Annotated in this window: 58 protein-coding genes, 1 pseudogene and 1 riboswitch (2 of these 60 cut by a window edge); all 59 genes and pseudogenes read left to right on the forward strand. The window is 72.8% G+C overall.

Annotated elements, in window-relative coordinates; translation table 11 throughout:
- Positions 1–744 carry the 3' portion of a DNA-processing protein DprA gene (locus QJR14_02470; protein ID MDI3316486.1) on the forward strand. It extends 399 nt beyond the left edge of the window, so the window shows 744 of its 1,143 coding nt (coding positions 400–1,143); its start codon lies off the left edge, out of view; it ends in the stop codon at positions 742–744.
- Positions 745–891: 147 nt separating this feature from the next.
- The gene (gene topA, locus QJR14_02475; protein MDI3316487.1) at positions 892–3,012 is read left to right on the forward strand and encodes a type I DNA topoisomerase; all 2,121 of its coding nucleotides are present in this window, start codon (positions 892–894) and stop codon (positions 3,010–3,012) included.
- Between the two features lie 104 nt (positions 3,013–3,116).
- A complete protein-coding gene (locus QJR14_02480; protein MDI3316488.1) occupies positions 3,117–4,061 on the forward strand; it encodes a tyrosine recombinase in 945 nt (314 codons plus the stop codon).
- A gap of 34 nt (positions 4,062–4,095) precedes the next feature.
- Positions 4,096–4,626: an ATP-dependent protease subunit HslV gene (gene hslV / locus QJR14_02485; protein MDI3316489.1), complete on the forward strand. Its 531-nt coding sequence runs from the start codon at positions 4,096–4,098 to the stop codon at positions 4,624–4,626.
- A 2-nt stretch (positions 4,627–4,628) separates the two neighbouring features.
- Positions 4,629–6,041, forward strand: a complete 1,413-nt coding sequence (hslU, locus tag QJR14_02490; protein MDI3316490.1) for an ATP-dependent protease ATPase subunit HslU — start codon at positions 4,629–4,631, stop codon at positions 6,039–6,041.
- 197 nt (positions 6,042–6,238) lie between these two features.
- Positions 6,239–6,324: riboswitch (cyclic di-GMP riboswitch) on the forward strand.
- Between the two features lie 169 nt (positions 6,325–6,493).
- Positions 6,494–6,829 (forward strand): hypothetical protein, encoded by a 336-nt coding sequence (locus QJR14_02495; protein ID MDI3316491.1) that lies wholly within the window; start codon positions 6,494–6,496, stop codon positions 6,827–6,829.
- A 3-nt stretch (positions 6,830–6,832) separates the two neighbouring features.
- On the forward strand, positions 6,833–7,240 hold the full coding sequence (gene flgC / locus QJR14_02500) for a flagellar basal body rod protein FlgC (GenBank protein MDI3316492.1): 408 nt from the start codon (positions 6,833–6,835) through the stop codon (positions 7,238–7,240).
- 31 nt (positions 7,241–7,271) lie between these two features.
- On the forward strand, positions 7,272–7,592 hold the full coding sequence (gene fliE, locus QJR14_02505; GenBank protein MDI3316493.1) for a flagellar hook-basal body complex protein FliE: 321 nt from the start codon (positions 7,272–7,274) through the stop codon (positions 7,590–7,592).
- 49 nt (positions 7,593–7,641) lie between these two features.
- Positions 7,642–9,279, forward strand: a complete 1,638-nt coding sequence (gene fliF / locus QJR14_02510) for a flagellar basal-body MS-ring/collar protein FliF (GenBank protein ID MDI3316494.1) — start codon at positions 7,642–7,644, stop codon at positions 9,277–9,279.
- Between the two features lie 23 nt (positions 9,280–9,302).
- Positions 9,303–10,304: a flagellar motor switch protein FliG gene (gene fliG, locus QJR14_02515; protein MDI3316495.1), complete on the forward strand. Its 1,002-nt coding sequence runs from the start codon at positions 9,303–9,305 to the stop codon at positions 10,302–10,304.
- Positions 10,297–11,028 carry a FliH/SctL family protein gene (locus QJR14_02520; GenBank protein ID MDI3316496.1) on the forward strand — a complete coding sequence of 244 codons (732 nt, stop codon included), beginning with the start codon at positions 10,297–10,299 and terminating at the stop codon, positions 11,026–11,028. Before fliG ends, QJR14_02520 begins: the two co-directional genes overlap by 8 nt.
- On the forward strand, positions 11,021–12,373 hold the full coding sequence (locus QJR14_02525; protein MDI3316497.1) for a FliI/YscN family ATPase: 1,353 nt from the start codon (positions 11,021–11,023) through the stop codon (positions 12,371–12,373). Before QJR14_02520 ends, QJR14_02525 begins: the two co-directional genes overlap by 8 nt.
- The gene (gene fliJ / locus QJR14_02530) at positions 12,370–12,831 is read left to right on the forward strand and encodes a flagellar export protein FliJ (protein MDI3316498.1); all 462 of its coding nucleotides are present in this window, start codon (positions 12,370–12,372) and stop codon (positions 12,829–12,831) included. Before QJR14_02525 ends, fliJ begins: the two co-directional genes overlap by 4 nt.
- Before the next feature lie 848 nt (positions 12,832–13,679).
- Positions 13,680–14,423 (forward strand): flagellar hook-length control protein FliK, encoded by a 744-nt coding sequence (locus QJR14_02535; protein ID MDI3316499.1) that lies wholly within the window; start codon positions 13,680–13,682, stop codon positions 14,421–14,423.
- 55 nt (positions 14,424–14,478) lie between these two features.
- The gene (locus tag QJR14_02540; GenBank protein ID MDI3316500.1) at positions 14,479–14,808 is read left to right on the forward strand and encodes a flagellar hook capping FlgD N-terminal domain-containing protein; all 330 of its coding nucleotides are present in this window, start codon (positions 14,479–14,481) and stop codon (positions 14,806–14,808) included.
- The gene (locus QJR14_02545) at positions 14,805–15,665 is read left to right on the forward strand and encodes a flagellar hook-basal body complex protein (protein ID MDI3316501.1); all 861 of its coding nucleotides are present in this window, start codon (positions 14,805–14,807) and stop codon (positions 15,663–15,665) included. The genes QJR14_02540 and QJR14_02545 overlap by 4 nt, the downstream gene beginning before the upstream one ends.
- A 107-nt stretch (positions 15,666–15,772) precedes the next feature.
- Positions 15,773–15,982 (forward strand): flagellar FlbD family protein, encoded by a 210-nt coding sequence (locus QJR14_02550; GenBank protein MDI3316502.1) that lies wholly within the window; start codon positions 15,773–15,775, stop codon positions 15,980–15,982.
- On the forward strand, positions 15,979–16,410 hold the full coding sequence (locus QJR14_02555; GenBank protein ID MDI3316503.1) for a flagellar basal body-associated FliL family protein: 432 nt from the start codon (positions 15,979–15,981) through the stop codon (positions 16,408–16,410). The genes QJR14_02550 and QJR14_02555 overlap by 4 nt, the downstream gene beginning before the upstream one ends.
- Positions 16,411–16,488: 78 nt before the next feature.
- Positions 16,489–17,439, forward strand: coding sequence for a flagellar motor switch protein FliM (gene fliM / locus QJR14_02560; GenBank protein MDI3316504.1), 951 nt, complete (start codon positions 16,489–16,491; stop codon positions 17,437–17,439).
- Complete coding sequence (gene fliN / locus QJR14_02565; protein ID MDI3316505.1) at positions 17,421–18,431, forward strand: flagellar motor switch protein FliN; 1,011 nt, start codon at positions 17,421–17,423, stop codon at positions 18,429–18,431. Before fliM ends, fliN begins: the two co-directional genes overlap by 19 nt.
- Positions 18,432–18,443: 12 nt before the next feature.
- Positions 18,444–18,794, forward strand: a complete 351-nt coding sequence (fliO, locus tag QJR14_02570; GenBank protein ID MDI3316506.1) for a flagellar biosynthetic protein FliO — start codon at positions 18,444–18,446, stop codon at positions 18,792–18,794.
- Positions 18,791–19,468, forward strand: a complete 678-nt coding sequence (gene fliP / locus QJR14_02575) for a flagellar type III secretion system pore protein FliP (GenBank protein MDI3316507.1) — start codon at positions 18,791–18,793, stop codon at positions 19,466–19,468. The genes fliO and fliP overlap by 4 nt, the downstream gene beginning before the upstream one ends.
- A gap of 21 nt (positions 19,469–19,489) precedes the next feature.
- Complete coding sequence (fliQ, locus tag QJR14_02580) at positions 19,490–19,759, forward strand: flagellar biosynthesis protein FliQ (protein MDI3316508.1); 270 nt, start codon at positions 19,490–19,492, stop codon at positions 19,757–19,759.
- Between the two features lie 10 nt (positions 19,760–19,769).
- Positions 19,770–20,570, forward strand: coding sequence for a flagellar biosynthetic protein FliR (locus QJR14_02585; protein MDI3316509.1), 801 nt, complete (start codon positions 19,770–19,772; stop codon positions 20,568–20,570).
- Positions 20,567–21,691 carry an EscU/YscU/HrcU family type III secretion system export apparatus switch protein gene (locus tag QJR14_02590; GenBank protein ID MDI3316510.1) on the forward strand — a complete coding sequence of 375 codons (1,125 nt, stop codon included), beginning with the start codon at positions 20,567–20,569 and terminating at the stop codon, positions 21,689–21,691. Before QJR14_02585 ends, QJR14_02590 begins: the two co-directional genes overlap by 4 nt.
- Positions 21,676–23,724, forward strand: coding sequence for a flagellar biosynthesis protein FlhA (gene flhA / locus QJR14_02595; GenBank protein ID MDI3316511.1), 2,049 nt, complete (start codon positions 21,676–21,678; stop codon positions 23,722–23,724). Before QJR14_02590 ends, flhA begins: the two co-directional genes overlap by 16 nt.
- Complete coding sequence (locus tag QJR14_02600) at positions 23,721–24,710, forward strand: hypothetical protein (GenBank protein ID MDI3316512.1); 990 nt, start codon at positions 23,721–23,723, stop codon at positions 24,708–24,710. The genes flhA and QJR14_02600 overlap by 4 nt, the downstream gene beginning before the upstream one ends.
- Complete coding sequence (locus QJR14_02605) at positions 24,707–25,552, forward strand: P-loop NTPase (GenBank protein MDI3316513.1); 846 nt, start codon at positions 24,707–24,709, stop codon at positions 25,550–25,552. Before QJR14_02600 ends, QJR14_02605 begins: the two co-directional genes overlap by 4 nt.
- Complete coding sequence (locus tag QJR14_02610; protein ID MDI3316514.1) at positions 25,549–26,355, forward strand: flagellar brake protein; 807 nt, start codon at positions 25,549–25,551, stop codon at positions 26,353–26,355. Before QJR14_02605 ends, QJR14_02610 begins: the two co-directional genes overlap by 4 nt.
- 14 nt (positions 26,356–26,369) lie before the next feature.
- Positions 26,370–27,182, forward strand: coding sequence for a FliA/WhiG family RNA polymerase sigma factor (locus tag QJR14_02615; GenBank protein ID MDI3316515.1), 813 nt, complete (start codon positions 26,370–26,372; stop codon positions 27,180–27,182).
- 180 nt (positions 27,183–27,362) lie between these two features.
- Positions 27,363–28,061: a 30S ribosomal protein S2 gene (gene rpsB / locus QJR14_02620; protein MDI3316516.1), complete on the forward strand. Its 699-nt coding sequence runs from the start codon at positions 27,363–27,365 to the stop codon at positions 28,059–28,061.
- 67 nt (positions 28,062–28,128) lie between these two features.
- Positions 28,129–28,779 carry a translation elongation factor Ts gene (gene tsf / locus QJR14_02625; GenBank protein MDI3316517.1) on the forward strand — a complete coding sequence of 217 codons (651 nt, stop codon included), beginning with the start codon at positions 28,129–28,131 and terminating at the stop codon, positions 28,777–28,779.
- 32 nt (positions 28,780–28,811) lie between these two features.
- Positions 28,812–29,549, forward strand: coding sequence for a UMP kinase (pyrH, locus tag QJR14_02630; protein ID MDI3316518.1), 738 nt, complete (start codon positions 28,812–28,814; stop codon positions 29,547–29,549).
- The gene (gene frr / locus QJR14_02635; protein ID MDI3316519.1) at positions 29,546–30,103 is read left to right on the forward strand and encodes a ribosome recycling factor; all 558 of its coding nucleotides are present in this window, start codon (positions 29,546–29,548) and stop codon (positions 30,101–30,103) included. Before pyrH ends, frr begins: the two co-directional genes overlap by 4 nt.
- 3 nt (positions 30,104–30,106) lie before the next feature.
- Positions 30,107–30,343 carry a hypothetical protein gene (locus QJR14_02640; GenBank protein ID MDI3316520.1) on the forward strand — a complete coding sequence of 79 codons (237 nt, stop codon included), beginning with the start codon at positions 30,107–30,109 and terminating at the stop codon, positions 30,341–30,343.
- A 1-nt stretch (position 30,344) separates the two neighbouring features.
- The gene (locus tag QJR14_02645) at positions 30,345–31,145 is read left to right on the forward strand and encodes an isoprenyl transferase (protein ID MDI3316521.1); all 801 of its coding nucleotides are present in this window, start codon (positions 30,345–30,347) and stop codon (positions 31,143–31,145) included.
- On the forward strand, positions 31,135–31,938 hold the full coding sequence (locus QJR14_02650) for a phosphatidate cytidylyltransferase (protein MDI3316522.1): 804 nt from the start codon (positions 31,135–31,137) through the stop codon (positions 31,936–31,938). The genes QJR14_02645 and QJR14_02650 overlap by 11 nt, the downstream gene beginning before the upstream one ends.
- Positions 31,939–31,969: 31 nt before the next feature.
- Positions 31,970–33,184: a 1-deoxy-D-xylulose-5-phosphate reductoisomerase gene (locus tag QJR14_02655; protein ID MDI3316523.1), complete on the forward strand. Its 1,215-nt coding sequence runs from the start codon at positions 31,970–31,972 to the stop codon at positions 33,182–33,184.
- Positions 33,178–34,305, forward strand: a complete 1,128-nt coding sequence (rseP, locus tag QJR14_02660) for an RIP metalloprotease RseP (protein ID MDI3316524.1) — start codon at positions 33,178–33,180, stop codon at positions 34,303–34,305. Before QJR14_02655 ends, rseP begins: the two co-directional genes overlap by 7 nt.
- A 65-nt stretch (positions 34,306–34,370) precedes the next feature.
- Positions 34,371–35,480: a flavodoxin-dependent (E)-4-hydroxy-3-methylbut-2-enyl-diphosphate synthase gene (ispG, locus tag QJR14_02665; protein ID MDI3316525.1), complete on the forward strand. Its 1,110-nt coding sequence runs from the start codon at positions 34,371–34,373 to the stop codon at positions 35,478–35,480.
- A 100-nt stretch (positions 35,481–35,580) separates the two neighbouring features.
- A complete protein-coding gene (locus tag QJR14_02670) occupies positions 35,581–37,326 on the forward strand; it encodes a proline--tRNA ligase (GenBank protein MDI3316526.1) in 1,746 nt (581 codons plus the stop codon).
- A 5-nt stretch (positions 37,327–37,331) separates the two neighbouring features.
- Positions 37,332–41,042, forward strand: a complete 3,711-nt coding sequence (locus tag QJR14_02675; GenBank protein ID MDI3316527.1) for a PolC-type DNA polymerase III — start codon at positions 37,332–37,334, stop codon at positions 41,040–41,042.
- A gap of 23 nt (positions 41,043–41,065) precedes the next feature.
- Positions 41,066–42,037 (forward strand): SDR family NAD(P)-dependent oxidoreductase, encoded by a 972-nt coding sequence (locus QJR14_02680; GenBank protein ID MDI3316528.1) that lies wholly within the window; start codon positions 41,066–41,068, stop codon positions 42,035–42,037.
- 153 nt (positions 42,038–42,190) lie between these two features.
- Entirely contained in the window at positions 42,191–42,667 is a 477-nt protein-coding gene (locus QJR14_02685) for a ribosome maturation factor RimP (GenBank protein ID MDI3316529.1), read from the forward strand.
- A 21-nt stretch (positions 42,668–42,688) separates the two neighbouring features.
- A pseudogene (gene nusA, locus QJR14_02690) lies at positions 42,689–43,723 on the forward strand (transcription termination factor NusA).
- Between the two features lie 352 nt (positions 43,724–44,075).
- Positions 44,076–44,369 (forward strand): YlxR family protein, encoded by a 294-nt coding sequence (locus QJR14_02695; protein MDI3316530.1) that lies wholly within the window; start codon positions 44,076–44,078, stop codon positions 44,367–44,369.
- Positions 44,366–44,869 (forward strand): ribosomal L7Ae/L30e/S12e/Gadd45 family protein, encoded by a 504-nt coding sequence (locus QJR14_02700; protein MDI3316531.1) that lies wholly within the window; start codon positions 44,366–44,368, stop codon positions 44,867–44,869. Before QJR14_02695 ends, QJR14_02700 begins: the two co-directional genes overlap by 4 nt.
- Positions 44,781–47,462, forward strand: coding sequence for a translation initiation factor IF-2 (infB, locus tag QJR14_02705; protein ID MDI3316532.1), 2,682 nt, complete (start codon positions 44,781–44,783; stop codon positions 47,460–47,462). The genes QJR14_02700 and infB overlap by 89 nt, the downstream gene beginning before the upstream one ends.
- Before the next feature lie 17 nt (positions 47,463–47,479).
- Complete coding sequence (gene rbfA / locus QJR14_02710) at positions 47,480–48,832, forward strand: 30S ribosome-binding factor RbfA (protein MDI3316533.1); 1,353 nt, start codon at positions 47,480–47,482, stop codon at positions 48,830–48,832.
- Entirely contained in the window at positions 48,829–49,806 is a 978-nt protein-coding gene (gene truB, locus QJR14_02715; protein MDI3316534.1) for a tRNA pseudouridine(55) synthase TruB, read from the forward strand. The genes rbfA and truB overlap by 4 nt, the downstream gene beginning before the upstream one ends.
- Positions 49,793–50,737, forward strand: coding sequence for a bifunctional riboflavin kinase/FAD synthetase (locus QJR14_02720; GenBank protein ID MDI3316535.1), 945 nt, complete (start codon positions 49,793–49,795; stop codon positions 50,735–50,737). Before truB ends, QJR14_02720 begins: the two co-directional genes overlap by 14 nt.
- Positions 50,738–50,858: 121 nt before the next feature.
- On the forward strand, positions 50,859–51,131 hold the full coding sequence (rpsO, locus tag QJR14_02725; GenBank protein ID MDI3316536.1) for a 30S ribosomal protein S15: 273 nt from the start codon (positions 50,859–50,861) through the stop codon (positions 51,129–51,131).
- A 57-nt stretch (positions 51,132–51,188) separates the two neighbouring features.
- Complete coding sequence (locus QJR14_02730; GenBank protein MDI3316537.1) at positions 51,189–53,483, forward strand: polyribonucleotide nucleotidyltransferase; 2,295 nt, start codon at positions 51,189–51,191, stop codon at positions 53,481–53,483.
- A 216-nt stretch (positions 53,484–53,699) separates the two neighbouring features.
- Positions 53,700–54,503 (forward strand): VanW family protein, encoded by an 804-nt coding sequence (locus QJR14_02735; protein ID MDI3316538.1) that lies wholly within the window; start codon positions 53,700–53,702, stop codon positions 54,501–54,503.
- A gap of 14 nt (positions 54,504–54,517) precedes the next feature.
- Positions 54,518–54,937, forward strand: a complete 420-nt coding sequence (locus tag QJR14_02740; GenBank protein ID MDI3316539.1) for a dUTPase — start codon at positions 54,518–54,520, stop codon at positions 54,935–54,937.
- The gene (locus QJR14_02745; protein ID MDI3316540.1) at positions 54,924–55,169 is read left to right on the forward strand and encodes a YlmC/YmxH family sporulation protein; all 246 of its coding nucleotides are present in this window, start codon (positions 54,924–54,926) and stop codon (positions 55,167–55,169) included. The genes QJR14_02740 and QJR14_02745 overlap by 14 nt, the downstream gene beginning before the upstream one ends.
- A gap of 58 nt (positions 55,170–55,227) precedes the next feature.
- Positions 55,228–55,728: a hypothetical protein gene (locus tag QJR14_02750; GenBank protein MDI3316541.1), complete on the forward strand. Its 501-nt coding sequence runs from the start codon at positions 55,228–55,230 to the stop codon at positions 55,726–55,728.
- Positions 55,729–55,837: 109 nt separating this feature from the next.
- On the forward strand, positions 55,838–56,578 hold the full coding sequence (dapB, locus tag QJR14_02755) for a 4-hydroxy-tetrahydrodipicolinate reductase (GenBank protein ID MDI3316542.1): 741 nt from the start codon (positions 55,838–55,840) through the stop codon (positions 56,576–56,578).
- Between the two features lie 110 nt (positions 56,579–56,688).
- Positions 56,689–56,959: the 5' portion of an NAD(P)-dependent oxidoreductase gene (locus QJR14_02760; protein MDI3316543.1), read on the forward strand. 605 nt of this gene lie beyond the right edge of the window; only the first 271 of its 876 coding nucleotides appear in the window; the start codon lies at positions 56,689–56,691; the stop codon falls past the right edge of the window.

Genomic DNA, 56,959 nt, shown 5'->3' on the forward strand with positions numbered 1-56,959 from the left:
CTGACCGAACGCCTGGCCGCGGCGGGCGTGGGTGTGGTGAGCGGGCTGGCGGTGGGCATCGACGCCGCCGCCCACGAGGGCGCCATGGCCGGGGGCGGCGCGACGTGGGGCGTTCTGGCCACGGGCCCCGGCGGTCGCTACCAGCACGGGGGACCCGCGCTTCTGCGGCGGGTGCGGGAGGCCGGCGGGCTCCTGACCGAGTTCCCTCCCGGACACGAGCCCCGGAAGCACGATTTCCGCTGGAGAAACCGGCTGATCGCCGCCCTGGGCTGGGCCACCCTGGTGGTGGAGGCACCGCTGCGAAGCGGCGCCCTGCTGACCGCTCAGGCGGCACAGCAGATGGAACGGACCGTCCTCGCCCTGCCGGGGGATCCCGGCAGGCCCCAGACCATGGGCAGCAACCTGCTCCTGCGCGACGGCGGGGCGGTGATGGTCCTGGATGCGGAGGACATCCTGACCGCCCTCTCCCTGGGCGGAGGGCTCCGCCGGAGGCCGGGCGAGGCGGAGCAGGCGGGGGCGCTGGCGCGTGCCCTCTCCAACCTGCCGCGGGCGGAGAGGCGCCTGCTGCAGGCTGTGGCCGACGGGCCGCGCGGCCTGAGCGGCCTGTGCGAGGCGGCGCGGATGAGCCTCAGCACCGGCAGCGCGCTTCTGCTGTCGCTGGAGCTGGCGGGCTGGGTGGAGCGGGACGGCTCCGGGCGATACCACCTGGCGGAGCGGACCAGGCAGGCGATGGGCCTCTCCTGAGCGCGGAGCAGGTGGGAGGAGGGCGGCTGGCCGGGCTTCCTTGCAACAGGCGGAGGGGAGCGTATAAATGTAGCGTACCTGCGGGGCAGACTCTTCTGTCCCGGGGCCGGGGCGAAGGCCCCTTCTTCGACGGGGAGCGTGAACGGTTTGACGCGATCGCTGGTGATCGTGGAGTCGCCCGCCAAGGCCCGCACCATCGGCAAGTTTCTGGGCCGCTCCTACCACGTGGAGGCGACCATGGGGCACGTGCGGGACCTGCCCAAGAGCCAGCTCGGGGTGGACGTGGAGGCCGGCTTCCAGCCCCGCTACATCACCATCCGCGGCAAGGGCGAGGTGGTCAAGCGCCTGCGGGAGCAGGCGGCCAAGGCCGACCGGGTCCTCCTGGCCACCGACCCCGACCGCGAGGGCGAGGCCATCTCCTGGCACCTGGCGCAGCTTCTGGGACTCGAGCCGCAGGCGCGCTGCAGGGTGGCCTTCCACGAGATCACCCGCGACACCGTCCGCGCCTCGGTCCGCGAACCGCGGGCCATCGACGACCGGCTGGTCGACGCCCAGCAGGCCCGGCGCGTGCTCGACCGCCTGGTCGGCTACCAGCTGAGCCCGCTGCTCTGGCGGAAGGTGCGGCGGGGATTGAGCGCGGGCCGCGTCCAGTCGGTGGCCGTCCGCATCCTCTGCGACCGCGAGGAAGAGATCGAGGCTTTCACCCCGGAGGAGTACTGGACGCTGACGGCGCGCTGGCGGACGCCCCGCGGGGAGGAGTTCGAGGCCGAGTACCGCGGCCGCGGCGAGACCAAGGTCAACCTGGCCGACGAGGAGCAGGTCCGGCAGCTGATGGCGGAGCTGGCAGGCCAGCCGGGACGGGTCCTCGCGGTCACCCGCCGCCAGCGGCGGCGGCAGCCGGCTCCGCCCTTCATCACCAGTACGCTCCAGCAGGAGGCCTCCCGGAAGCTCGGCTTCAGCCCCAGCCGGACGATGCGGGTGGCCCAGCAGCTTTACGAGGGCATCGCCGTCGGCGGCGAGGGCGAGGTCGGCCTGATCACCTACATGCGCACCGACTCGACCCGCACGGCGCAGGAGGCGCGTGACGCCGCGCGCCAGCTGATCGTCGAGCGGTGGGGCGAGGAGTTCTCCACCCCGCGCCAGCGCGCCGCGGCCGCCGGAGCCCAGGACGCCCACGAGGCGATCCGGCCCACCAGCGTCGCCCGGACGCCCGAGCGCCTGAAGGAGGACCTGAACCGCGACCAGTTCCGCCTCTACCAGCTGATCTGGGAACGCTTCCTGGCGAGCCAGATGGCGCCCGCGGTCTTCGACACCGTCACCGCCGAGATCGAGGCGGGAGACCACCGCTTCCGGGCGGTCGGCTCGACGCTGGTCTTCCCCGGCTTCACCATCCTCTACCAGGAGGGCCGCGACGAGGAGAGCGGCAGGGAGAAGGAGCGGGAGGGAGCGGAGGGCGACCGCCCCCTCCCGCCGTTGGAGGAGGGGATGGGGCTCGACCTGCTGGAGCTGGTGCCGGCCCAGCACTGGACGCAGCCGCCGTTCCGCTACACCGATGCCACCCTCATCCGGACGCTGGAGGAGCGCGGGATCGGCCGGCCCAGCACGTACGCCCCCATCGTCGAGACGATCATCCAGCGGGGCTATGTCAGCCGGGAGCGGCGGACGCTGGTGCCCACCGAGCTGGGCCGGACGGTGACGCGGCTTCTGAAGGAACGCTTCCCGGACATCGTCGACGTGGAGTTCACGGCCCGCATGGAGAGCGAGCTGGACCGGGTGGAGGCGGGCGAGACCGGCTGGCGGCAGGTGGTGGCCGACTTCTATGGGCCCTTCGCCGAGGCGCTCCGGCGGGCGGAGACCGAAGTGGCCCGGGTCGAGCTCCCCAGCGAGCCCACCGACGAGGTCTGCGACGTGTGCGGCCGGCCGATGGTCATCAAGCACGGCCGTTACGGCCCCTTCCTGGCCTGCACGGGCTACCCGGAGTGCAAGCGGACGCGACCGCTTCTGGAGAAGGTGGGTGTCGCCTGCCCCGAGTGCGGCGGCGAGCTGGTCGTCCGCCGCAGCCGGAAGGGACGCCGCTTCTACGGCTGCGCCAACTACCCGCGCTGCACCTTCGTCAGCTGGGACCGGCCCGTGGAGGGGCGCTGTCCCAACTGCGGCGGCTGGCTGGTCGAGCACCGCGGCCGGAACGGGACCGTGGTCCAATGCGGGCGGAAGTGCGGCTACGTCCAGCCCGCCGAGGTGGCGCTCCCCCAGGGGAGCCGCACCTAGCGAGGACGCAGGTGGCGGTCGCCACCCGTCCCCGGGCGGGAGGATCAAACGAGCCGGACGGGGTCCGATGCGGAGAGTGGGTCGTCCGAAGGGAGGCCGGCCGCGTGACGGGGCCCGGACGAGCAGCGACCAACCTGGGCGAGGTGCTCGAGGCCTACCGGGGGTACCTCCGGGCGGAGAAGGGGTATTCGGCGCTGACCGTGCAGGCGTACACCACCGACGTACTCCAGTGCCTGGCAGCGCTCGGGCTGGACACCGACGAGCCCGCCCAACGCCTGAGCCAGGTGGAGAGCGGGCAGCTCCGCGCCTTCCTGGGTGCGCTGGCGCTCCAGGAAGGCTACGCCCACCGCTCCGTGGCGCGAAAGCTGGCCGCCCTGCGCAGCTTTTTCCACTTCGGGCGGCGCTCAGGCTGGGTGGCTGTCGATCCGACCGAGTTGCTGGAGGCCCCCAAGCTGGAGAAGCCCCTTCCGCGCCTGATGAACGTGGAGCAGATCTTCCGCCTCCTCGCCCTGCCCGACCAGAGCCCGGCCGGCCTCCGTGACCAGGCCCTGCTGGAGACGCTCTACGCCACGGGGGCGCGGGTCTCCGAGCTCGTCCACCTCGACGTCACCCACCTCAACCTCTCCCGGAGAGAGCTCTTCCTGTTCGGGAAGGGCGCCAAGGAGCGCCGCGTCCCCCTCGGCGGCCAGGCGGTGCGGGCGCTCTCCGTCTATCTGGCCGAGGGACGACCGCGACTGGCCGCCCACGCCCGCCGCCCCGCCGCCGACGCCGCGCAGGCGCTCTGGCTCAACCAGCGCGGAGGAAGGCTGACCGCCCGCGGAATCCGCCACATCCTCGACCGGTACGTGGAGCGCCTGGCCGACGTGGAGCACGTCAGCCCCCATACGCTCCGCCACGCCTTCGCCACCCACCTCCTGGACGGGGGCGCCGACATCCGGGTGGTCCAGGAGCTTCTGGGCCACGCCCGCATCTCGACGACGCAGGTCTACACCCACGTCTCGCGCCTCCACCTCCGCGAGGTGTACAATCGAGCGCACCCGAGGGCGTGAGGCGGGAAGCCCGGCCTTCGAAGGGGGCTCGCCGATGATCCATGCCACCACCGTGGTGGCCGTCCGCAGGGACGGGCGGCTCGCCATGGGTTCGGACGGCCAGGTGACCCAGGAGTCGGTCATCCTCAAGCACGGTGCGCAGAAGGTCCGCCGCCTCGCCGGCGGGCGGGTCCTGGCGGGCTTCGCCGGCTCCGTGGCCGACGCGCTCACCCTGTTCGAGAAGTTCGAGGGCCACCTCCAGCAGACGGGCGGTCGCCTCGCCCGGGCGGCGGTGGAGCTGGCCAAGGAGTGGCGGACCGACCGGGTGCTCCGTCGCCTGGAGGCGCTGATGCTGGTGGGCGACCTGGAGGGTCTCCTGGTCATCTCCGGCGGCGGCGAGGTGATCGAACCCGACGAGCCGATCATGGCCATCGGCTCGGGTGGGCCCTACGCGCTGGCAGCCGGCCGGGCGCTCCTCCGGAACACCTCCCTGGACGCCGAGCAGATCGTCCGCCAGGCGCTCGGCATCGCCTCGGAGATCTGCATCTACACCAACGACCGGATCACGGTGGAGGAGCTCGGCTGACCATGGCGGCGCCCCTGCGCGACCCCACGCCGCGACAGATCGTGGAGGAGCTCGACAAGTACATCGTCGGCCAGGCCCGGGCCAAACGCGCCGTGGCGGTCGCCCTGCGCAACCGCCTCCGGCGCCGGCGCCTGCCGCCCGAGCTCCAGGAGGAGATCCTGCCCAAGAACATCCTCATGATCGGCCCGACCGGCGTCGGCAAGACGGAGATCGCCCGCCGCCTCGCCCGCCTGGTGGACGCTCCCTTCGTCAAGGTGGAGGCGACCAAGTTCACCGAGGTGGGCTATGTAGGCCGCGACGTGGATGCCATGGTCCGCGACCTGGTGGAGGCGGCGTTGCGGATGGTCCGGGAGGAGCACGCGCAGGAGGTCCGCCCGAGGGCGGAGGAGGCTGCCCGCCAGCGGCTCCTGGAGGCGCTGGTGCCTGCGCCGCGCCCGAGGAGCGGCTTCAGGAACCCCCTGGAAGCGTTGATGCAGGGTTTCGGCGGCGCGGCCCCCGAGCCCGAGCCTTCTCCCGAGGAGCGGGAGTCGCTGGAGCGGCGCCGACGGGAGATGGCGCTTCGGCTGGACGCCGGCGAGCTGGAGGGCGAGACGGTGGAGATCGAGGTGGAGGACACCCGGCCGCCGCTGGTGGAGATGTTCAGCGGCCAAGGAAGCGAGCAGGTGGGCATCAACCTCCAGGACCTGTTCGGCCAGGGCTTCCCCCGCCGGACGCGCCGCCGTCGCCTGACCGTGGCGGAGGCGCGGAAGGTCCTGATCGAACAGGAAGCGGACCACCTGATCGACCAGGACCGCGTCCAGGCCGAGGCCGTCTACCGCGCCGAGCAGAACGGCATCCTCTTCATCGACGAGATCGACAAGATCGCCGAGCCGGGCCGGGCCGGTTACGGTCCCGACGTCTCCCGCGAGGGCGTCCAACGCGACATCCTGCCCATCGTGGAGGGGACCACGGTGATGACCAAGTACGGGCCCGTCCGCACGGACCACATCCTCTTCATCGCCGCGGGCGCCTTCCATCTCTCCAAGCCCAGCGACCTGATCCCCGAGCTGCAGGGCCGCTTCCCCATCCGGGTCGAGCTGGAGCCGCTCACCGCCGCCGACTTCCGCCGCATCCTGGTCGAGCCCGAGAACGCGCTGACCAAGCAGTACTCGGCCCTCCTCGCCACCGAGGGCGTGGAGCTGGAGTGGACGGAGGAGGGGATCGAGGAGATCGCCGAGCTGGCCCAGCGGGTGAACGAGGGGACGGAGAACATCGGCGCCCGGCGCCTCCACACCCTGCTGGAGAAGCTGCTGGAGGAGGTCTCCTTCCACGGGCCGGAGATCGGTCCCGCGACCATCCGCATCGACCGTACGTTCGTCCGGAAGCAGCTGGCCGACATCGTGGCCGATACCGACCTGAGCCGCTACATCCTCTGAGCAGCCGGCCCCTACTTCGGGAGACGGCCGCCACCTGGCCCCCGCCGGCCCGCGCCGGCGGGGTTCGTCGCTCCCCTGCGCGCAATCGCCGAGGGGAGAAATTCTTTCCGGAGCAGGGAGGAGTTTGTCGAGGCGAGTCGAACTTGGCTTCCTGGTGGCTGGAAAGAGAGCCGCCGAGAGGTTTACATAAGGCGTTTCTCCGCTCAGAGCAAACCCGGCGAAAGCCGGGGACGCAAAGCCGCGGGCCCTCGTCGAGGAACGGCAGGGCAGCCAGGTTGCCGGAGAGGCCGGATCAAGGGATCCTTCCTCCGCTTCCTGGCTTCTCGCCGGGAGGCGGTTTTCATTTGGGAGATGGAAACCGCCGGACGAGGGAGGGGGCCGGAACCGAAGCGGCCGGATCCTGCAGCGGCAAGGAGGCGGGGGAACCCGCGCAAGGAGGAAGTGAGCGGCCCATGGCGCCCGTATCGCCACTTCTGGATCAGATGCAGGCGGGCCTCAACCTGGCCTCGCTCCGCCAGAGGCTGCTGGCCCAGAACGCGGCCAACGTGGAGACCCCGGGGTATCGGCCCCTGGACGCGGTGGCGGTGCAGGACCCCGCGGCGCCGGGCGGCTTCCAGGCCATGGTCGTGGCCTCCACCCCGGTGATGCGTCCCGACGGGAGCGGCGTCGATCCGGACCAAGAGGTGGTGGCCCTGACCCAGAACGCCCTCTGGTATGAGGCGATGGCCAGCCAGGCGGCAGCCGAGCTGGCGCGCCTCCGCACCGCTGTCACCGAGGGGAGGCAGTGAGCGGTGAACCTCTGGCAGGCGATGGACATCAGCGCCTCTGGCCTGACCGCCGAGCGCTTCCGCATCGACCTCGTCGCCTCCAACCTGGCCAACGTCGAGAGCACCGCGCCGCGGCCCGGGGTTCCGCCCTTCCAGCGGCAGATGGCCTATTTCCAGGAGGCCTGGGGAAGCGACGGCCCGCAGGGCGTCGTCGTGGCCGGGGTCTACCGCGACCCGCGGCCGGGTCCTGTCGACTACCAGCCTGGCAACCCCGCTGCCGACGCCCGGGGCTACGTCCAGCTGCCCAACGTGGACCCGACCCGCGAGACCATCGACCTGATCGCCGCCTCCCGTGCCTACGAGATGAACGTGACCGCCTTCACGGTCAGCCGTGACCTCTTCCGGCAGGCGCTGGCCGTGGGTCGGGCCTGACCGGCCCGGGCGGTAGGAAGGAGGATGTCCGATGCCCACCGGGATCTCGCCCGTACAGAGCACCCCCGCCGCCCCCCTGGGCCCGGCAGGGCCGAGCGGGCCGGGTGTCCAGCCGCAAGGCGGCGCCGCCACTTCCAGCTTCGCGCAACAGCTGGCCGGGGCGCTGGACGGGGTCAACCAGCTGCAGCTGGAGGCGCAGCAGGCGGCCGCTTCGCTCCTCACCGGGGGCGCCGCTGACGTAGCCCAGGTGGTCCTCGCGAGCGAGAAGGCGACGCTGGCGCTGCAGCTGGTGGCCACCGTGCGGAACGAGGCCCTGGCAGCTTACCAGAGCGTCATGCAGACGCCGCTCTAGGGCCTGACCAGGGCTGCCGGCTTCCGACGCCGGGCACGGGTGGAGCCAGATGGGGGCGGGTCCGATCGGCATGAGTCTCTCCGTCAAGGGGCTGGGGAGCCAGCTGCGATCCTTCTGGGACCGGCTGGAGGCGCGCCAGCGCCGGTGGCTGGTCGCCGGCGCGCTGGCGGCGCTGGCGCTCGTCGCGGGCGCGGCCCTGCTGGGCCACCGGGGGCCCGCCATGGCGCCGCTCTTCTCGCACCTGCAGGCCCAGGACGCCGCCGCGATCGCGCAGCAGCTCCAGAGCCAGGGCGTGCCCTACCAGATCGCGGACCAGGGCCAGACCATCCTGGTGCCGCAGGACCAGGTGTATAAGCTCCGCCTGGACCTGGCCGCCAAAGGGCTTCCTTCCTCGGGCGTGGTCGGCCTTGAGAGCATGAACAGCCTGCCCCTGGGCGCCAGCTCCTTCCAGCAGCAGGTGGCCTATCTGCGCGCCCTGGAAGGGGAGCTGACGCGGACCATCCTCCAGATCGACGGGGTGGCCGGCGCGCGGGTGCACATCAACCTGCCCCAGCAGAGCGTCTTCGTCTCCCAGCAGCAGCCCGCCAGCGCTGCCGTCATGGTGGAGATGAAGCCCGGCCAGATGCTCGATCCCACCCAGGTGGCCGGGATCCGCCACCTGGTCGCCGCCAGCGTCCCCAACCTGAAGCCGGAGGACGTGGTGGTGGTCGACCAGTTCGGCCGGGCGCTGGATGGAAGCCCGGGCGACCAGGCTTCCTCCGAGCCGGCGCGCCTGGCCCAGGAGCGGAATTTCGAGCAACAGCTGCAGCAGTCGGTGGCCAGCCTTCTCGCGCAGATCTTCGGCCAGACCCCGGTGGCGGTCCGCGTCCGCGCCGACCTGAACATGGACCAGCAGACCATCCAGAGCGACCGGTACAGCCAGCCCCAGGGCGCCACCGGTACCGGCGGGACGACCGGCACCGGCGGCACGGGTGGCAACGCCGGCATCGTCAAGAGCGTCCACCAGCTCCAGGAACAGTTCACCGGTACCGGCGCGCCGCCCGCGGGCCTGGCGGGCACCGCCTCCAACCTGCCCCCGGGGAGCAGCGTGCCCACCTACCCCGTCGGCGGGAACGGCGGGAACAGCAGTTACCAGAAGACCGACACCACCACCGACTACCTGGTCGACCACATCCAGCAGCAGATCAAGGTGGCCCCGGGCGCGGTGCAGCGGCTCTCGGTCGCCGTGGTGGTGGGAACCAACCTGACGCCGGGGCAGCAGCAGGCGCTGCAGCAGGTGGTCCAGGCGGCGGTGGGCGCCCAGCCGGGGCGCGACACGGTCTCCGTCCTCGGCATGCCCTTCCGCTCGGCGAATGCGGGTGCGGCGCGCCCGGTACCGGCGCGGCCCTCGCTCTTCCAGCCGCCGTACGTCTACGCGCTGGCAGGCGCCCTGGTGTTGCTGCTGGCGGCCGCCGTGGCCCTGCTCCGCGCCGCCCGCGCCAGGAAGCAGGCGGAGGAGCGCCTCCAGGAGATCCAGGCGCTCCTCGCCCGCCAGCCCGAGCCTGCGGCGGCGCCCGCGCCCGTCGCCCCGCCGCCGGAGAGCGGGGAGAGGGACGGCAAGGCGGCGCTGGAGAGGGCGCGGAGGCTGGCGATGGCCGACCCGGAGACGGCGGCCAACGTGATCCGATCCTGGCTTTCGGAGAACTAGCCGGGCGGAGGGAGGTGACGAGGGTGGCGTTGCGATCGCGGCAGAAGGCGGCCATTCTCCTGCAGGCGCTGGGGCCCAAGGCCTCCCAGGGGCTCTTCCGCCACCTGAGCGACGAGGAGATCGAACAGTTGACGCTGGAGCTGGCCAACCTGGGGACGGTCCAACCCGAGACCGAGCAGAGCGTGCTCGAGGACTTCGTCACCCTGGGGGAGGCGCAGGGGTTCGTCCGCGTAGGCGGCATCTCGGCCGCGCGCCAGCTGCTGGAGCAGGTGGTCGGGCCCCAGAAGACCGCCGAGATCCTGCAGCGCCTGACGACGACGCTCCAGGTCCGCCCCTTCGACTTCATCCGGCGCGCCGATGCCGCGCAGCTCCTCAACTTCCTGGAGGGCGAGCATCCCCAGACGGTGGCGCTGGTGATGGCGTACATGTCGCCGGAACAGGCCGCCCAGGTGCTGAGCGCGCTTCCTCCCGAGATGCAGGTCGACGTGGTCCGTCGCATCGCCACCATGGGCCGCACGTCGCCCGACGTGGTCAAGGAGGTGGAGCGCGTCCTCGAGAGGAAGCTGGCCTCCCTCACCACCCAGGGTTCCACGGAGATCGCGGGCGTCCAGGCGGTGGTCCAGATGCTCAACCGCGTCGACCGCAGCACCGAGCGGAGCATTGTCGAGAACCTGGGCACCACCGACCCCGAGCTGATGGAGGAGATCCGCCAGCGCATGTTCGTCTTCGAGGACCTCGTCTTCCTGGACGATCGCTCGCTCCAGCGGGCGCTGCGGGAGGTGGACCTGAACACCGACCTGCCGCTGGCCCTGCGCGGCGCCAGCGACGAGGTGAAGGCGAAGATCCTCCGCAACCTCTCCCAGCGGGCCGGCCAGCTGCTCCAGGAGAACATGGACTACCTCGGCCCGGTCCGCCTGCGCGAGGTGGAGGAGGCCCAGCAGCGGATCGTCTCCGCCATCCGCCGTCTGGAGGACGCGGGCGAGATCGTGATCAGCCGCGGAGGGAAGGACGAGATCCTTGTCTAGGCTGCTGAAGGGCGGAGGAGCGGCGGAAGGGAGGGCGACCACCGCCCTCTGGGAGGATCTGCCCCCCGAGCGCCGGACGCCGCCGGATCCGGAGCCACCTTCCGCGGTCGCCCGGGAGGAAGAGGCGGAGCGCGCGGCCGAACTGGCCGAGGAGCGCCGGCGCGCCGCGGCGGAGGGGTACGCCGACGGTTTCCGCCGCGGCCTCGACGAGGGACGGGCAGCCGGCCTGGAGGAGGGCCGCCGGCAGGGTTACGAGGAGGGCTACCAGGCGGCGATGGGCGACGCCGCCGAACGGGCGGCCGAGCTGGCGGCGGCGGCCGAGGACGTGCTCGCCCGCGCCGAGGCGGAAGCGGAGGCGAAGCTGGAGGCGATCCCGGCCGCGGTGGCCGCGCTGGCGGTGGAGGTGGGCAGCCGCCTCCTGCGCCGGCAGCTCCGGGCCGAGCCGGAGGCGCTGGTGGAGCGGGTGCGCGGGATCCTGGCCGAGGCGGGTCCCCGCTCCCGCGCGCGCATCCTGGCCAGCCGGAGCGACCGCGCCATCCTGGAGGCCAGCCTCGAGGCGCTGGGCAGTGCCTTCCCGGGGGTGGAGCTGAGCGTCACCGAGGACGGGCAGCTGGACCCCGGCGACCTCCGGGTGGAGACCGAGGCGGGCGACTTCGACGCCACGCTTCTCCGGGAGATCGCCGCCCTGCGGCGGCGGATCGAGGAGGCGCTCCGCCATGGCTGAGGCCCGGCTGGCCAAGTTCCCGCAGGCGCCGGAGCTCCACTGGGCGGCGGCCAGCCGGGCGGTCCGGCGGAGCCGGCTCCTGGCACGCCAGGGGCGGGTCCGCCAGGTGGTGGGCCTCCTGGTGGAGGCGGAAGGTCCCCTCAGCGAGGTGGGCGAGCTCTGCCGGGTGGAGGAAGGCGGGGGGGAGGCGCTGGCGGAGGTGGTCGGCTTCCGCGAGGGACGCACGCTCCTCATGCCCCTGGGGGCGCTGCAGGGGATTCGGCCTGGCGCCCGGGTGGAGGCGCTGGGGCGGCGGCTGGAGATCGGCCTGGGCGAGGAGATGCTGGGGCGGGTGCTGGACGCGCTGGGCCAACCCATGGACGGGGGAGGCGGATGGCGGGTGGAGGAGCGCCGGCCCGTCCTGGCCGAGCCGCCGCGACCCTTCGAGCGGAGGCCCATCGATGAGCCGCTCTCGGTGGGCGTCCGCGTGATCGACGGGCTCCTCACCATCGGGCGCGGGCAGCGCGTCGGCCTCTTCGCCGGCTCGGGGGTGGGCAAGAGCACGCTCCTCGGCATGATGGCGCGCGGCACCGACGCCGACGTCAACGTCATCGCCCTGGTGGGCGAGCGGGGCCGCGAGGTGGGGGACTTCCTGGGGCGCGACCTGGGCGCCGACGGGCTGGCGCGCTCCGTGGTCGTGGTGGCCACGTCGGACCAGCCGCCCGTGGTCCGCATGAAGGCCGCCCATACGGCCACGGCCATCGCCGAGTTCTACCGGGACCGGGGGATGAACGTCCTCCTCCTGATGGACTCGGTCACCCGCTTCGCCATGGCCGCCCGGGAGGCGGGCCTGGCCACGGGCGAGCCGCCGGCCTCCAAGGGGTATCCCCCCTCGGTCTTCGCCGCGCTTCCCCTTCTGCTGGAGCGGGCGGGCAAGACGGCGAGCGGCAGCATCACCGGCTTCTACACGGTGCTGGTCGAGGGCGACGACATGAACGAGCCCATTGCCGACGCGGTCCGCGGCATCCTCGACGGCCACATCGTCCTCAGCCGGCGCCTGGCCTCGCGGGGTCACTACCCGGCCGTCGACCTGCTGGAGAGCGTCAGCCGCCTGATGCCCCAGGTCACCTCGCCGGGGCATCAGGCCCTGGCCCAGACTTACCGCCGCCTCCTCTCCGTCTACCGCGAGGCGGAGGACCTGATCCAGGTCGGCGCCTACCGGCCCGGTTCGAGCCGTGAGATCGACGACGCGCTGGCGCGCATCGACGCCATGAACGCCTTCGCCGTGCAGGGGCAGGAGAGCCGGGTGGAGATGGAGAGCACGCTCCGCCAGCTGGAGGAGCTCTTCCAGGGGGTGCCGGGATGAGCCGGTTTCGCTTCCGCCTGGAGCGGCTGCTCGATCTGCGGCGCCAGGAGCGCCGCGCCGCCGAGATGGCGCTCGGCCTGGCGCTGGCTGCGGAGAGGGAGGCGGAGGACCGGTGCCGCTTCCTGGAGTCGGCGCGCGCCGCCGCGCGGCGACGCTGGCTCCGGGAGCGGGGCGGCGCCCCGTCGGGCCTCTGGCGGCAGCGCGCCGCCTGGCTCGACGAGCTGGAACGCCTGCTGGCGGAGGCCCACATCCAGCAGGAGCAGGCTTCGGCCCGGGTGGAGCAGGCGCGCGTCCAGCTGGCCTCGGCGCGGACCGCGGAGCGGAGCCTGGAGCGGCTCCGCCGGCGGCGCTTCCTTGCCTGGCGCATCGAGGCAGACCGGCAGGAGCAGCGCGAGCTGGACGAGCTGGCTCGGCTCCGCTGGCTCCGCCAGCGACAGGAAGGGGGCGAGCCCGCATGATCGCACCCCTGGACGGGGCTTCCATCCCACCGGCTGGCAACGGCACAGACCCTGCCCCTGCGGCGGGGAGTTCGACGCCGGTGACCGGGCCGGGGCCGGGAACGGGCACGGGCACGGGGGCAGGGGCTGCCTCCTTCGCCGCCCTCCTGGGGACGGCGCTGGACCGCCGCGACGCGGCAGTGGGGCGGCCCCGCAGCGCTCCAGATGGCGACCCGGCCCAGCTCCTGGTGACCGCCCTGGCAGGCGCCCTGGCCGGGCTCCCGGGGCCGGGCCAGGTGGATCCCCCGGAGAGCCCGGCGCGGCCGGCGGCGGGAGCCGGCGCTCCCGCTGTTCCGTCGGCTGCCGACCTGCGGGCAGCCGATCCGCAGACCACCGCGGAGGCACCCGCGGTGCCTGCCGGCGAGGCGGAGTCCCCGGTCGCCGGGGCGCCGGAGCCGGCCGCCGGCGAGGCGGCCCGTGTGGAGTCCGCCCCCCTCGCCATCACCTCCCCGCAGGGCGGGATCCCCACCCCTGCGCCGCAACCCCCTGCCTCTGCGACCGGCGGAGTGGGCTTGGGGCCTGCTGCGCCTTCAGCGCCGGAACTTGCGGTGGGCGGGCAGGCCGCGGCGGTACCGATCGTCCAGCCGCAGGGCCCTGAGAAGAAGGGCGCCGGCGCCGGTGCCGGTGGGGCAGCCCGTGCCCTCCCGGAGCAGGGGGGCCAGCCGACGGCGCCCGACACGGCCACCGGTGCAGCCGAGCCGCCTGCAGACATCCCGGCGGGGGCACCTGCCGCAGCGGGGCCGGGCACTGCGCCGGGGCCGGCCGCGGCGGGCCAGGGGAGCGACTCGGCAGCCTGGGGGCGTACGCGGATGGCCGTCGGGGAGACGTCTCCGGCCGCTGCCGCCTCCGTGGCGGACGACGGCCCGGCGCCGGCCGCCCGGAAGCCGCGGTCCGGGGCGGAGACCGGCACCGCGGGTGCGGCAGCCAGCGCCGATGGCGCCAACGCGGCCACCGGCGTCGGCTGGCAGGCAGCCCCTGCGCCCTCGGTGATGGCGAACGCTTCTCCCGGGCCGGCGCAGACGGTGCCGCTCCAGACCCACCCGCACGTCGCCGGGCCGGACGGGGGGGCGGCCGGCGCTGGCATGCAGCTCCCGCCGGAGGCGGCGCAGCTGCACGTGGGCGCGCGAGAGGCGCAGGTCCACGTCAGCGGGCAGCGCGTGGGCGATCTCTCCGCGTGGCTCCGGCTGGACAGCGGCGGCCAGGTGGAGATCCGCCTGGAGACCTCGCGCCTGGCGGCCCATGACCTGCTGATGCAGGCGCTGCCCTCGCTTCAGGAAGGGCTGGGCCGGCAGGGGGTGCCTCTTGGCGGGGTGACCGTGAGCGGTTTCGGCCCGGCCGGTCACGCGCCTGACCTGGCATGGGGCGCAGGCCTTGCCGGCGGAGGAGGACCGGGCGGCGGCGCCGCCGGCGGGCCGGCCGGCCACGGGCCCGGGGCCCGCCAGCCGGACCCGGGCCTGGGCTGGCCCGGGAACGCAGCGGGTGAGTCGGGTCTGGCCCCGCCGGAGCTGCGGCGCGCCCGCTGGCGCGGGACCGGAGTCGATCTGCTGCTCTGAGGCCGGCGGCGACGCGGCTGAGGCGAGGGCGATCTCAGGAAGGAGGCGAATCGGGATGGACGTGAGCGGAGTGGGCACCACGGGTGCCGCCACGGCGACGGGCACGGCACCGGGCACCGCTGGAACGAGCTCCGCACCGGGTTCGGCAACCGCCGATCCGCTGGCCGCGGTCCAGCTGCAGCAGAGCTTTCTGCAGCTGCTCGTGGCCCAGCTCCAGTACCAGAACCCGCTCCAGCCCATGGACGGGACGCAGTGGGTGACCCAGCTGGCGCAGTTCAGCATGCTGAGCGAGCTGGAGCAGATCCGGCAGAAGCTCGACCAGATCGCAGCCGCCCAGCAGCAGGGCGGCTCGGGCACGGCGGCACAGGGGGGTAGCCAGCCATGATGCGTTCCATGTACTCGGCGGTCTCGGGGCTCCGGGCCAACCAGACGGCCATGGACGTGATCGGCAACAACATCGCCAACGTCAACACGCCGGCCTTCAAGGCCTCGCGGAGCATCTTCGCGGACATGTTCTACCAGATGCTGGCCGGCGCCGCCGCGCCGCAGGGCGGCGTGGGCGGCATCAACTCGCAGCAGGTGGGGCTGGGCGTCCGCCTGGCGAGCATCGACAAGCTGATGACGCAGGGCGCGCTCCAGTCGACCGGGGTGCCCACGGACCTGGCCATCCAGGGAGACGGATTCTTCGTACTGGGCGACGTACCCGGCAATCCCCCGACGGGCACTCCCACCAACATCACGTACACGCGGCTGGGCGACTTCAAGCTGGACTCGAACGGGTACCTCGTCGACGCCCTGACCGGCAAGTATGTGCTGGCTCTCAATGCGCAGAACGGGAACCAGATCGGAGGTCCAATCCACATTCCTCTGGGCACGCAGACCGGCCAATTCGTCGACTTCAGCATCGCAAGCGACGGAACGATCAATGGCATCACCCCCGCGGGGGTGCCGCAATTCATCGCCCAGATAGCCCTCGCAACGTTCTCCAATCCGAGCGGCTTGGACGAGCTCGGCGGTGGACAGTACCAGGGCTCTCTCAACTCCGGGGCTCCGACCTACGGGCCCGGCGGCACCGGGACGCTAGCCGGCACCGTGAGCAGCAACTCGCTCGAGATGTCCAACGTCGACCTGGCGCAGGAGTTCACCAGCATGATCACCACCCAGCGCGGCTTCGAGGCCAACGCCAAGGTGATCACCACGGCCGACCAGATGCTCCAGGTGCTCACCAACCTGAAGCAGTGATGGGCGCCGGGGCGCCGGGCCCGGGCCCGGACCCGGTCCGGATCCGGCCGCGCCGGCCGCGGAGGGGTCGGGGCCGGACCGACCCGACGAGAGGAAGGGGATGAGCCTTGATCTGGCTCACCCGCTTGAACGGTGACCGGCTGGTGATCAACGCCGATATGATCGAGACCATCGAGTCGACGCCCGACACGGTGATCACGCTCTCCAACGGCCACCGCTGGATCGTGGCGGAGACTCCGGACGAGGTGATCCGGCGCGTGGTGAGTTATCGGAGGAAGATGGCCTCCGGGCCGCGCCGGCGGGGGGTGTCCTCATGAGCGGGGACGGGCGGCTCCCGGCCTCCAGGGGCTGGGCGCTGGGGCTCCTCGTGCTCCTTCTGGTCCTGAGTTCGGGCGCCTGCGCCCTTCCGGGCCAGGGGTCGAAGCCCGCAGCCCAGTCGGCCCCGCCGGTGGCGGTGGACGTGGGGACGCTCACCACCAACCTGGCCGACGTCGACCCGCCCCGCCTGATCCAGGTGGACGTGGTGCTGGAGGTGGCCAGCCAGGCGCAGGCCGACCAGGTGAAGAGCGCCCAGCCCAGCGTACGCGACGCCATCCTCCGCGTCCTCCGCGGCAGCACGGCCAAGGAGTTGGCCGGCTCGCAGGGGATGGACGCGGTCCGGGCCCGGATCGAGAGCGAGGTGGCCAGGGCCGTCCCCAACGTGGTGGTGCGTGGCGTCTACTTCACCAATTTCGTCGTGCAGTGAGCTGGAGTGAGCCGGAGTCAGGCTTGGTGAGCGCCGGGCGGCGGTCCGCCCGGCGGGTGCAGACGGGAGGAACGGTCGGTGATCGGGACGAGCGGTCGAGGGGGTGGGGCGGGCGGCACCCTCCGGGTACGGGCCTACGACTTTCGTAGGCCGGACAAGCTCTCCAAGGACCAGCTCCGGACGCTGGCCATGATCAACGAGAACTTCGCCCGCGCGGTCACCACCTATCTCTCCACCCGGCTGCGGGGGAGCGCCCAGGCGGTGGCCGTCCTGGCGGAGATGGTCAGCTTCGAGCAGTTCCTGGGCGAGATCGTGGAGCCCGCCATCATCGGCGTCGTCGGGGCGGAGGAGTGGCGGGGCGAGGCGGTGATGAGCCTCGACCCGCAGGTCGCCTTCGGCCTCATCGACCGCCTGCTGGGCGGGGCCGGCGAGGAGAGCTATCGCGTCCGCACCATCACCGAGATCGAACAGGCGCTGCTCCTGCGGCTCTTCCGCGATCTGGTCCAGAGCTGGCAGGAAGCCTGGGAGTCGGTGACGCCGATCCACGCGTCGCTGGCCGCGCTGGAGTCGAACCCGCTCCTTGCCCAGGTGGCGCCGCCGGGCGACATGGCCGTCCGCCTCCTGGTCGGCCTTCGCCTCGGGCGGCTGGAGGGCTTCCTCCGCATCGGCCTCCCGTACACCAGCGTCGCGCCGCTCATGCCGGCGCTCTCCGCCGAGCGCTGGCTGACGCGAGAGGGCGAGAGCCTGGTTCACCGGCAGGAAGAGATGCGGAGCGTGCTCCGCCGCGTCCCGGTCGAGATGACCGCCCTGCTGGGCCACGCCCACCTGAAGCTGCGCGACTTCATCCAGCTGGAGGTGGGGGACGTGATCCTGCTCGACCAGCGGGTGGGTGCGCCGCTTCAGGTGACGGTGGCAGGACGGCCCAAGTTCGTGGCGCGTCCCGGCCAGGTGGGACACCACCTGGCGGTGGAGATCGTGGCGCGCCTTCCGGAAGAGGACGGTGAGAGCGCATGGACGACTCGCTCTTGAGCCAGGAAGAGATCGACGCCCTCAGGCGGAGCCTGGAGCAGGAGGAGAGGACGCCCGGCCTGCCCGGCGAGGCGGCGGAGGCGCTGGCCGACCTCTTCGCCCGTTCGCTGGAGGAAGCGCTGCACGACGCGGCGCCCGGGCTCCTGGACGCGGGTGCGGAGGTGGACGGGGAGGCGGCGCCGCCCAGCCAGGCCGCCTCGGCGGCCCGGGGCCGGCGGGTGAACGTGTCGGTCGGCGGCCAGGCCGGCTGGGAGGCGATCCTCTGGCTGGGGAACGGCGTGGAGCCGGCCGAGCCGCTCTTCGACGCCTGGTCGCGGAGGCTGGCGGAGGCGCTGGCGGGCGTTCTCAGCCGGAGCGTCGAGCTCCGCCCGGGCGAGGGGTGGGCGCCGGGGGGACCGCTTCCTGCCGAGCCGGTCGGTTTCGTCTTCCGCTGGCTGGGAGGCGGGCAGGGCAGGGAGGCGGGCCTGGTGGCCCCGCTGGGCAGCTTCCGGAACATCGTGGAGACGGCCACGCGGCCCGCCTCCGCCGGCGGCTCCGGCCCCGAGGAGGCTGCAGCGGCGGCCCGGCCGGTGGAGGCGCCGGCGGCACAGGTACCCGCGGTCCGGGAGCCCGCGGCCCGGGAGCCCGCGGCCGAGCCGGCGCCCCCGGCCCCGCGGAAGCAAGCCGGGACCGCGGGCGCCTCGACGTCGCATGTCTGGCAGCAGCTGGGCGCGCCCCGGACCGCCCAGGAGGCGGCGGGACTGGAGCTCCTCTACGACGTGCCCCTCGAGATCAGCGTGGAGCTGGGGCGGGCCACCAAGTCGGTGCGCGAGGTCCTGGCGCTGGGGGCGGGTTCGGTCGTGGAGCTGGACCGGGCCGCCGGCGAGCCGGTCGACATCCTGGTCAACGGCAAGCTGGTGGCGCACGGCGAGGTGGTCGTGGTCGACGACAACTTCGGCATCCGGGTGACGGACATCCTCAGCCCGGCCGACCGGCTGCGCCAGCTCGGTTAGGAGGGGCGACGGGTGTGGGCTGAGGTGCTGCGGGTCCTGCTGGGGCTGGTGACCTTTCTGGCCGTCCTCGGCCTCGCCTACTTCGTGGCCACGGGCGTCGGCCGCTATGCGACGGGCGCGGGCGGGCCGATGCGCGTGGTCGGCCAGCTGGCGCTGGGGCCGCGGCGCGGCGTGACGCTGGTCCGCCTGGGGGACGAGCTCCTCCTCCTGGGCGTGACCGACCACCAGGTGACGCTCCTGGAGCGGGTGAGCGATCCCAGGCTGCTGGAGCGGCTCGACCCGCCGGGGAAGGGTGGCCCCGAGGGGGCGCGTTTCAGGGACTTCCTGGCGGAGCGGTTGGGGAGGAGGCGGGTGGAGCCATGATCCCGTCGCTCCAGGTGACGCTCGGCGGTGCCGAGAACCCGCAGCAGGTGGCCACCACGCTCCAGATCCTCGGATGGCTCACGCTCCTGGCGCTGGCGCCGGCGGCCCTGGTGATGACCACCTCGTTCACCCGGATCGTGGTCGTCCTCTCCTTCGTCCGGAACGCGCTGGCCACCGGGCAGACGCCGCCCAACCAGGTCCTGGTGGGGTTGGCGCTCTTCCTGACCCTCTTCACCATGGCGCCGGTCTACGACCAGGTCTACCGGCAGGCCTGGGTGCCCTACCAGGCCGGACAGATCAGCCAGCAGGCCGCGCTCCAGCGGGCGGAGGCCCCGCTGCGCGCCTTCATGCTGAGGGAGACGCGGCAGTCCGACCTCGAGCTCTTCGTCTCCATGGACAGTACCGGCCCCAAGCCGAAGACGCCGCAGGAGGCGCCGCTGCGCGACCTGATCCCGGCCTTCGTCATCTCCGAGCTGAAGAGCGCCTTCGAGATGGGCTTCGTGCTCTACCTGCCCTTTCTGGTGATCGACCTGGTGGTCGCCTCCACCCTGATGTCCATGGGGATGTTCATGCTGCCGCCGATGCTGATCTCGCTTCCTTTCAAAATTTTGCTCTTTGTGCTGGTGGACGGCTGGCACCTCTTGGCCCAGTCGTTGATCGCCAGCTACCACTGAGCGCCGCGCGGGGGTGTGGCGATGACGGAGAGCGGGGCGTTGGAGGTCTTCCGCCAAGCGATCTGGTTGACCCTCTTGGTCTCGGCGCCGCTCCTGGGACTCAGCCTGGCGGTGGGCTTTGCCGTCAGCCTCTTTCAGGCGACCACCCAGATCAACGAGCAGACGCTCACCTTCGTCCCCAAGATGGTGGTCGTCCTGCTGGCGCTGGTCCTGCTGGGTCCCTGGATGCTCCGGCAGCTGGTCGACTTCGCCGGTGGCATCCTGGGCCACTTGGGCTCGTTCGTGGGCTGAGGCGTCCGGCGTGGAAGGGGTGGCTTCCGAGTGGCCGTTCTCGCTCTGGTTCGATCCCGGACGGCTGGCGCTCTTCGGGCTGGTGCTCGCCCGGGTGACGGGGATGCTGCTGGCGGCGCCGGTCTTCGGCCACGCCGCGGTGGGCTGGCGGGTCCGGCTGGGCCTGGCCATGGCGCTGGCGCTGCTGGTCAGCTTTCCCCTCGGCTCGGCCCGTGTGACGCTGTGGAGTTCGGGACTGGCCTACGCCGGGGCGCTGCTGGGCGACCTGGCCGTGGGCCTGACCATCGGGCTCCTGGCCATGACCATCCTCAGCGCCGTCCAGGTGGTGGGCGAGCTGCTCGGCGTCCAAATGGAGTTCTCGCTGGCGCAGCTGCTGGACCCCGCCTTCGCGCAACCGGTGCCGCTGGTCAGCACGCTCCTCTGGCTGCTCCTGCTCTGGCTCTGGCTTCTGGCCGACGGGCACCATGTCCTGATCGCGGCGCTGGTCCAGAGCTTCCGCCACATCCCGCCCGGCGGTCTCCACTGGACGCCGGCGTGGAGCGAGCTCTTCCTGCAGGCGGTCAGCTGGAGCTTCTACACCGCGCTGGAGCTGGCGGCCCCGCTCCTGGCGGCGCTCCTGCTGGTCAACGCCGCCTTCGGCCTGGTGGCCCGGGCGGTGCCGCAGGTGAACGTCCTCCTCTCCCAGCTCCCGGCGCTGGCGCTGGTGGGCCTCTTCCTGCTGGCGGCGCTCGTGCCCGCCTTTCCGCTGGTGCTCCAGACGCTGGCGCCCAAGGTGGAGGAGGTGCTGGCCGCCTGGCTTCGCCTGCCCTGAGGCGGTTCGACCTCCAGCTCTTCGCCGAGGAAGAGGCAGGCGACCGGACCGAGCCGCCCACGCCCCGAAAGCGCGAGCGCGCCCGCCGTGAGGGGCAGTTCCCGCGCAGCGCCGAGCTGACGGGGGCGCTCCTCCTCCTGGGCGGCACGGCCTTGCTGGTCACGGCCGGGCGGGCCGCGCAGGACCGGCTGACCAGCTTCCTCGCCGGGACCTGGGAGGGCTGGCTGGCGCGCGGTCCGCGGGTGGGCGAGCTGGGGCTGCCGGAGGCGCAGGGGCTTCTGCTCCGGGGACTGCAGGCGGGAGCGATGGCGGTGGCTCCCTTCCTGGTGGCGACGGTCGCCGTCAGCGTGGCCTCCGGCCTCGCCCAGAGCCGCTTCGCGCTGACGGGTTCGGGGCTCGTGCCCAAGCTCTCGCGGATCAACCCGCTGGCCGGCCTCCAGCGCCTCTTCTCGCTCCAGGCGCTGGTGGAGCTGCTCAAGGCGCTGCTCAAGCTGGGGCTGATCGCGGGCCTCACCTACGGCGCGGTCCGGACGGCGGTCGAGGCGGCTCCGGGTCTCCTGGGCGCGCCGCTGGCAGGGGTCCTCCAGTGGCTCTATCAGGGCGTCGCCCGGCTCTTCCTGGAGGTCGGGCTGGCCTGGCTGGTGGTGGCGGCGGGCGACTACGCCTACCAGTTCTGGTCCACCGAGAAGCGGCTGCGCATGACGCCGTACGAGCTCCAGCGCGAGCTGCGCGAGACGGAGGGCAACCCCGAGGTGAAGCGCCGCATCCGCCGCCTGCAGGCGCAGATGGCGGCGGCGCGGATGATCGAGGCGGTCCGGCGGGCGCGGGTGGTGGTGGCCAACCCCACCCACTTCGCGGTGGCGCTGGCCTACGAGCCGGAGCGGATGGAGGCGCCCCAGGTGGTCGCCCGCGGCGCCGACGAGCTGGCGCTCCGGATCCGCGCCGAGGCCTGGCGCCGGCAGGTACCCATCGTGGAGGACCCGCCGCTGGCGCGGGCGCTCTACGCCTCCACCCGCGTGGGGCAGACGATCCCCGTCCACCTCTACAAGGCGGTGGCAGAAGTGATGGCCTGGGTCTGGCAGCTGGAGCGGGGAGGGACCGCGACATGGCGTCGGCGTTGAAACGGCTGCTGGCACAGAGCGATCTGGTGACCGCCGCCGGCGTGGTGGCGGTGGTGGCCATGCTGGTCATCCCGGTACCGCCCGGGCTTCTCAGCGTTCTCCTGGCCGCCAACCTGGCCATCTCGCTGCTGGTGCTGCTGGTCGGCATGTACGACACGGAGCCGCTGGAATTCGCGGCCTTCCCCTCGCTCCTGCTGCTGACCACGCTCTTCCGCCTGGCGCTCAACGTCAGCTCGACGCGCCTGATCCTCCTCTACGGCGACGCCGGCGCGGTCATCCAGGCCTTCGGCCAGTTCGTCGCCGGGGGCAACCCGCTGGTCGGCTTCATCGTCTTCCTCATCCTGGTGATCATCCAGTTCCTGGTCATCACCCGCGGAGCCGAGCGGGTGGCGGAGGTGGCCGCCCGCTTCACGCTGGATGCCATGCCGGGCAAGCAGATGGCCATCGACGCCGACCTCAACTCCGGGCTCATCGACCAGAAGGAAGCGCGCCGCCGCCGCGAGCAGATCCAGCGGGAGGCGGACTTCTACGGGGCGATGGACGGCGCGAGCAAGTTCGTCCGCGGCGACGCCATCGCCAGCCTGATCATCCTGGCGATCAACATCGTCGGCGGACTCGCCTTGGGCATCCTGGTCAGGCACCTGCCCTGGCCGGACGCGCTCCGCCAGTACACCATCCTGACCATCGGGGACGGCCTGGTCACCCAGTTGCCGGCGCTGCTCATCTCCACTGCCACCGGTATCGTGGTCACCCGCGCCGCCAGCGACTCCGACCTCGGCCACGACGTGGTCGGCCAGCTGCTCTCCCAGCCGCGCGCGCTCTGGGTGGCGGCAGCGACGCTGGCCGTCCTCGGGCTGGTGCCCGGCCTGCCGGCGCTCCCCTTCCTGACGCTGGCGGCGGTGGTGGGCGCGATCGCCTACCTCCACACGCGCCAGGCGCGGGCGGAGCGCGAAGAGGTGGCGCCGCCCGCCGAGCCGGCGCTGGGGGTGACCCCGGACGAGGCCGCCCGCCTGCTGCCCGTCGACCCGCTGGAGGTGGAGCTGGGCTACGGCCTGCTCTCCCTCGGCGCCGAGGAAGGTGGCCAGCTGATGGAGCGGATCGCCATGCTCCGGCGGCAGATCGCCCTGGAGCTCGGCCTGGTCCTCCCGCTGGTGCGGGTCCGGGACAACCTCAGCCTGGAGCCCAACCGCTACCGGATCCTGCTCAAGGGCGAGGTGATCGGGGAGGCGGAGCTGCGCGTCGATCGCCTGCTCGCCATCCCCCGGGGCGACGGGGCGGAGGCGATCGAGGGGGAGCCGACCCGCGATCCCGCCTTCAACCTGCCCGCCCTCTGGATCCGGCCCGAGCGGCGCGCCCTGGCGGAGGCCTCCGGCTACACGGTGGTGGAGGCGGGCGCCGTGCTCGCCACCCACCTGACCGAGCTGGTCCGCGAGCACGCCTGGGAGCTGCTGACCCGCCAGGAGACGCGCCGCCTTCTGGACACGCTCCACCAGACGGCGCCGGCGCTGGTGGAGGAGACGATCCCCTCGCTCCTCACCCTGGGCGAGCTCCAGCGCGTCCTCCAGAACCTCCTGCGGGAGGGCGTCTCGATCCGGGACCTGGGCACCATCCTGGAGGCGGTGGCCGACCAGGCCGGCAGCTCCAAGGCGGTGGACGAGCTGACCGAGGCGGCCCGGCAGGCGCTGGGCCGCTCCATCACCCAGCGCCTGCTCGGACCCGACGGGCGGCTTCGCGCGATCGCGCTCGACCCCGCCACCGAGCGGCAGCTGGCCGAGTCGATCCGCGGCCAGGGCAACGGCCGCGCCCTGATCCTCGACCCCGAGCGGCTCAACCGGCTGGCACGGGCGCTGGAGACGGAGATCGGCCGGGCCGTCCAGCAGGGCGTCCAGCCGGTCCTGCTCTGCGCCGCCGGCCTCCGCTTCCACCTGCGGCGCCTGCTGGAGCGAAGCCTCCCACGCCTGCCGGTCGTCTCCTACAGCGAGCTGAGTGACGGCGTGCCGGTCGACGTGCTGGGGACGGTGAAGATCGGATGAGCGCCCCCGTTCGCATCCGCCGCTTCCGGGCCGCCGACGTGCCCACCCTCCTGGCGCAGGTCCGGCGCGAGGCCGGTGACGACGCTCTCCTCCTCGACCTCCGCCGGGAGCCGGCTCGCTGGTGGGAGCGGCTCCGCGGCCGCCGGGGCGCCATGGTGGCCACGGTGGCGCTGCCCCCGCCCCCGGGGGAGGAACCCACGGCGGAAGGCGCCCCGGCCCGGGACCAGGGGGACTGGGAGGCGCTCCGCCACCGGCTGGAGGGGAGCGGACTCCTGCCCGAACTGGCCGCGCGCCTCTCCGATCCGGAGGGGGCGGAGGGCGCCGAGCCGCCTCCGGCCGTGGTCCGGCGGCGACTCCTGGAGCTGCTGGGCCCCGCCGATCCCATCCGGGCGGGCGGCCTGCGGCGACTCGTCCTGGTCGGCCCCACCGGTGCGGGCAAGACCACCACCATCGCCAAGCTGGCCGGCCAGATGGCGCTCTACGACGGGCTGGAGGTGGGGATCGTCACCCTGGACGGCTTCCGGGCCGGCGCCTTCGAACAGCTGGACGCCTACGCCCGGGCCGCCGGCCTCACCTGCCTGCCGGCGGAGGACGAGGGGGAGCTCCAGGCCGCGCTGGACCGCCTGGCCGGGGCCGACTTGGTCCTGATCGACACCACGGGCCGGAGCCCCTCCGACCGCCGCTCGCTCCGCCGGCTGGAGGAGCTGGTCCGCGCCTGCCGGGCGGACGCGGTCCTGCTGACGCTCAGCGCCACGCTCCGGCACGAGGACCTGCTCTACGTGCTGGAGGCCTACCGCCCCATGCGGCCCGACCGCCTCCTCTTCACCAAGATGGACGAGACCCGGGCGCCGGGGACCGTGGTCAACGCCGTGGCCGCCAGCGGCCTGCGCGTCGGTTACGTGGCCTCGGGCCAGCGGGTCCCCGACGACCTGGCCGTCTTCTCGCCGGAAGCGCTGGTGCGGGAGCTGCTGGGGGTGAGCGCGTGAACGAGCAGGTCTCCACCCTGGCCATCCTGGCGCGGGAGGTGCGCGCCCGCCTCCGGCTGGGCGCCCGGCGGCCGCCGGCGCCTCGCCGCCGCCCCGGCCGGACGCTGGCCGTGGTCAGCGGCAAGGGCGGCGTGGGCAAGTCGAGCCTCGCGGTCAACATGGCGGTGGCGCTGGCGCAGGCGGGCCAGCGCGCGCTCCTGGTCGACCTGGACCTGGGCCTGGGCGGCGCGCTGGCGGTGGCCGGCGGGCGGAGCCGCCGCCACCTGGGCGACGTCCTGGCAGGAAGCGCGGAGATCGAGGAGGCCTTCTGGGTCTCGGAGGAAGGGGTCCGCTTCCTGTCGGGGGGGCCGGGGGAGGAGCTGCTCGCCTCGCTGGGCGCCGCCGAAACGAGCCGGCTCCTGTCGACGCTGGCCCGCCTGGCCGCCGCCGAGGATCTCCTGCTGCTGGACAACGGCGCCGGGCTGGGACCGCTGGTCCGGGCGGTGCTGGCCTGGGCGCCCGAACTGCTCCTGGTGGTCACCCCCGACCCGGCCTCGGTCACCGACGGCTACGCGGTGCTCAAGGCGGCGGCGCGCCTGAGCCCCCAGGTCCGGCCCTGGCTGGCCGTCAACCAGGCCTTCTCGCGGCAGGAAGCCTTCCGCGTGCGCGACGCCCTCACCTCGCTGTCGGAGGCGCGGCTCGGGATCCGGCCCCGCTTCCTGGGCTGGGTGCCGGAGGACGAGGAGATGGCCTGGAGCGTCCGCCAGGGGCAGCCGCTGGTCCGGCTGCGGCCTGCGGCGCCGGCCGCGCAGGCGCTGGCGAGGCTGGCCGTCGACTGGTGGAAGGAGGGAGACCGCCCGTGACGCCGATCCGCTACCCGCGCCTGGGCGAACGAGTGGAGATGGCCATCCGCGAATCCCAGCTCTCGGGCGGCGACCCGGACTCCGAGGGCCTCGAGGTCTTCCCCTCGGTGGTGTTGGGCGCGGAGGGGGAGGTGCTGGAGCTGGCGGCGCCGCTCCGCCACCGCCACCTCCGCTTCCCGCGGCCGGAGGCGGAGGTGGAGGTCCGCTTCGCCGCGGAGGGGCGCTTCTACGCCTCGCACGCGCGCGTGCTGGCCAACCTCCTGACGCCCCCCGAGCGGGTGCGCGTCCGCCTCGAGCCCCCCGAGCCGGTCTATCGCAGGTCGGTGGTCCGCTGGCCGCTGCACCTGCCGGTGACGGTGCTCCCGCTCTCCCCCGCGGTCCAGCAGGCGACGCGCATGGGGCTCTCCTCCGAGGGGCTGCGGGTCGTGCCCAAGCCGGAGACGGGCCCGCGCTGGCAGGGTCAGACCCTCGACGTCAGCGCGGGCGGCCTCTTCTGCCGCCTCCGCCCCTACGGGCGGGGCGAGACCGCGGAGCGGATCCCCCTGGTGACCGGCGACACCTACCGCGTCCTCCTCGACCTGCGGCCGGAGGAGAGGATGTCCGGCAGCGGGAGCGGCCGGCAGGTCGAGATGAAGGAGCTGGACGCCGCCGCACGCCTGGTCCGCGCCGCCCCGTCGGAGCAGGAGCCGGGCGCCTGGGAGGCGGCCTTCGCCTTCCTGGAGCTGAGCCCCGGCCAGGAGCAGGCGATCATGCGCAGGATCTTCGCCGACCAGCGGCGGCTCCGCCGCCAAGGCTTCATTTGAAAGAGGTGCCGACGATGGTTGCGAGAAGCCCGGGTGGATCCGGATCGCCCGCGGCCGCAGGCGGCGGCGACGACCAGGAGCTCCGACGGCTCTGGGAGGCGTACCGCCGCTCCGGCGATGGAGCGCTGCGCGAGAAGCTGGTACTCGCCTACCTGCCGCTGGTCCAGCGCATCGCCGGCCGCATGGCCGTCCGCCTCCCGCCCCAGGTGGAGCACCGGGAGCTGGTCAGCGACGGGCTGGCGGGGCTCCTGCAGGCCATCGACCGCTTCGATCCGTCGCGCGGCATCCGCTTCGAGACCTTCGCGGTCCCCCGCATCCAGGGGGCGATGATCGACGGGTTGCGGACGCTGGATTGGGCGCCGACCCGGCTCCGTCAGCACGACCGCCAGCTGCGCGAGGCCTACGCCTCGCTGGAGGCGGAGTCGGGCCGCCCTGCCAGCGACGCGGAGGTGGCCCAGCGCCTGGGCGTGCCGCTCCGGACCGTCCGCCAGTGGTTGACCGAGTTGAACCGCGTCGCCGTGCTCAGCCTGGAGGAGCTGGGGATCGGCGCCGACAGCCTGGGCGCCGGCACGCCCGCGGAGGTGGAGACGGACGCCGACCCTCTGGAGAGCGTCCTGCGCAAGGAGACCATCCAGGAGCTGGGCCGGGCGATCGAGGAGCTGCCGCCGCGGGAGCGGATGGTGATCACCCTTCTCTACTACGAGGGGTTGACCGCCACCGAGGTGGCGGGACTCCTGGGCGTCACCGTCTCCCGCATCTCCCAGCTCCATTCGCGCGCGCTCCTGCGCATCCGCGGGAAGATGGGTGTACAAGCCTCCGGCGGCTGACGGCCGGCGGCCGGCCTTCGCCCGTTTCGTTGCCGCCCTGCAGGGCCGATGATATACTGCGACGGGCCGCGGGCTTGCTGCCGCGGCATCACGCACGCCTGCCGACCGTCCCCTGGTGCCCGCGAGCGCGGGTGGGTCGACGGGATGAGGCGGCGGAGGCCAACCGGGGAGGTGACATTCGTGTCGGTTGTCTCGATGAAGCAGCTGCTCGAAGCGGGAGTCCACTTCGGCCATCAGACGCGCCGCTGGAACCCCAAGATGCGGCCGTACATCTTCACCGAACGGAACGGCATCTACATCATCGACCTGCAGAAGACGGTCAAGATGCTGGACGAGGCGTACGGCTGGGTGCGCGACCTCGCCTTCCGGGGCGGGACCGTCCTCTTCGTGGGCACCAAGAAGCAGGCGCAGGAGACGATCCGCGAGGAAGCGGAGCGTTGCGGGATGCCCTACGTCAACCAGCGCTGGCTGGGCGGCACCCTCACCAACTTCGCCACCATCAGCTCGCGCGTCAAGCGGCTGGAGGAGCTGACCAAGCTGGTAGAGGAGGGCGGCCTCGAGCAGCTCCCCAAGAAGGAGCAGGCCTCGCTCCTGCGCGAGAAGGCCAAGCTGGAGAAGTATCTGGGCGGTATCCGCGGCATGTCCCGGCTGCCGGACGCCCTCTACGTGGTCGACCCGCGCAAGGAGAGGATCTGCGTCAGCGAAGCGCGCCGCCTGGGCATCCCCATCGTCGCGATCGTGGACACCAACTGCGATCCGGACGAGATCACCCAGGTGATCCCGGGCAACGACGACGCCATCCGGGCGGTGCGGCTGATCACGTCCAAGATCGCGGACGCCGTTCTCGAAGGCAAGCAGGGCGTTCAAGTCTCGGCCTGAGGGCCCGGGGACGAAGGGGCGGTCCGCCGCCCCTTCGCCATGCCCATCGGCCAAGGGAGGTCGGAGCATGGCGGAGATCTCGGCAGAACAGGTGAAACAGCTCCGCGAACGGACCGGCGCCGGGATGATGGACTGCAAGAGGGCGCTGGAGGCGACCGGGGGCGACATGGCCAAGGCGGTGGACTGGCTGCGCGAGAAAGGCCTGGCCAGCGCCGGCAAGAAGGCCGGTCGCCATGCCGGCGAAGGCCTGATCGAGGCGTACATCCACACCAACGGGCGCGTGGGCGTCCTCCTCGAACTCAACTGCGAGACCGACTTTGTCGCGCGCACCGAGGGTTTCCGCCAGCTGGCCCACGACCTGGCGCTCCACATCGCCGCCGCCAGCCCGCGTTGGGTCTCGCGGGAGCAGGTGCCGCCCGAAGTCGTCGAGCACGAGCGGGAAGTGATCCGCCGGCTGACGCTGGAGGAAGGAAAACCGGCCAACATCGTGGATAAGATCGTCGAAGGGCGCCTGGAAAAGCAGTTCTACGCCGAGAGCTGCCTGCTGGACCAGCCCTTCGTCAAGGAGCCCGAGCGGACCGTGGGCGACCTGGTCAAGTCGGCGATCGCCCAGTTCGGCGAGAACATCGTGGTCCGACGCTTCGTCCGCTTCCAGCTGGGCGAAGAGCCGGCCGGCGGGGCCGCGGGCGGCGAGCAGACGCAGCCGCTGGCGCCCTAGCGTCGCCGGCCGCCAGGGAGGTCTCTCCCCACATGGAGACGACAGCGCCCAAACCTCGATACCGTCGCATCGTCCTCAAGCTGAGCGGCGAGGTGCTGGCCGGCGAGAGAGGGTACGGCATCGACCCGGCCACGGTGGAGAGCCTCGCCCGCCAGATCGCCGAGGTGGCCGCGCTGGGCGTCCAGCTGGGCATCGTGGTGGGTGGCGGCAACATCTGGCGCGGAGCGGCCGGCGCTTCCATGGGCATGGACCGGGCGACGGCCGACGCCATGGGCATGCTGGCCACCGTGATCAACGCGCTGGCGCTCCAGGACGCCCTGGAGCAGCTCGGCGTGCCCACCCGCGTCCAGACCGCCATCGAGATGCGTGAGGTGGCCGAGCCGTACATCCGGCGCCGCGCCATCCGTCACCTGGAAAAGGGCCGGGTGGTCATCTTCGCCGCCGGCAGCGGCAACCCGTTCTTCTCCACCGACACCACGGCGGCGCTGCGGGCCGCCGAGATCGAGGCCCAGGTCATCCTCAAGGCGACCAAGGAAGACGGCGTCTACGACGCCGACCCCCGCCTCCACCCGGAGGCGCGGCGCTACGAGACCGTCGGCTTCATGGAGGTGCTGGAGCGCGGGCTCGGCGTCATGGACGCCACCGCCGCGTCGCTCTGCATGGACAACGGGATCCCCATCATCGTCTTTGACGTGACCAAGCCGGGCAACATCCGGCGGGTGGTCCTGGGCGAGCCGATAGGAACCCTGGTCGGGGGTGGGTCGCAATGAGCCGTGCCGTGATCGACGAGGCGCGTGAGCGCATGCAGAAGGCGGTGGAGAACTTCCAGCGGGAGCTGGGCGGTCTGCGGGCCGGCCGGGCGACGCCGGCCCTCCTCGATCGGGTCCGGGTCCCCGCCTACGGCAGCGAGCTGCCCGTCCAACAGGTGGCCACCGTCCACGCCGCCGACCCGCGCACGCTGGTCATCCAGCCGTGGGACAAGAGCCTCATGTCCGCGATCGAGCGCGCCATCCTCAAGTCGGACCTGGGTCTCAACCCGTCCAGCGACGGCAACGTGATCCGCCTGGTCATCCCGCCGATGACCCAGGAACGGCGGAACGAGCTGGTCCGGCAGGTGCGGAAGATGGCCGAGGAGGCCCGGGTGGCGGTCCGCAACATCCGGCGCGACGCCAACGAGCGGCTGAAGGCCGAGACGAAGGCGGACACGCTCAGTGAGGACCAGGAGCGGCGCGAGCAGGAGGAGATCCAGAAGCTGACCGACCGCTTTATCCAAGCGGTGGGAGACGCGCTGGAGGCCAAAGAGAAGGAGATCATGGAGGTCTGACGGTTGACGGAGGTTGGATCCGGCGGAAGCGACGCCGGCACCGAGGGATGGCTGCTGCGGCCGCTCGAGCGGGTCGAGGCCGAGGCGCGGGCAACGGGCCTGCCGGTGAAGGTGGAGTGGACCGGCGATGGAACCGGCCGGCCCATGGTGGTCCGTGTCCGTCCTTGCCCCGGCGCCGAGGGGCTTGAGATCCTGGCGGCCCGCTTCCCCGAATTTCCGGCCAGCGCGCCGGGAGCGTAGGGTGGGAGCGGAGGTGCGGGCGGTGACCGGGGCCGCGGGTCCGAAGTCGGAAGACGAGCGTGCGGTGACGCTGGGCGGCTTGGGCGTTCCGCAGCACGTCGCCATCATCATGGACGGGAACGGGCGCTGGGCCCAGCGGCGCGGGCTTCCGCGGGTCTTCGGGCACCGGGCCGGCGTGGAGTCGGTGCGGCGCGTGATCCGCGCCGCCATCCAGCTGGGCGTCCGCTACCTGACCCTCTACGCCTTCTCGACCGAGAACTGGCGCCGGCCGCCGGAGGAGGTCGACCTCCTCTGGCAGCTGCTGGGCCAGACGGTCGCGCGCGACCTGGACGATCTGTACCGGCAGGGGGTCCGCTTCCGCGCCATCGGCGCGGTGGACGAGATTCCGGACGCTGCCCGGAAGCAGATCCGCCTGGCGGAGGCGAGGACCGCCGGAAACGGCCGCCTGTTTCTGCAGGTGGCGCTCAACTACGGGGGCCGGCGCGAGATCCTGGAGGCCGCCCGGCGTCTGGCCGAGGCCAGCCGCCGGGGGGAGATCGATCCGCGGGAGATCGACGAGGGACGTTTCGCCCGGGAACTGTGCACGGCGGAGATCCCCGATCCCGATCTCCTGATCCGGACGGCGGGCGAGTACCGGGTCAGCAACTTCCTCCTCTGGCAGATCGCCTACTGTGAGATCTGGGTGAGCGACGTCCTCTGGCCCGACTTCGGTGAGGATCAGCTGCGCCAGGCGGTGGAGGACTACTCGCACCGGCAGCGCCGCTTCGGGGGACTGTCGGAGTGGCCTGGCGATGCTCCGTGAGCGCCTTCTCTCGGTCCTGGTAGGCCTTCCCCTGCTGGTGGGGGCCATCCTGCTGGGTGGCTGGCCGCTGGCGGCGGTGATGGCCGTCCTGGCCGGACTGGCCGGTTTCGAGGCCGGCCGCCTGGCGGGAGCGCTCGGGGTCGTCTTCTCCCCCTGGCTGCCGGCGGTGCCGGCCGCCCTGACGGTGTTGGCGTGGCAGTTCTCGCCCCGGGTCGGCTTCGACGTCCTGGCGCTGGCCCTGCTGGTCCTGCTCGCCCGGGCGGAGTGGCAGGTGGTGCAGGAGAAGCGCCCTGCCCGCGACGTTCTGGTCGAGTACCTGGCGGTGGTGGCCGGTGTGCTCTACCCGTCGCTCTTCGCCTCCGCGGTGGCTCTCCGACGCTTGGAGCAGGGGGCGCTTTGGCTTACCCTTGTCTTCGCAGGGACATGGCTGAACGATGCGGTCGCTTACTTCGTGGGCAGAGCCTGGGGACGCCGGCCGTTGGCTCCCGGGCTCAGCCCCGGCAAGAGCGTGGAGGGCGCCGTGGCGGGAGGCGTCACCGCCGTGGCCGTCTGGCTGGCGGCGATGCCGTGGACGGGACTCGACCTGGCGGGATCGCTGGCGCTCGGTCTGGTGGCAGCCCTTCTGGGGCCCGTGGGAGACCTGTTCGAGTCGCTGGTCAAGCGGGCGGCCGAGCTGAAGGACTCGGGAAGCCTCATCCCCGGTCACGGCGGGGTGCTGGACCGCTTCGACAGCTTCCTCCTCATCGCTCCCACCAGTCTGATCCTGATCCGTCTTCTCTCCGGCACAGGCTGAGCCCGGCGCCGATCGACCGGGAGGCGTGGTGTTGCGCGATCTGATCGTGTTGGGCTCGACGGGTTCGATCGGGCGACAGGCCCTGGACGTGGTCCGCTCGCACCCGGGTCGCTGGCGGGTGCGGGGGCTGGCCGCCGGGCGCGACGTGAGGCGCCTGGAGGAGCAGGTGGAGGAGTTCCGCCCGCAGCGCGTGGCTGTCGCCGACGAGCAGGCGGGGCGGGAGCTGCGCGCCCGGTTGGCGGGCACGGGCACCGAGGTCCTGGCAGGGCCCGGGGCCGCCGCCGAGCTGGCGGCCGAGACGCCGGGAGAGCTGGTGGTGGCGGCCATCGGTGGTGTCGCGGGTCTCGGGCCGGTGTTGGCCGCCTTCCGCGCCGGCAAGAGGGTGGCCCTGGCGAACAAGGAGAGCCTGGTGGCCGGCGGGCCGGTGGTCCGAAGGGAGCTGGAGAGGCTCCATCCCTGGCTGGCCGGAGCCGGGGGGCTGGCCGTCCACCGGCCCGACGCGCCGCTGATCCCGGTGGACAGCGAACACAGCGCCATCTTCCAGTGCCTCGCCGGCGCGGGCGCCGGGCGGCAGGTGGCGCAGCTGATCCTGACCGCCTCGGGGGGGCCCTTCCGCGGCTGGAGCCGGGAGCAGCTGAGCGGCGTGACGGTGGAGCAGGCGCTCCGCCACCCCACCTGGCGGATGGGGGCGCGCATCACCGTGGAGTCGGCGCTTCTGATGAACAAGGCGCTGGAAGTGATCGAGGCGCATTTCCTTTTCGGCCTCGGGTATGATCAGATCGACGTGGTGATCCACGCGCAGAGCATCGTCCACTCGCTGGTGGCCTTCGTCGACGGATCGGTCCTGGGCCAGCTGGCTGCCGCCGACATGCGCCTGCCCATCCAGTACGCGCTGACCTATCCGGAACGGTGGCCGTCGCCGGTGCGGCGGCTGGACCTGACGGAGGCGGGACGGCTGGAGTTCGAGAGGCCCGACCGGGAGAACTTCCCGTCGCTGGACCTGGGGTACCGGGCGGGGCGGGCCGGCGGCACCGCGCCCGCGGTGCTCAACGGGGCCCAGGAGGAGGCGGTGGAGCGTTTCCTGCAGGGGCGGCTCCCCTTCCTGGCGGTGCCCGAGGTGGTGGGGGAGGTGCTGAGCGAGCACAGGCCGCTGCCGGAGCCGTCGCTGGACGAGGTGCTGGAGGCCGATCGCTGGGCGCGGGAGCGGGCCCGGGAGCGGATGGAGGCGATGGCGGCGACATGGTGATCAACTGGATCCTGGTGGTGGCCGTCTTCGCCTTCCTCATCGTCTTCCACGAGTTCGGCCACTACATCTTCGGCAAGATCAGCGGCGTCCGCGTGGACGAGTTCGCGGTGGGCTTCGGGCCGCGCCTCCTGGGCTTTCGCTGGGGCGAGACCGCCTACAACCTGCGCCTTCTCCCGCTGGGCGGTTTCTGCCGGCTGGCCGGGCTGGAGGCCGAGCCCGACGATCTGGCCCGCGACGTGACCGCCGGCCGGCCGAGCGGGGCGGCGCCGGGCGCGGAGGCAGGACGCCCGGTCCTGGCGGCGCCTTCGAGCCTCCGGGTCCCGATACCGCCCGGCCGCTCGTTCCAGGACAAGTCCTTCCTCTGGCGCTTGGCCATCATCGCCGCCGGCCCGCTCTTCAACATCTTCCTGGCCGTCGTCCTCTTCGCCGTCGTCTTCACCGTCTCGGGCGTTCCCAGCGGGGCGACGCTGCGGGTGGCGTCCGTCCAGTCGGGACTGCCGGCCGCCACGGCCGGCCTGAAGCCCGGAGACCGGCTGGTGGCGGTGCAGGGAGAGCGCCTTGCCCGCTGGGAGCAGTTCCAGGAGATCGTGGCCAGGAGCCCGGGCCGGCCGCTGGAGCTGACGGTGGAGCGCGCCGGCCGCCTGGTGGAGCTGACGGTGACGCCCCTGCGGCAGGCCGACGGCAAGGGGCTGGTGGGGGTGGCCCCGGCCAGCGAGCTCCGGCGGATGCCGCCGCTGGAGGGGATCGGGCAGGCGTTCGCCACCACCTGGGGGGTCGTCACCGGCTGGTTCCAGGGCATCGGCGCCATGATCAGCCGCGCCCAGGGCGTCCAGGTGATGGGGCCGGTGGGGATCGGCGCGGAGATCTTCCAGGCGAGTCTCCTGGGGATCTCCTACCTGCTCCTCTGGGGGGCGCTGATCAGCGCCAACCTCGGCCTGATCAACCTGCTGCCCATCCCGGCACTGGACGGCAGCCACCTGCTCTTCATCGTCATCGAATGGATCCGGGGGAAGCCGATCGATCCGGCCAAGGCCAACCTGGTCCAGTTCATCGGCTTCGCCCTGTTGATGCTGCTGATGATCGCGGTCACCTACCGCGATCTGGTCCGGCTGATCGGCTGAGAGGCGAGCCCGCGGGGGCCGCCCGCCGCGGCGCCGCGAGCCGCCGGGCGGCGGACGGCGCGGAGGTGAAGGGGGTCGACAACGTGCACCGGCGCGAGAGCCGGCAGGTTCACGTGGGCAAGGTGGCCATCGGGGGCGGAGCGCCGGTCACCGTCCAGACCATGACCAAGACCGACACCCGCGACGTGGCGGCGACGGTGGACGAGATCCGCCGCCTGGCCATGGCGGGTGCCGACCTGATCCGCCTGGCGGTGGTGGACATGGAGGCTGCCGCGGCGCTCGGCGCCATCAAGCGGGAGGTGGGGGACTTCCCGCTGGTGGCCGACATCCACTTCGATTACCGGCTGGCGCTGGAGGCGCTCCGCCAGGGCGTCGACAAGATCCGGATCAACCCGGGCAACATCGGCGCCGAATGGAAGGTGCGCGAGGTGGTGGCCGCCTGCAGGGAGCGGGGCGTCCCCATCCGCATCGGCGTCAACTCCGGCTCCATCGAGAAAGGGCTGCTGGAGAGGTACGGGCGCTCGGCCACCGCCATGGTGGAGAGCGCGCTCCGGCACGTGGAGATCCTGGAGCGGATGGACTTCCACGACATCGTCATCTCGCTCAAGGCCTCCGACGTCCCCACCATGATCGAGGCGTACGAGGAGATCGCGCAGCGGGTGCCGTATCCGCTCCACCTGGGTGTCACCGAGGCGGGACCGGGCCTGGCGGCGGCGGTCAAGTCCTCGGTGGGGATCGGCCATCTCCTGGCGGAGGGGATCGGCGACACCATCCGGGTCTCTATCACGGGCGACTCCGCCGAGGAGATCCAGGTGGGCCTGGAGGTCCTCTACGCCCTCGGCCTGCGGGAGAAGCGGCTGGAGATCGTCTCCTGTCCCACCTGCGGGCGCTGCGAGGTGGACCTCTTCCGCATCGTCCACGAGGTCGAGGCACGGATGCCCGCCGTGGAGAGGCCGCTCAAGGTGGCCATCATGGGTTGCGGCGTCAACGGCCCGGGGGAGGCCCGCGAGGCCGACATCGGACTGGCCTCGGGCAACGGCGTGGGACTCATCTTCCGGAGGGGTCACGTCCTCCGCAAGGTGCCCGAAAGCGAGATGGTGGACGTCCTGCTGGAGGAGATCGAGGCGCTGGGCCACCAGGAGGAGCCCGCGGCGCCGATGAAGTCCGGGACGTAGCCGGGACGGGCGCGGCGCGCGCTCCTCTTCCGCAGGGGCGGACAGGCCCCCGCGGAACTTTTTCTGCCAGCAGGCCAGAACGGACGGGGGGATCGGTGGCATGCGCCTCTCGCAGTACCTGGCCCCGACGCTCCGGGAGGAGCCGGCGGAGGCCGAGATCCCGAGCCACCGCCTGATGCTGCGGGCGGGGCTGATGCGCAAGGTGGCGGCGGGGATCTACACCTTCCTGCCCATGGGGACGCGGGTGATCCAGAAGGTGGAGGCGATCGTCCGCGAGGAGATGAACCGGGCGGGCGCCCTGGAGGTGCGGCTGCCCATCGTGCAGCCGGCCGAGCTCTGGCAGGAGAGCGGCCGCTGGGAGGAGTACGGCCCGGAGATGTTCCGGCTCCAGGACCGCCACGGCCGGCTCTTCGCCCTGGGGCCGACGCACGAGGAGATCATCACCGACCTGGTGCGGGGGACGGTCGGCTCGTACCGGCAGCTTCCCTTCACGCTCTACCAGATCCAGAACAAGTACCGGGACGAGGTCCGCCCCCGCTTCGGCGTGATGCGGGCGCGGGAGTTCGTCATGAAGGACGCCTACTCCTTCGATCGGGACGAGGAGGGCATGCACCGGAGCTACCAGGTCATGTACGACGCGTATGCGCGCGTCTTCCGCCGCTGCGGCCTGGAGTTCCGGGTGGTGGAGGCCGACTCGGGCGCCATCGGAGGAAGCTACACCCACGAGTTCATGGCGCTGGCGGAGAGCGGAGAGGCGCAGGTGGTCTGGTGCCCCCGCTGCGGCTACGCGGCCGACGCCGAGAAGGCGGAGTCCGCGCCGCCGGCGGCCCGCGACGAGGAGCCGCAGCCGCTGGAGCGGGTGGCGACGCCGGGGGTGCGCACCATCCAGGCGCTGGTCGACTTCCTGCCCATCGACGTGGAGCATACGGGCAAGATCCTCTTCTACGTCGCCACCTACGCCGGGGGCCAGGAAGAGCTGGTCGCGGCCGTCATCCGCGGCGACCGCGCGCTCAACGAGGTGAAGCTGAAGAACGCCCTGGGCGCCATCCAGGTGCGCATGGCCGAGCAGGAGCAGGTGCGGCGCGCGACCGGCGCTCCCTTCGGCTCGGCCGGTCCGGTGGGGCTGCGGGGCGCGCGGCTCCTCCTCGACCGGGAGGTGGCGGCCGGGCGGAACTGGGCGGTTGGTGCCAACGAGGAGGACTGGCACTTTCGCAACGCCAACCCGGGCCGGGACTTCCCCGCCGGGCCGGTCCACGACCTGCGGCTGGTGGGCGCCGGCGACCCCTGCCCCCGCTGCGGGACACCCATGGAGAGCCGCGCCGGCATCGAGGTGGGCCAGGTCTTCGAGCTGGGCTCCAAGTACTCGCAGGCGCTGGGCGCCACCTACTACGACGAGGAAGGGCGGAGCCGCCCGGTCCAGATGGGCTGCTACGGGATCGGCGTCACCCGCACGGTGGCGGCGGTGATCGAGCAGCACCACGACGATGCCGGGATCATCTGGCCCGTCAGCGTGGCGCCCTTCGAGGTGGTCGTCGTGCCGGTCCACTACGCCGACCCGGCCCAGCGGGAGATGGCGGACCGGCTCTACCGCCAGCTCGGCGAGGCGGGCGTGGAGGTCCTGCTGGACGACCGGGACGAGCGGAGCGGCGTCAAGTTCAACGACGCCGACCTGGTCGGCTACCCGTACAGGGTGACGGTGGGTCCGAAGGCGCTGGCCCAAGGCGAGGTGGAGTTGACGCGGCGGGCCACCCGGGAGACCGAGCGGCTGCCCGCCGAGCGGCTCGTCCCGGCGCTGCGCGAGCGGCTGGAGGCGGACCGCGCGGCCCTTTCCGGCGAGCAAGGGTGAACGAAGTGCCGGTCGGATGGCTGCGCGTGGAGCCGTCCCATCCCCGCTCCGGCGGGGTGGACTGGCTCCTGGGCGAGCTCTGGCCCGTGCTGCCCGAGGAGGAGCGCCGGCGCCTAGCACCGGTCCAGGTGGTCGGGCTCCGCCTGGCGGCCGACGGCAGCGAGGGTGTGGTCGAGCTCTCGGGCGGCGACCCCGCCTGGAACGGCTCGCTGGTCTCCTGGCTGGAGCGGCGCTTTCCGGGTTTCGGCCGCTGGCGGGTGGAGTACCGGAACCTCTCGCCCGAGGAAGCCTACCCGCGCCTGGTGCAAGCCGTCTCGGCGCAGAACCGGGCGCTGGGCCCGCTGCTGCGCGCCGCGCGCCCGGAGTGGTCCCAGCCCGGCTGCCTGGAGCTCCACCTGGCCAACGCCTCAAGCAGAGACTGGCTGCGCGACGAGCACGCCGAGGGGCTCCTGGCGCGCGAGGCGGAGCGGCTCCTGGGCCGGCCGGTGGAGATCCGGCTGGTGGTGGACGAGAGCGCGGAGGAGGAGGCCGACCCGGAGGAGGCCGCGGCGGAGCTGGTGCGCGAGGCGCTCGAAGCGCTCCACAGCCGGGCGGAGGGGGGCGGGGGCGCCGCCGCGGGGGCCGCGACCGAGGAGCCCGGCTGGGCGGAGGGGCAGCTCCTGCTGGGGCGCGCCGTCGCGCAGGAACCGGTGCGCATGGCGGAGCTGGGCGAGGAAGAGGCCGACGTGGCGGTGGAGGGCGAGATCCTCTCCATCCAGGGGCGGGAGCTGAAGAACGGCCGCTGGCTCTACGAGCTGGACCTGAGCGACGGCAGCGACAGCCTGACCGTCCGCTGCTTCCTGCCCGGGCGGCGGGCCGAGCGCTTTGCCCGGCTGGAGCCGGGCCTCTGGCTCCGGGTCCACGGCCGCTGGGCGCTCGACCGGGCGGCGGGCGAGCCGCGGCTGGGTGCCCGGGACGTCCAGGTGGTGGCGCCGCGCAGGCGGCGGGACCTGGCCCCCGAGAAGCGGGTGGAGCTCCACTGCCACACCCGCATGAGCGCCATGGACGCGGTCAGCGACGCCACCCAGCTGATCCGGCGGGCGGCGGAGTGGGGGCACCCCGCCATCGCCGTGACCGACCACGGGGTGGTCCAGTCCTTCCCGGAGGCGTACGAGGCCGGGAAGAAGTACGGCATCAAGATCCTCTACGGCATGGAGGCCTACCTGCAGGTCGACGAGAGCGACCTGAGCAAGCCGTACAACCACGCGGTGGTCATCGCCCGCGACCAGGAAGGGCTGCACGCCCTCTACGAGCTGGTCACCCGCTCCCACCTGGAGAGCTTCCACCGCTTCCCGCGCATCCCCAAGAGTCTCCTGGCCAGCAGGCGGGAACACCTCCTGATCGGGACCGCCTGCGAGCGGGGGGAGCTCTTCCGCGCCATCCTGGCGGGGGCGGGCGATGAGGAGCTGGAGCGGATCGCCTCCTTTTACGACTACCTCGAGGTGCAGCCGCTGGCCAACGACCGCTTCCTGATCGAGGGGGGCCGCCTGCCCGACGAGGAGGCGCTCCGCCAGATCAACCGGCGCATCGTCGAGCTGGGGGAGCGGCTGGGGAAGCCGGTCTGCGCCACCAGCGACTGCCACTTCGTGGAGCCGGAGGACGGCATCTACCGGAACGTGCTCCACGCGGCCCAGGGATACGACGACTCCGAGCGGGAGTCGCCGCTCTACTTCCACACCACCGAGGAGATGCTGGCCGAGTTCGCCTACCTCGGCGAGGAGCGTTGCCGCCGGGTGGTGGTGGAGGGCCCGCAGCAGGTGGCGGCGCTCTGCAGCGCCGACATCCTGCCGGTCCCGGAGGGGCTCCACGCGCCGGAGCTGGAGGGGGCGGCGGAGGAGCTGCAGAGCATGGCCACCCGGCGCGCGCACGAGCTCTACGGCGACCCGCTCCCGGAGATCGTCCGCGAGCGGCTGGAGTACGAGATCCGCGCCATCGTCGGCAACGGCTTCGCCAGCCTCTACATGATCGCCCAGCGGCTGGTGCGGAAGTCGCTGGAGGACGGCTACCTGGTCGGCTCGCGGGGGTCGGTGGGTTCCTCCCTGGTGGCGACCATGCTGGGGATCACCGAGGTCAACCCCCTGCCGCCGCACTACCGCTGTCCTTCCTGCCGCTGGAGCGACTTCCCGGCCGATCCCGGCGTCGCCTCGGGCTTCGACCTGCCCCGCCGGAGCTGCCCCCGCTGCGGCGCCGAGCTGGCCAAGGACGGCCACGACATCCCCTTCGCCACCTTCATGGGCTTCCACGGCGACAAGGTGCCCGACATCGATCTCAACTTCTCCGGCGAGTACCAGCCGCGCATCCACCGCTACACCGAGGAGCTGCTGGGCGAGGGCCACGTCTTCCGCGCGGGCACCATCTCCACCATCGCCGAGCGGACCGCCTTCGGCTTCGTCCGCGCCTGGGCGGAGCAGACCGGCAGGAAGCCGCGGGAGGCGGAGGTCCGCCGCCTGGTCCGCGGCTGCTCCGGGGTGCGCCGGACCACCGGCCAGCACCCGGGGGGACTGATGGTGGTGCCGCGGGACGACGACATCCTGCGCTACACGCCGCTCCAGCACCCCGCCGACGACCGGGAGTCGGGGACGGTCACCACCCACTTCGACTACCACTCGATCTCCTCGCGGCTGGTCAAGCTGGACCTGCTGGGCCACGACGACCCGACGGTGATCCGCATGCTGGAGGACCTGACCGGCGTCGACGCCCACTCCATCCCCTTCGACGACCCGGCGACGCTGGCGCTCTTCTCCGGGCTGGAGCCGCTCGGCCTCTCGGCGGAGGAGCTGGGCACCGACGTGGGCAGCCTGGGCCTGCCCGAGTTCGGCACCCGCTTCGTGCGCGGGATGCTCTCCCAGACCCGCCCCAGGAGCTTCGCCGAGCTGGTCCGCATCTCGGGCCTCTCCCACGGCACCGACGTCTGGAACAACAACGCCCAGGAGCTGGTCGCCTCCGGGCGCGCCACGCTCCAGGACGTGATCTCCACCCGCGACGACATCATGCTCGCCCTGATCCGCTGGGGCCTGGAACGGGAGGAAGCCTTCCGCATCATGGAGCAGGTGCGGAAGGGGAAGGGACTCAAGCCCTCCGACGAGGAAGCCATGCGGCGCCACGGCGTGCCCGACTGGTTCGTCGAGAGCTGCCAGAAGATCAGCTACCTCTTCCCCAAGGCGCACGCGGTGGCCTACGTGATCATGGCCTTCCGCATCGCCTGGTTCAAGGTCCACCACCCCGCCGCCTTCTACGCCACCTACTTCAGCGTCCGCGCCGACGACTTCGACGCCGCCTGGATCGGCGAGCGGCCGGAGGCCTGGCGCAACCGCATCCGCGCCATCGAGGCGAAGGGGAACGAGGCCTCGGTCAAGGAGAAGAACCAGGTGACCATCCTGGAGGTGGCGGTGGAGATGGCGCTCCGCGGGATCCGCTTCCTTCCCATCGACCTGGAGCGGTCGGACCGGTCCCGCTTCCTGGTGGAGGAAGGCGCGCTCCGGCCGCCCTTCGTCGCCATCCAGGGGCTGGGCGCGCGGGCCGCGGAGGCGATCGTCGCCGCGCGGGAGGAGGCGCCCTTCCTCTCCCGGGAGGATCTGCAGCGGCGGGCCCGGCTGAGTCGGGCGGTGATGGAGCTCCTGGAGAAGCACGGCGTCCTCGCGGGGCTGCCGCTCTCCGACCAGATGGTGCTCTTCTGAGCGAGCGAAGGGGGCGGCGGGCCGTGTCCACGATCCTGGTGACGGGCGGTGCCGGCTTCATCGGCAGCGCCAGCGTGAAGGAGCTCCTGCGGGCCGGCCACCGGGTGGCGGTGATGGACGACCTGTCCAGCGGGCGGGCCGAGCAGGTGCCTCCGGAGGCGGAGCTCTTCGTCGCCGATGTGGCCGACGCCGAGGCGGTGCGCGAGGTCTTCGCCGCGGTCCGGCCGGAGGGGGTCCTCCACCTGGCGGCGCAGATCTCCGTCAGCCGCTCGGTGCGCGAGCCGGCCGAGGATGCGCGCGTCAACGTGCTGGGCCTCCTGCGCGTCCTGGAAGCGGCCCGGGCGAGCCGGGTGGGGCGGCTGGTCTTTGCCTCCTCCGGCGGCGTGCTCTACGGCGACGTGGGAGAGCCGGCGACGGAGGAGCACCCGCTCGCCCCCGTCTCCCCGTACGGCATCGCCAAGTGGACGGGCGAGCGGTATCTGGAGTTCTTCGCCCGGGAGTACGGCCTGGAGACGGTGGCGCTCCGCTACGGCAACGTCTACGGGCCGCGCCAGGATCCCCACGGCGAGGCGGGGGTGGTCGCCATCTTCAGCGGCCGCCTGCTCCGGGGCGAGGCGCCGCAGATCCACGGCGACGGCGAGAACGTCCGCGACTACGTGTACGTGGAAGACGTGGCGCGGGCCAACCGGCTCGCCCTGGAGACCGCGGGCGGGCAGCTCTGGCCGGCCGGGGGCCCCCCCTTCGCCGCCCTCAACGTGGGCACGGCGCGGGGGACCAGCGTCAACCGGCTGGAGGCCCTGATGCGCCGGGCGCTGGCGGAGGTGGCGGCGGTGGAGGCGCCGCCGGCGGTTCATGGCGAGCCGCGGCCGGGCGACCTCCGCTCCAGCCTCCTCGACCCCGGCCGGATCGAGCGGGCGCTGGGCTGGCGGCCGCAGGTCCCCCTGGAAGAGGGATTGGACCGCACCCTCCGCTGGTTTGCCGAAGACGGGGAGTGAGCGGCTGCCAGGCCGCATCCGGCGGCCCGGCCCCTGTTGCCCGCCGTGGAACGACCATGCTATAGTGAAACGACTTCACCGGGGGCGTGGAAGAGTGGGTGTCGCACCCACTCTTCTCTGTGTGTGGCAGCTCCGTCGTCGGGGGTGAGGCGGTTGGCGCGGAAGGCGATCGAGGAGGCGGCCGCCCAGCTGGCCGAGCCCCTCCTGCAGGGGCTCGGCCTTCTGCTCCTGGACGTGGCCTGGCAGCGGGAGAAGGGGCGGCGGTTCCTGCGCTTCGTCATCGAGCGGCCGCAGGGCGGTGTCACCATGGAGGATTGCGAGCGCTTCTCCCGCGCCATCGATCCACGACTCGACGAGCTGCAGGTGATCGGCGAGCCCTACTATCTCGAGGTCGCCTCTCCGGGGCTCGACCGGGTCCTGCGCAACGATCGCGAGTTCGCCTTCTTCCGCGGCAGGACGGTCCAGGTCCGCTGCTTCGAGCCGCTGGAGGGGTCGCGAAACCATGTGGGACGGCTGGAGGGATTGGAAGGGGAGGAGCTGCTTCTGGCGGTGGAGGGGGAGGAAGGCGAACGGCTGCTTCGCCTTCCCCGGTCGAAGGTGGCGCGCGTGCAGCTGAAGGAGGAGAGCTGAACTGCTCCAGGAGGGCGCAGCATGAACCAGGAATTGCTCGACGCGCTCAATGCGCTGGCGGCGGAACGCGGGCTCGACCGGGACGTCCTGATCGAGGCGCTGGAGACGGCGCTCAAGTCGGCCTACAGGAAGCATTACGGCTCGGCGAGCAACGTGGTCGTCCGGATCGACCCGGAGAGCGGCGATTTCCACGTCATCAGCCAGATGACCGTCTCCGATCCGGTCGAGGATCCGGAGACCCAGATCAGCCTGGAGGATGCGCGCGCCATCGACCCGTCCTACCAGGTGGGCGACGTGGTCGAACAGCCGGTGGAGCCGCGCGACTTCGGCCGCATCGCCGCCCAGACGGCGCGCCAGGTCGTGATGCAGCAGCTCCGCGAGGCGGAGCGGAAGCTGGTCTACGAGGAGTTCGCCAGCCGCGAGGGCGACCTGCTGACCGTGGTGGTGCGGCGGGTCCAGGGCCGGAACGTCTACATCGACCTGGGCCGTACAGAGGCGATCCTGCTTCCGTCCGAGCAGATCCCCGGCGAGGTCTACCGGCCCGGCGACCGGATCCGGGTCTACCTGGCCGAGGTCCGCCAGACGCCGAAGGGCCCGCAGGTGATCCTCTCGCGGGCACACCCGGGGCTGCTCCGGCGCCTCCTGGAGCTGGAGGTGCCGGAGATCCACGACGGCGTGGTGGAGATCCGCGCCGTCGCCCGCGAGGCCGGTGCCCGTGCCAAGGTGGCGGTCGCCTCCCGGGACGAGAACGTGGACCCGGTGGGCGCCTGCGTCGGCCACCGGGGGATGCGCATCCAGAACGTGGTCAACGAGCTCCACGGAGAGAAGATCGACGTCATCCGCTGGTCCGACGATCCGGCCGAGTTCGTCGCCTCGGCGCTCAGCCCGGCGCGGGTCAGCCAGGTGCGGATCAACGACCAGGAGCGTGCAGCCCGGGTCATCGTCCCCGACTACCAGCTCTCGCTGGCCATCGGCCGGGCGGGCCAGAACGCGCGCCTGGCGGCGAAGCTGACCGGCTACCGCATCGACATCCGGAGCGAGTCGCAGCTGGCCGACGAGGCGATGAAGGCGGCTGTCCAGTCGGGTGGCGGCGAGGAGATGCGCACCTTTGTCAGCGAGGCCGACATGCTCCCGTTCGAGCGCGCCTTCCGGCAGGCGCTGAAGGAGCGGCGCGAGCGCGAGGAGCGCCGCCGGAGGCTGCAGGAGTCGGGCGAGCTGAGCGGGGACGAGCTGGACTTCGACGAGGATCTCCCTCCCTTCCCGGAGGCGCCGGAGGGCGAGGCCGGGGAGGGAGGGGACCGCGAGGCGGATCAGGGGCGGCTCCCGGACGACGACGAGGACGAGTGAGCACGGGCGGCCGGCCTGGCCGGCTTCAGCGCGTGCCGAGCGAGAGCAGGGGATGGCGAGGATGGCCAAGGTGCGAAAGCTCCCCCAGAGGACCTGCATCGGCTGCGGCGAGGTGGAGGGGAAGCGGCAGCTGCTGCGGCTGGTCCGGACCCCGGACGGGGAGATCCAGGTCGATCCCACCGGGAAGCGGCCCGGCCGGGGCGCCTACCTCCACGCCGACCCCGCCTGCGTGGAGCGTGGACTGGTGCCCGCACGCCTGGAACGGGCGTTCCGGCTCCGTCCCGCACCGGAGGTCGTGACGGAGCTGCGGCGCAGCGTCGAGAGGGCGCTGGCCGGCCGGGAGGCGACGCCGTGAGCCGTCTCCCCGTGCGCTGGCGGGAGATCCTGGGGCTTGCCATGGCGGCTGGGAAGGTGGCCTGGGGGCGACGGGCGGCGCGCCAGGCCCTGCACGACGGTGTGGCGGAGCTGGTGGTCGTCGCTGAGGATGCGGGACCCTCGGCGGCCGAGGAGGTCGGCCGCGAGGCGGCCCGCCGCGGCGTCACCTGCGTGCGCGCCGGCCGCCAGGCCGAGCTGGGGGCGGCGATCGGCCGCTCGCCGGTCGGCGTTCTGGCGGTGGTCGACCGCGGGCTGGCCGGAAAGTTGATGAACGAGTGGAAAGAGACGAGCGAAGCCGCCGGGCGGGCTCGTCGGGAGGTGAGGGCTATTGCCGCACGCGATCCGAGTCTACGAGTTGGCGCGCGAGCTGCACATCCATTCGAAGGAGATCCTGGACTTCCTTCGCAACACGATGAACATCGACATCAACAACCACATGAGCACGATCAACGACCGCGTGGCCGAGCGGATCCGTCGTGAGTTCGCCGATCGGGCCGCTCAGCGCCCCGCCGGCCGCGGTCCGGTCAAGGCGGCGGGGCAGCCGGCGGCGCCGGGGGAGAAGGGGGGCACCGCGGGCGTTCCAGCCGGCGCGGAGGGCCGCTCTGCCGCCGCGGGCGGAGGCGGGACCGGGCCCGCGCGCGCAGCGCGGCCGCAGCCGGGGCAGGCGGAGCGTCCGGCAGGACCCGGCTCCCGGCCCGGCAGCGCAGCGGGCGCGCAGGGCGGGGCCAGAGGCCGCCCGTATGAAGGGGCCGCCCAGGCCGGGCATGGGCCCGCCGCCCGGCCGGGCGGGGGAGGGCCGGCCCACCACCGGCCGGGCGAGGCGCGCGGAGCGGGAGCGGTCAACGGTGCCGGGGCGCGCCCGGCGGCGGGCGGTTACCGGCCCGGGGCACGGCCCGGTGGAGCGGCGGGCGCCGGGCGCCCTGGTGGGCGACCGGGCGCCACGGCGGGGCGAGTCGGAGGGGGCGGCGGTCGCCCCGCTCCGGGCGGAGGCCGCCCCGCTCCGGCGGGGGGTCGCCCCGCCCCTGGCGGCGGTCGGCCCACGCCGGGCGGAAGTCGCCCTGCTCCGGCTGGCGGTCGGCCCGCCCCCGGCGGTGGCCGCCCTGCCCCGGGCGGCGCGGGCCGTGCGGCGCCCGCGGGCCAGCGTGGCCGGCCCGCCAGGCGCGGTCGCGGCGGCAGGCCGGCGGCGGCCAAGGGCGAATGGCGGGACGGCCGGGCGATCGACCTGGAGGAGGAGCGCCGCACCCACCGCGGGCCGAAGGCGCCCAGCCGGAAGAAGCGCAGCAGCGCCGAGCGGCTGGCGCAGATCCAGGTGCCGGCCGAGATCGAGCTGGACGAGGGTGTCATCGGCGTCTCCCGCCTGGCGGAGAAGCTCCACCTGCCCACCCCCGAGGTGGTCCGGAAGCTGATCGGCATGGGCGTCATGGCCTCGGCCGGCCAGGAGATCCCGGTGGAGACGGCGGCACGGGTGGCGGAGGCCTTCGGTTCCCGCGCCAGCATCCGGCAGGCGGAGCGGGTGCTGAGCGACGAGGAGCTCCTCCAGGAACGGCTGACGGAGGGAGCCACCTCGGGCAGCGAGCGACCGCCGGTGGTGGTGGTGCTGGGGCACGTCGACCACGGCAAGACCAGCCTCCTGGACGCGATCCGCGAGACGCGCGTCGCCGCCAGCGAGGCGGGTGGCATCACCCAGCACATCGGCGCCTCGACGGTCGAGCAGAACGGGCGGCGGATCGTCTTCCTGGACACGCCGGGGCACGAGGCCTTCACCGCGATGCGTGCCCGGGGCGCCCAGATCGGGGACGTGGCCGTCCTGGTGGTGGCCGCCGACGACGGGATCATGCCGCAGACGGTCGAGGCGATCCAGCACGCCCGGGCGGCCGGCCTGCCCATCGTGGTGGCACTCAACAAGATCGACAAGCCGAACGCCAACCCCGACCGGGTGAAGCAGCAGCTGGCCGAGCAGGGCCTGGTGCCCGAGGAGTGGGGCGGCGAGACGGTGGTGGTGCCCGTCTCGGCGCTCAAGCGGGAGGGGATCGGCGAGCTCCTGGAGATGGTCCTGCTGGTGGCCGACATGCAGGAGCTGCGCGCCAACCCCGACGGCCCGGCCATCGGCACCGTGATCGAGGCGCGCCTCGACCGCGGCCTGGGGCCGGTTGCCTCGGTCCTGGTCCAGGACGGCACGCTCCGGCAGGGCCAGGCGTTCGTCGCGGGCGCGGCTTATGGCCACGTCCGCTCCATGACGGACGACCGCGGCCGCAGCCTGGAGGAAGCGGGCCCCGGCACGCCCGTGGAGATCTCGGGTTTCGACACGCTCCCCATGGCGGGCGACGTCTTCCGCGTCGTGGAGGACGAGCGGAAGGCGCGGGAGATCGCGCTCTCCCGCCAGGAACAGGCGCACGAGGCCGAGATCGGCACGCGCCAGCCGGTCACCCTGGCCACCTTCTTCGCGCGGCAGGCGGAGGGCGGCCGCAAGGAGCTGCGGGTGATCCTCAAGGCCGACGTGGCCGGGACGCTGGAGGCGCTGCGCAGCTCGCTCGGCGAGATCCGGACGGAGGAGGCGAGCGTGGAGGTGATCCACGCCGCCGTGGGCGGCGTCAACGAGTCGGACGTGATGCTGGCCGCCGCCTCCGACGCGATCATCGTCGGCTTCAACGTCCGCCCCGACGCCAAGGCGGCCGCCCTGGCCCAGGACCAGAAGGTGGAGATCCAGCTCTACCGGGTGATCTACGAGCTCCTGGACGACGTGAAGAAGGCCGTCCGCGGGCTCCTCGCGCCCAAGACGGAGGAGCGCGTGATCGGGCGGGCGGAGGTCCGCCAGACCTTCCGCGTGCCCGACGTGGGCACGGTCGCCGGCTGCTACGTCCAGGAGGGCGTGCTCCGCCGTCACGCCGGCGCCCGGCTTGTCCGCGACGGCGTGGTCGTCTACGAGGGGAAGATCGCCTCGCTCCGCCGCTTCAAGGAGGACGCCCGCGAGGTGGCCCAGGGCTACGAGTGCGGCGTGGGGCTGGAACGCTTCGACGATATCAAGGTGGGCGACAGCCTCGAGGCCTTCGAGACGGTCGAGGTGGCCCGCTGAACGGTGGAGGGGTCGACGTGGTCTCCAAGACGCGCTTGGGGCGGGTGGCGGGAGGCATCGAGCGGGAGCTGAGCGCCATCCTCCGCGAGCTGAAGGATCCCAGGATCGGCTTCGTCTCCATCACCGGGGTCGAGGTCAGCACCGACCTCCGGCACGCGCGCGTCTTCGTCAGCGTCCTGGGTGGCCCCGAGGAGGAGGCGGCCACCCTGCAGGGGCTGCGCAACTCCGTCGGCTACATCCGGGGCGAGGTGACCCGGCGCCTCCGCCTCCGCTTCGCCCCCGAGCTGGAGTGGGTGCCCGACCACAGCATCGAGCGCGGCGTCCGCATCTCCAAGCTGATCCGGGACGTCCGCGAGGCGGAGGAGCGCGCCCACGAGGGGAAGGAAGCGGTGGTCCGGGCGCTCCGCTCCGCCCGCTCCCTGCTGATGGCGGTCCACGTCCGGCCCGACGGCGACGCGGTGGGCTCGGCGCTGGGGCTGGGCCTGGCACTGGAACGGGCGGGGAAGCGGGTGCGCTTCATGGTGGACGGCGGCATCCCCTACAACCTGGGCTGGCTGCCGGGCGCGGACCGTTTCGAGCCGCCGGCACCGCTGGACGCGGTGGAGGCGGCGGTCCTCCTGGACTGCGGCGACCTGGAGCGGGTCGGCCGGCTCCGGCCGCTGATCGAGCCGCTGGAGGAAGTGGTCAACATCGACCACCATCCCTCCAACACGGGCTTCGGGAGCACCCGCTGGATCGAACCCGGGGCGGCCGCCGTGGGCGAGCAGGTGATGGATCTCCTGGAGGCCCTGGGCGTGGATCTGGACGAGGCGGTGGCGACCGCGCTCTTCGCCTCCATCGCCAGCGACACCGGCGGGTTCCGCTACTCGAACACGCGGCCCGAGACGCTGGAGCGGGCGGCCCGTCTGGTGCGGGCCGGGGCGCAACCGGCGGAGATCTCGCGCCGGCTCTGGGAGGAGCGGCCCCTCAGCTCGCTCCGCCTGCTCAGCCGGGTGCTGGAGAGCCTCCAGGTGGAGGCCGGCGGCGCCTATGCCTGGGTGCGCGTGCCGCGGGCCGTGCTGGAGGCGACCGGCGCCGGGGAGGACGAGGTGGAGGGCCTGGTCAACTACCCGCGCAGCCTGAGCGGGGTGGAGGTGGCGGCGCTCTTCCAGGAGGTGAGCCTGGAGGGACGCCCGGCCACGCGGGTGAGCCTCCGCTCCAACCGCTGGCTGGACGTGAGCCGGGTCGCCCAGCGCTTCGGCGGCGGCGGCCATGCCCGCGCCGCCGGGTGCACGCTGCCGGCGCCCGTGGAGGAGGCGGCCCGGCAGGTCGGCCAGGCCGTGCGGGAGCAGCTGGACGCCGGGCCGGAGGCTGGGGGCGAGGAAGGATGAGCCTGAGCGGGGCGAACGCGGACGAGCCCAGGCGCGCCCGCGAGGGCGGGCTCCTGCCCGTGGTGAAGGCGCCCGGACCCACCTCGCAGCAGCTGATCCATCGGGTGAGGCGCCTCTTCGGCGAGCGGCGGGTCGGCCACGCCGGCACGCTGGATCCGGCAGCGGCCGGGCTGATGCTGCTCGGCGTGGGAAGGGGGACGCGGCTCCTCAGCTACCTGCTGGGCGGCGAGAAGCGCTACCTCTTCTGGTGCCGCTTCGGGCTGGCCACGGAGACCGGCGACGTGGAGGGGAGCCGGTGGGAGCGCGGCGACGCCACGGCGCTGCGCCGGGAGCAGGTGGAGGCGGTGCTTCCTCGCTTCGTGGGCAGGGTCCGGCTGCCGGTGCCGATCTACTCGGCCGTCCACGTCCAGGGCGAACGCGCCTACCGCCTGGCCCGGCAGGGCCGCCAGGTGGAGATGCCGGAGCGGGAGGTGCGCATCGACCGGCTGGAGCTGAAGGAATGGCGCGACGGGCCGGAACCGGCGGCGTTGCTGGACCTGAGATGCTCGGCCGGCACCTACGTCCGGTCGCTCTGTGCCCGGCTGGGCGAGGAGGTCGGCCCGGGCGCCGTGCTGGAGTCGCTGCTTCGGGTCGAGGTGGGAGGCCACCACCTGCGCGACGCCTTCACGCTGGAGGAGCTGGAGGAGCTCCGTCCGGAGGAGCGCTGGCAGGCGCTCCTTCCTCCGGAGCGGGCGCTGCCCGAGATGGGGCGGGTGACGGTCGACCGCATCGACGCCCGCCGGCTCCGCCACGGGCAGCCGATCCGCCTCCCGCGGCTGCTGGTGCAGGGCGACCCCGCGCCGGAGCGGATCCAGGTGCAGAGCCGGGACGGCTGGGTGGGCGTGGTCCGCCTCCGGCCGGAGGGCTCTGCCTGGTACGTCTGCCGGCCGGAGATGATCTGGCGGGCGGAGGAGAGCTGGCGTGCGACGCTCTGACCGGTTGGAGGCGTTCGCGGCGCGCCGGGCGCGGATCGCCATCGGCGCCTTCGACGGCGTCCACCTGGGGCACCAGGAGCTGATCCGGCGGGCGGTGGAGCGGGCCCGCACCCGGGGCGGCGAGGCGGTGGTGCTCACCTTCTGGCCGCACCCGGCGTACGTCCTGGCGCCCGCGGGGGCGCCCAGGCTCCTCACCACGCGCGAGGAACGCGCCCGCAGGCTGGCCGCGCTGGGGGTCGACGCGCTCTTCGAGATCCCCTTCTCGAGGGAGATCGCCGGCTGGCCGGCCGAGCGCTTCGTCCGCGAGCTCCTGGTGGAGCGGCTGGAGGCGCGCTCGGTGGTGGTTGGCTACAATTTCACCTTCGGGCGGGGGGCGGAGGGGCGGCCGGAGACGCTCCGACGCCTCGGCGCGGAGTCGGGCTTCGAGACGGTGGTGGTGGAGCCGGTCCGCGACGACGGGCAGCCGGTCTCTTCCTCCAGGATCCGGGAGCGGCTCCTGCAGGGCGATGTACGCGAGGCGGCGCGGCTGCTGGGCCGTCCCTTCCGCCTGGAGGGGCGCGTGGTGGCGGGCGACCGCCGCGGGCATGAGCTGGGCTTCCCCACGGCCAACCTGGAGCTGCCGGAGGAGCTGATCCATCCCGCCCGGGGCGTCTACGCCGCCTGGGTGGAGCGGGCGGACGGGCCGGGCGGCTCCGGCGACGGGCGGCGCTGGCCGGCGGTGGTCAACGTCGGCCTCCGGCCCACCTTCGGCGGCCGGCGGGAGACGGTGGAGGCACACCTGCTCGACGCCCGGGTCGAGCTGTACGGCGCCTGGCTCCTGGTCGACCTGGTCGACCGGCTGCGGGAGGAGCGGAAGTTCTCCGGACCCGAGGCGCTCCGCCAGCAGATCGCGCAAGACGTCGAAGCGGCCCGGCGGCGGCTTGCGTGGTAGAATAAGCGCGGTTTTCAAGGGTTTGGACCCCGGCTCGGAGTGGCGAGCGACCTCCCGACGCACTCCTGGCCGAGGGCGACAGGGCGCCGCAAGGCGCGTCGACGAGGGAGGCGAGCAAGGCATGTCGCTGGACCAGGCGACCAAGCGGAGCATCATCGAAGGCTACGCCCATCACCCCCAGGACACCGGCTCCACGGAAGTGCAGGTGGCCATCCTGACGCGCAGGATCAACGACCTGACCGAACACCTGCGCGCGCACCCCAAGGACCATCACTCGCGCCGCGGGCTGCTCAAGATGGTGGGCAAGCGTCGCCGGCTGCTCAACTACCTGGAACGGCACGACCCGAAGCGGTACCGGGAAGTGACCGAGAGCCTGGGCATCCGGATCCGATGAGGTGAGGCGGCGGCGGGGGACCTCCCCCGCCCCATGCGTACGAGAGGAGGCCAGTATTTGGAGAAGCGCGTCTACAGCACCACCCTGGCCGGAAGACCTCTGACCGTGGAGATCGGCGAGGTGGCCAGACAGGCGAACGGCGCCTGCCTGGTCCGGTACGGGGACACCGTGGTCCTGGTGACCGCGGTCATGTCCAGGGAGACGCGGGAAGGGATCGACTTCTTCCCGCTCCGCGTCGACTTCGAGGAGCGGCAGTACGCGGCGGGGCGGATCCCGGGCAGCTTCTTCCGCCGCGAGGGCAGGCCGAGCGAACGGGCGGTCCTCTCCGCCCGCCTCATGGACAGGCCCATCCGCCCGCTCTTCCCCAAGGGGCTGACCAACGAGGTCCAGGTCGTCTGCACCGTCCTCTCCTTCGACGGCGACAACCAGCCGGACATCCTGGGCATCCTGGGCGAGAGCATCGCCCTCTCCATCTCCGACATCCCGTTCAACGGGCCGATCGCCGGTGTCACGGTGGGCATGGTCGACGGCAACTTCGTCCTCAACCCGACGCTCGAACAGTACCAGGCGTCGCGCCTGGACCTGACCGTGGCGGGCACCCGCGACGCGGTGATCATGGTCGAGGGGAACGCCGACCAGCTGCCGGAGGAAGACATCCTGGCGGCGATGGACTTCGCCCACAAGGCGATCCGCCAGCTGATCGAATGGCAGGACGGGATCGTGGCCGAGCTGGGCCAGCCCAAGTTCGCCTTCACGCCCGTCAGCGTCCCCCCCGATCTGGAGGAAGCGGTCCGCAGCGAAGCCACCGCGCCGATCCGGAGCTCGCTCCGCAACCCCGACAAGCTGGCCCGGGAGGAGGCGCTGGCCACCGCCAAGGAGACGCTCCTCGCCAGCCTGCTGGAACGCTTCCCCGAGCAGGAGAAGGCGGTCGCCACCGTGCTCGACGCCGTCGAGCGCGAGCAGCTCCGCCAGATGATCCTCGACGAGAAGGTCCGGCCCGACGGGCGCCGCCCGGACGAGATACGGCCGGTCAGCTGCCGCGTGGGGCTCCTGCCCCGGACGCACGGCTCGGCGCTCTTCACGCGAGGGCAGACGCAGGCGCTGACCGTGGCCGCCCTGGGCGCGCTGGAGGACCGGCAGTTCCTCGACTCCCTGGGCGAGCCGGAGGAGTACAAACGCTACCTCCACCACTACAACTTCCCGCCATATTCCACCGGCGAGGTGCGGCCGCTGCGGGCGCCCGGCCGGCGCGAGATCGGCCACGGGCGGCTGGCGGAGATGGCGCTCCAGCGGATGATCCCCTCCGAGGAAGAGTTCCCCTACACCATCCGGCTGGTCTCCGAGATCCTGGAGTCCAACGGCTCCTCCTCCATGGCCTCGGTCTGCGGCAGCACGCTGGCGCTGATGGACGCCGGCGTCCCCATCCGGGAGCCTGTCGCCGGGATCGCCATGGGCCTGATCAGCGAGGGCGAGCAGGTGGAGATCCTCTCGGACATCCAGGGCATCGAGGATCATCTGGGCGACATGGACTTCAAGGTGGCCGGCACGCGCAACGGGATCACCGCCATGCAGCTGGACGCCAAGATCCAGGGCGTCGACCGGCTGATCCTGGCGCGGGCGCTGGAGCAGGCGCGCCAGGGTCGGCTCTTCATCCTGGGCAAGATGCTGGAGGCCATCGACAGGCCTCGCCCCGAGCTCTCGCCGTACGCGCCCCGCATCCTCACGCTGCAGATCCATCCGGACCGGATCCGCGACGTCATCGGCCCGGGTGGCCGGACCATCAACCGCATCGTCCAGGAGACCGGCGCCAAGATCGACGTGGAGGAGACGGGCAAGATCTACGTGGCCACGCCCGACCTGGAGGCGGCCCAGCGCGCGGTGGCCATGATCCACGAGCTGACCCACGAGGTGACGCCGGGCGAGGTCTACCTCGGCAAGGTGGTCCGGCTGACCAACTTCGGCGCCTTCGTCGAGCTGCTGCCCGGGAAGGACGGCCTGGTCCACATCTCCCAGCTCAGCACCGGCCCCGAGCGGGTCGGGCGGGTGGAGGACGTGGTCTCCCTGGGCGACCGGATCCTGGTCAAGGTGACCGAGATCGACGAGCTCGGCCGGGTCAACCTCTCCCGCCGCGACGCGCTTCGCCAGTTCCCCGAGCGCGCCGAGGAGGAGGAGCTCCATCGCAAACCCGCACCTCCCGATCATCACGGTCCCGCCGGGCACGGCGCGGGCAAGGGCGCCGTCAAGGACGGGCGTGCGCCGGGGGCGGACGAGGCGGAACGTGCTCCGCGCCACCGTTCGCGCCACGGCCACCCGCACCGGGGAGGCGGCTCCGGCAGCCCCGGCTCGAACTGACCAGGGTCTTTCTGAAGGGATATCGCAGAGCTTCCTTCCGGACCGGCGAACGGGGGAAGCTTCTTTGCATGGAAGGGCCGGTCATGCTCCGGACATCCCCGGCATAGCCGTGGGGCGGAGGCGAAGACGCTGGCTCGGCGTCGGGGGGCCGGAGGAGGCAAGAAAGGCTTCGACGGCCGGCGGAGCGGCTGGCTCCTGGTCCTGGGGCTGGTCCTGGTGCTGGCGGCGGGCGGTGCCGTGCCGCGGGTGGAACGGCTCCTCTTCGGCGTCCGTGCGGGTGTCACCCTGGACGGCCAGCCCATGGGCGGTCTCCTGCCGGCCGAGGTCCGCTCCAGGGTGGAGAGGATGGCCCACGCCCGGTACCGGCCGCCACGGGACGCCCGCGTCGAGCGCCGCACGGGGCGGATCCTCCCGGAAAGGGCCGGCGAGCAGATCGACGTGGCGGCGACGGTCCGGGCGGTCCTGAACGCACCGGCCGGCGGCCGCGTCCGCGCCGTCCGGCTGCCCATCGAGCCCCGCATCACGGCCAGGCTCCTGCGCTCCATGACCCGCGAGCTGGGCGGCTACCGCACCTGGTTGGAGGGAAGCTGGGAGCGGGTGCACAACATCGAGGTGGGCGCCTCCTCGCTCGACTACGTGCTGGTCCGGCCGGGGGAGGTCTTCTCCTTCTGGAAGGTGCTGGGCGAGCCGACACGGGAGCGGGGCTACCTGGACGCACCCGTCATCTCCGGCGAGGCCTTCGTGCCCGGTCTGGGCGGCGGGCTCTGCCAGGTCTCCTCCACCCTGTACAACGCCGTCCTGGACGCCCACCTGGAGGTGGTGGAGCGGCACGCCCACAGCCTCGCGGTGGATTACGTGCCGCCCGGACGGGACGCGACGGTCGCCTGGGACATGCTCGACTTCCGCTTCCGCAACGACAGCGACGGGCCCATCCTGATCCGCGCCGCCATCGAGGGCTGGCAGCTGCACGTCTGGATCCTGGCTCCGGCGCAGGCTTCGGCAGGCGGCTCGACGAACTAGGCGTGGTCCGGGAGGTGGGGCACGTGGTCGACGCGGGGAGGGCGGAGGATCGCCTGGGCGACATCTTCTTGCGGCAGAAGGAGCTGGACGACGAGATCGCGCGCCTCCGCTCCCTGGACTTCCCCCCGGAGGTCTGGGCGGAGAAGGTGAGCCTCGCCCTGATCGGTGAGCTGATCGAGGTTCTGGAGACGCTCAATTTCAAATGGTGGAAGAACCGGCAGACCGTCGACCGGGCGGCCGTGCGGGAAGAGCTGGCCGACGTCCTCCACTTCTTCGTCAGCCTCTGCCTCCACCTGGGCGTGGGACCCCAGGAGCTCTACGAGGCGTACGTCCAGAAGCAGCGGGAGAACCTGGCGCGGCAGCACGGCCGCTCGAGCCGGGCGGGCTACGCCGCCCTCCCGCCCGAGGAAGGGGAGAGCCATGCTCTGGAGTGAGCTGGAGGGGAAGGAGATCATCAACCTCCGCGACGGCGAGAAGCTTGGCCGGATGTCCGACGCCGACCTGGTGATCGATCCGGCGACCGGCCAGATCCAGGCGCTGGCGGTGGAGAGCGGTTGGCGCCCCCTGGGCGGCCGCAGGCTCTGGGAGATCCCCTGGTCGGAGGTGCGCCGGATCGGCAGCGAAGTCGTGATCGTCGACGTCGATCCCGGCGCCGTCCGGCTCTGAGCCCGGCCGCGCGGACATACTAGACCCGGCAGTCCGCTTCGAGTGGGAGGGTTGAGCCATGGCAAGGACGGTAGCCGGGGTCTTCGCGAACCGGGACGCGGCGGAGCGCGCCGTGCAGGAGCTGAAACGGGCCGGCTTCGACGAGCGGCAGGTCTCCCTGGCGGGCAAGGACGAGCGGGCGCGCCAGGGAGGAGGCGCCGGCCCCGGCGGTGACCAGGGCGGCGCCGGGTGGGGGGATCAGAACCTCTCCAACGGCACGGGTTGGGGCGCCGGCGTCGGCGCCGGCGTCGGCCTCGCCGCCTCGCTGGGCGCCATGGCCATCCCGGGCATCGGCCCGCTGGTGGCCATGGGCCCGCTGGCGGCGACCCTGGGCGGCGCCGCGGCCGGCGGCATCGCCGGTGGCCTCCTGGACATGGGCATCCCGGAAGGCGAGGGACGCCGTTACGAGGAGGAGGTCCGCCGCGGGCGCTTCCTGGCGGTGGTCGAGGACAGCCGGCGTGCCGACGAGGCGGCGCAGATCCTGCGCCGGCAGGGTGCGCAGGAGGTGCGCACCTTCTAGCCCGGCGACGTGCAGTCGAACGGCGGGCGGCGGGGGCGCGCTCGGACAGGCGCCCCCGCTCTCTGTTAGCATGGTCTCTTGCCAGAAGCCCGGAGCGGGAGGGGAAGGCATGAGCGGCACGGTGCGGGTCGTGGTGGCGGGGGCCACGGGCAGGACCGGCAGCGCGGTCACGCGGGGCCTGCTGGCGGCGGACGGGATCGAGGTGGTGGGGGCGGTCGCCCACCGCCACGCGGGGGAGCCGCTCAGCGCCCATCTGGGCGTTCCCACCGCGCTGCAGGTGGAGGGGGACCTGGCGACCTGCCTGGAGCGGGAGCAGCCCGACGTGCTGGTGGACTTCACGCTGCCCGCGGTGGCAGGGGGGAATGCCCTCCTCGCCCTGGAGCGGGGCGTCCGGCCGGTGGTGGGGACGACCGGGCTGGCCGACGAGGAGGTGGACGCCATCCGCCAGCGGGCGCAGGAGCTCCGCCTGGGCGCCGCGGTCATCCCCAACTTCTCCTTCGGCATCCTCCTGCTGAGCCGCTTCGCCCGCGAGGCGACCCGCTTCTTTCCCAAGGTGGAGGTGGTGGAGCTCCACCACGACACCAAGCTGGACGTCCCGTCGGGGACCGCGCTCCACCTGGCGGAGGCGCTGGAGGCGGCGGGCGCGCGTGCCCCGGTGCCCATCCACAGCGTCCGCCTGCCGGGCTTCGTCGCCCGGCACACCCTGATCTTCGGCGGCACCGGGGAGACGCTCACCCTCACCCACGACAGCTCGAGCCGCGACTCCTTCGCGCCGGGCGTCATCCTGGCGGTGCGGCGCGTCCTGCAACTGGACCACGCCGTCTTCGACCTGGGGGAGCTGGTCGGCTAGACCCTCTCCGCCGGCCTGTCCGTTTTCCGCCGGGCACTGGACAGCTTTCCGCTCACGGCTCCCTCGGCCGGCGCATAGGTTGCATGCGCAGGAAGAGAGGGCGGGAGGCGGTGAGGGTGCGTCGCGGGGAACGGATCGCCTTCCTGGGCGGCGGGCGCAGGGAGGCCCGGGCGGCCGCGCGGCTCCGCCAGGAGGGGCTGGAGGTCCTGGAGATCCGCCGCGGGGACGGCTGGGACGAGGCGGGCGCGGCGGAGGCCTTCGCCGGCCTTCGGGCGCTGATCCTGCCGCTGGCCAGCGTCGGCCCCACCCCCGAGGTCCCCGAGGAAGGCGTTCCCGCCTGGCGCCTGGACCCCGGCTGGTTGGCGGCGCTCCCCGCGGGCA

It is taken from the genome of Bacillota bacterium, from assembly GCA_029961055.1.
Taxonomy (GTDB): Bacteria; Bacillota; Sulfobacillia; order JAIMAT01; family JAIMAT01; genus JAIMAT01.

Bases quoted from the DNA above. Each gene is read 5' to 3' on its own strand.
- QJR14_02555 (MDI3316503.1), top strand. From the start codon at position 15,979: ATGAGCGGGGACGGGCGGCTCCCGGCCTCCAGGGGCTGGGCGCTGGGG.
- hslV (MDI3316489.1), top strand. From the start codon at position 4,096: ATGATCCATGCCACCACCGTGGTGGCCGTCCGCAGGGACGGGCGGCTC.
- flhA (MDI3316511.1), top strand. From the start codon at position 21,676: ATGGCGTCGGCGTTGAAACGGCTGCTGGCACAGAGCGATCTGGTGACC.
- QJR14_02670 (MDI3316526.1), top strand. From the start codon at position 35,581: ATGCGCCTCTCGCAGTACCTGGCCCCGACGCTCCGGGAGGAGCCGGCG.
- tsf (MDI3316517.1), top strand. From the start codon at position 28,129: ATGGCGGAGATCTCGGCAGAACAGGTGAAACAGCTCCGCGAACGGACC.
- pyrH (MDI3316518.1), top strand. From the start codon at position 28,812: ATGGAGACGACAGCGCCCAAACCTCGATACCGTCGCATCGTCCTCAAG.
- rseP (MDI3316524.1), top strand. From the start codon at position 33,178: ATGGTGATCAACTGGATCCTGGTGGTGGCCGTCTTCGCCTTCCTCATC.
- fliE (MDI3316493.1), top strand. From the start codon at position 7,272: ATGCCCACCGGGATCTCGCCCGTACAGAGCACCCCCGCCGCCCCCCTG.
- truB (MDI3316534.1), top strand. From the start codon at position 48,829: ATGAGCCTGAGCGGGGCGAACGCGGACGAGCCCAGGCGCGCCCGCGAG.
- fliN (MDI3316505.1), top strand. From the start codon at position 17,421: ATGGACGACTCGCTCTTGAGCCAGGAAGAGATCGACGCCCTCAGGCGG.
- hslU (MDI3316490.1), top strand. From the start codon at position 4,629: ATGGCGGCGCCCCTGCGCGACCCCACGCCGCGACAGATCGTGGAGGAG.
- dapB (MDI3316542.1), top strand. From the start codon at position 55,838: ATGAGCGGCACGGTGCGGGTCGTGGTGGCGGGGGCCACGGGCAGGACC.
- QJR14_02745 (MDI3316540.1), top strand. From the start codon at position 54,924: ATGCTCTGGAGTGAGCTGGAGGGGAAGGAGATCATCAACCTCCGCGAC.
- fliQ (MDI3316508.1), top strand. From the start codon at position 19,490: ATGACGGAGAGCGGGGCGTTGGAGGTCTTCCGCCAAGCGATCTGGTTG.
- QJR14_02535 (MDI3316499.1), top strand. From the start codon at position 13,680: ATGGCCGTCGGGGAGACGTCTCCGGCCGCTGCCGCCTCCGTGGCGGAC.
- QJR14_02695 (MDI3316530.1), top strand. From the start codon at position 44,076: ATGGCCAAGGTGCGAAAGCTCCCCCAGAGGACCTGCATCGGCTGCGGC.
- QJR14_02540 (MDI3316500.1), top strand. From the start codon at position 14,479: ATGGACGTGAGCGGAGTGGGCACCACGGGTGCCGCCACGGCGACGGGC.
- QJR14_02615 (MDI3316515.1), top strand. From the start codon at position 26,370: ATGGTTGCGAGAAGCCCGGGTGGATCCGGATCGCCCGCGGCCGCAGGC.
- QJR14_02750 (MDI3316541.1), top strand. From the start codon at position 55,228: ATGGCAAGGACGGTAGCCGGGGTCTTCGCGAACCGGGACGCGGCGGAG.
- QJR14_02545 (MDI3316501.1), top strand. From the start codon at position 14,805: ATGATGCGTTCCATGTACTCGGCGGTCTCGGGGCTCCGGGCCAACCAG.
- QJR14_02650 (MDI3316522.1), top strand. From the start codon at position 31,135: ATGCTCCGTGAGCGCCTTCTCTCGGTCCTGGTAGGCCTTCCCCTGCTG.
- fliP (MDI3316507.1), top strand. From the start codon at position 18,791: ATGATCCCGTCGCTCCAGGTGACGCTCGGCGGTGCCGAGAACCCGCAG.
- QJR14_02525 (MDI3316497.1), top strand. From the start codon at position 11,021: ATGGCTGAGGCCCGGCTGGCCAAGTTCCCGCAGGCGCCGGAGCTCCAC.
- QJR14_02495 (MDI3316491.1), top strand. From the start codon at position 6,494: ATGGCGCCCGTATCGCCACTTCTGGATCAGATGCAGGCGGGCCTCAAC.
- fliF (MDI3316494.1), top strand. From the start codon at position 7,642: ATGGGGGCGGGTCCGATCGGCATGAGTCTCTCCGTCAAGGGGCTGGGG.
- fliJ (MDI3316498.1), top strand. From the start codon at position 12,370: ATGAGCCGGTTTCGCTTCCGCCTGGAGCGGCTGCTCGATCTGCGGCGC.
- rpsO (MDI3316536.1), top strand. From the start codon at position 50,859: ATGTCGCTGGACCAGGCGACCAAGCGGAGCATCATCGAAGGCTACGCC.
- QJR14_02600 (MDI3316512.1), top strand. From the start codon at position 23,721: ATGAGCGCCCCCGTTCGCATCCGCCGCTTCCGGGCCGCCGACGTGCCC.
- frr (MDI3316519.1), top strand. From the start codon at position 29,546: ATGAGCCGTGCCGTGATCGACGAGGCGCGTGAGCGCATGCAGAAGGCG.